Raw genomic sequence first — 57671 nt, forward strand, 5'->3', positions numbered from 1 at the left:
TTGTCTTCGTCGCTAAATAATCCTAATAAAACACCTACTTTAACCCGTAGCTTTTCAATTGCTTTTGAAGTCTGTTGATTATTGATATCCTTTGCCAATTCAAATCCTTCAAGAGAAAAATCGCTAGCTTTGACGAAAGCAACAATATTGCCAGTATCTAATATACTAACTTTATATGTAGCTCCATCCATTTTAATATAGTCAACTAAATTTCCAGTTGGCAATAATTTTCCAGTAAATGCCCCGGATGAGTCAATAAAACTCACCGTAATCTTTGCCCCTGTGCCTTCAACACCTGAAATCGAAAAGTCACCTACACTTTTGATTTCACCTTGATATACAGGGACACGTACTTCCATAATTTTATTGGTATTGGTATTTAAAATTCTAACTGTTGTTTCACCATCTTCTCTCTTTACGAGGCCTTCCTCAACCGCGTATAAACCGACAGCCGACGCCATATTGCCACAAGTCACGTTGTAATCGATGCTTTTTTGATTAATTCCAACTTGTCCGAAATTATAGTAAATATCACTATCATTTGTATCCGTCATACCCACAATTGCTACTTTACTAGTAACAGAAGTGCCTCCGCCAATACCATCAATCTGCCCGTTAGCAGAGCTACCATAAATCTTTAAAATCACTTCTTCCTTCAATTTTTCATCTATGGGCAAGTCAGTATCTTTAAAAATTAAACCTCTGCTAGTTCCTCCCCTCATTAAAACACATGGGATTTTTAAACTTGTCGTATCCATAATATGCCCCCTAGTTAATTATTGAAATATTCAGTTAACTTATATAAAGTATATAAGTATATATTCGATAAATAAAATATTACTTTTTTATGTTTGGTCATCAAAATATTTTATAATACATATAAATTTTGTAGGAGGATTATATATGGATAGTATGGATTGGGAAATTTTAAGAGAATTATTTAAATGCAAAAACATCACACAGACAAGCAAAACCCTGAGAACATCACAACCTGCAGTAACGTATAGAATTAATAAACTTGAACAAGAATTTAATGTGAAGATTATCTATAGAAATAAAAAAGGCGTCGTATTCACTTCCCAAGGAGAAATGATTGTAAATTATGCAATTTCCATGTTAAAAGATAATCAAAAACTTAAAGAAGAACTTATAAGTCAAGAAAACACCGTTCAAGGAATATTAAGATTAAGCGCTTCTAGTATATTTTCAAGATATCAACTTCCTAAAATTTTGTCGGAGTTTAGCCAAAAATACCCAGCAGTAGAATTTGATGTTAATACTGGTTGGAGCGAAGAGGTTTTTAAATCTGTCCATAATGACTATTCTCAAGTAGGCATACTAAGAGGAGACTACAGTTTTTCGTCAGAGAAGATTCGTTTAATGAAAGAAAAGATTTACGTCGTCTCAAAACATCCAATTGATATTACTGATTTACCTCATTTACCCAGAATATATTATAACACCGATACCTCTCTCAATAAGTTAATTGATGATTGGTGGATTGGAAAGTTTATCGAGCCACCTTCTATTACAATAAATGTCGACAACATGGAGACCAGTAAAGAATTTGTTCAAAATGGGTTAGGTTTTTCTATTTTGCCTGGTATTTTATTACGAGATGATGATAATTTGTCTAAAATCCCATGTTTAGATCAACAAGGTGACTATATTATTAGAAATACAGACATGATTTTAAAAGAACAATATCTAAATAATACCGTAGTGAGGGCATTTTATAATTTCATGAAGGACGTTAATTTAGAATTTTAATATAATATATGATTATATGATTCCAATGCATTTCACCTAAATATGATACTTTAATCCAATTATACGTCGTCACTCACTGCTACCTAATTTACTCAAAGATACAGTGTTCTTACACATAAAAAATATAAAGTTACACTCACAACTGAAATGTAGTACAATATATTTAATGTTTTATATTTTTGCGCTCAATAAAATGTGAATTAAAATTAAGGGAGAATGAGATGAACGATAATAAAAAGAATGGATGTATCGGTTGTTTAGGCTGTTTAGTTGTCATTTTACTCATTATATTGTTGGTTGGCGGATATAGCGCTTTCTTCTATACAGAAAATAATAGCGATAGTACCAAAAAAGAAACTCAAAAGCATTCTGATACTAAAAAGAAAGAGAAAGAAAATAAAAATTCTGACACTAATAATAGCAAAAATGAAGGGATTAATACTCAAGAAAATGGCTCTCAAGAATCAAATGATAATAATTACGAAGAGTCAAGTAATGCTTCTGATCATAGCGAAAATAGTAATGTTAATGATAATGGCGATACTTATAATAATCATCAAAGCCAATCATCTAACAACTATAATAACAGCACAAATCAACAAAACAACTCAAGCACAGATATCGATACCCCTGATCCTAATGCACCCGACATTGATGCACCTGAAAAGAATGATTTACCTAAAACGCCAGATGTCGACGTACCTAAGCCAGGTGAAATAACAAAAGATATGCCAGGTTATGATTCATCCAAAGATAGAGATAACGATGGTATAATAAACGAAAAATAAGCAAAAACGACACTTCATCATTTGCTGATATCAACAAATGGTGAAGTGTCGTTTCATTTACTAATGTGCTTCATCACTTATTTAATTTTTAATATTTGTCCTACTTTAATACTATTGGAATCCAACTTATTGTCTGATTTAATTTTGTCTACTGTTGTCTTTTGATTTTTAGCTATACTATACAAAGTATCGCCTTTCTTCACAGTATAGGTCTTCACTAAATACAGTGTTTGTCCCTTGCTAATACTATCATTTTTCAAATTATTCCATTTCTTGATATTTTCAACACTTACATTACTTCTTTTAGAAATATTATACAGCGTATCGCCAGCGACTACTTTATGTGTATCTCCGGTTATCGTATCACTATTACTTGGCGCTTTTAATTTTAATGTTTGTCCTACTGATAATGTGTTATTACTTAAATTATTCCATTTCTTAATGTCATCAATAGCTACGCCGCTTCGTCTTGAAATACTATATAATGTATCACCTTTCGCCACTTTGTAAATTGAGCCAGTTATTGCGTCGTCATTACCGCCACCGCTTAGTGCTTTATAATGTTTTTGCACTAAACTATAAAATTGGTCCATGTTATATCCCCACTGATTGAAATAACCTACTGGGTCTGTATGATCCGTGCCACCCCAATATTGACTAATAGCATTGTGACTAATAATTGTACCTGTGCCTTGATTATTATCTGCCAATGATGGAGCCAGCCCATTTTGCTTCAACATTTTAGCAGCTAAATAAGCCTGGTTATTTACAGATTTAGCAAAACCGTCAAATGTATTTGATCTCGTCAACTCTATTTGATAGAAATACGGGTTTGCATTCGCGCCTGCACCCCAAGCTAAATAATTACTTGGTGCTGTTTGGATAATTTTATCACTACTTGCATAAGCATGTACAAAAGCACTCTGATAATTATTATACATATAATTGACTTCGCCTTCAATCGTACTATTAGGATTGGCCGTTTCATGTATAACAACGCCTATAAATTTTCCTGACTTATAATTATATTTTGGTAAGTTATTCATACGTGAATCTTGAACGATTTTCGCCGGTTTAATATTATTATTTGCAATATATGTATTTACGTCTTGATAAGACCTATTTGCAAAAGTACGCATTTCTACTGAATTAGCATTATGTTCTACAACCTTATTATGTAATCGTAAATCTTCAGGTGTGAGTTGGTCTTTTAAAGCTTGAGGACTCATCTTTTGTGCTTTATCAAAATCGATTGGCTTGCTGGTATTTTCTTTCTTATCTTTTGCTGTCGTTTGCTTTCCATTATCTTCCTGTGCATATGCTACGGTAGTACTTAGTACTAAGCTCGTCGCTACTATTAATGATAAACCTAACCTATACTTCATTTAAAACACTCCTTTTATTATAGAACACTATTTTATCGCAACGTCTATATTAATTAATTCATCTTATTCTTCCAGTTTATAATATTATTCAAATGTTTACAAAAAACTTTATTATTTCGTACTATTTTTTGGGTATTCTATATATTAAGTGTTTTAAATATAATAAAAATGAGGAAGATAATGAAATCACAAATACTTTTGACTTCATTATCTTACTCTCATTATATTTACTACGCTTACATTTGTTGATTAATAAGTTTATCGTCCATAGCCCCTCCATTGGTACGTGTTGAGGATTATAACTTTGTATCACGCTCAAAAATTATAAATCGATAATTACACTTGATAATATCGCAATTAATGCAACTATAAGTACAAACACAAGTAAGGTATCAATTTTTCTTTGGTTACGTTCTTTATATGATTTTCTAAATTCTTTTAATGCCACAAAACCTGCAATTAACACTAATAATAAACACACTAAATGTAAAACCAATGCTATTACGGCCATCTTCATCACCTCACACACTTTTATTAAATTATGATTGTACTTATTTGTTTAAAAATGCTTCATGAACAATTAATTAGAAATAGTTACTCAGTAAACTGATAAATAGAGGAATGGTTAATTACGTAGTCTTTATAATATGCTACCCTTTTTAATGTCTCAAAAAACGCAAAGTGGTATTTCACTCCTTTCTAGATACATTGTGTTTTAAAACATAAAAAAACAAACCACACGCTAAAATCAGCAAATGGTTTGTCAATCATATATTATCTATAATAATTATATACTGTAAAACAGTCAGTTATTTTCAAAGAAATCTTTTGAATATGTTCTTAATCTACCACAATTTTCACACAAAACATTTATCAACGTAATGGGTTCATTACCGTAAGTAGCAGATAATAATGGTAAATAATATTGGCCATCCAATACTCTCATGTTAGGATTGTCGCAATTACAAATACCTTTGTTTGTAGCCTTTGACTCAATAATGCTTATGATACGTTCTTTTTGTATATCAGTAAATTTTTGAATTGTCATAAACTTTGTCTCCCAACATATTATATTGTATCCATTATAATATGTTGTCCTCATTAAATAAAGCTTAATTTAAAAAAGGCCCTCAATTAAGAGGACCACAGGATTAAAGGAGTTGCGTTCTCCTACACGTCATAGGACGCATAAGAGATTGACCCATTTAATCACTCACGTCCTAAGACGTGCAAAATTATTATAAGTTAATTACTTGTATAAGTAAAATATAAATTATCTCAAAAAAGGAAAGGCTTTCTTATAATCAGAAACATAATATTTATTAAAGAAATTTCAAATACTGCTGTTAATGTTTTTCTTTAGTAAGCAAGAGACTGTATAAGAGGTTAAACCATGTAATACCCTTGACCCCAACCAAAAATAAACCGCCCCGAAAGGCGGTTTATCACGGATGAAGTACTGGAGGTACTTCATATATATAGCGTAACATATAAAAATTAGTATTGCCACGCTTATATTGTTTGATTCATTTTTATATTCAACTTTTATGTATGATTTAATATCATGAAAATTTTAGATACCGTTGTAATAGTCGTAAGATTTTTTCTACAAAAAGCCTCTGACTTTATAATTATATAGTTTTAGTCTGTAAGTAAAAAGGTAAATAAGAATAATGTAATGAGCATCAACACATCATTAATAATATACTTTTATAATTTAAACAGTATTTACTAAAAGGAATGATTAGTATGCAATATACACAATACTTACCAGGAACTTGGCACATCATAGCCTCTACATTTAAAATGTGGACTTCAGGCAAAAAAACAAATCCTTCTATCACTTATTCAATCATACAATCTCATCCCTTAAGAATTCTTGATGAAATAACATACCAAACGCGAAACAAATCAAAATCCATTGTCGGTCACGATACACTAGATAACGACCAATTCAATTGGAGAGGTAAAGGCGTGTTAAAACTATTTTCGAGCAAGTGGGACATTATTTATATTGACGATGAAGTGCTAATTATTAATTTTTCTGCTACTTTGGCAACACCATCTGGAATGGATATACTTTTACGTAATAAGCAAAATGCTGATTCATATAAAAGACAAATACTTAATCACCCAGAAAAATTCAACTTAAACACCAAAACTATACAGAAATTTAAATGGTTATTTTAATTTCAGAGTCAAAACAATTGCCTATAGATTAAAATACTAATCTTCATGGCTATTAATACTAATAAAACAAAAATAACCCCGTAGGTATATGCCTACGGGGTTTTCAGATACAATATCTATTATTGTTCTTCTTTAACATATGGTAATAATGCCATATGACGAGAACGTTTAATAGCTAATGTCAACATACGTTGATATTTAGCTGAAGTACCTGTTACACGACGTGGTAAAATTTTACCGCGTTCTGAGATAAAACGTTTTAATAATTCAGTGTCTTTATAGTCGATGTGTGTAATACCGTTTGCTGTGAAATAACAAACTTTTTTACGACGACGTCCGCCTCTTCTTGGTCCACCTGCCATGGTAACTGCCTCCCTTTAAGTTATTTTTTTAAATACCGTCTAGTTTTAATGTTTATTAATCATTTTATTATGATTCATGTGTTTTTATTTTTTATTAGTAAAAGATTTATAATGCGTGTGAAACATTGTATTAAATCTTTGCGTGTGTGTGCATGTGTAATATTAATCTTATAAAATTATAGACTATTTGTCAATACGTTCAGAATAAATAAACGCGCTGAACTTGAAATAAATTAAATATCTAACCATTAAGTACTAATTTTACTTCTTCACTTATATCTTTATAATGATTATTTATAAAGAAATGATCACCTTCAAAGAATCGATAATCTACTTTACCTTTTGTCAGATCTGACCATTTATACAAAGTATGAGCACAAATGGAATCTTGTTTCCCTACAAATACTGATAAATTGATATCTACTTGTCGTTCCTTGGGCTTATCGCAATAATAATCGATTGCTAGAAAGTCGTTTTTCAATGCTGGTTTCACAAGTTGCCATAACTCTTCATGATTTAATACTTCTTCAGATGTGCCGCCCTTATCTCTTATAAACTGTTTGAATTCTTCATCATTCATGGCTTCTATATCATTATATTTATCCAAATAGCCAATCGGTTCACTCGCACAAAGGAACATATGCTTTGGTCGATAACCTAATTGATCCAATTTATAATACAGTTCATATGCTAATATTGTCCCTAAACTGTAGCCTAATAGAATAAATTCTTCAGGTTTTTCATTAATAATTTGTTTGACTAAGTCATCTACCATATCATCAATGCTATCTAAAGCCTCTTCGATTAACCTTTCACCACGTCCAGGTAATTCTAATGGCTTAAATTGAATATAACTTGGTAAATTATTCTTCATTGGATAATATAATGCTTTATTTCCACCTGCAAATGGTATACAAAATAATGTTGTTTTAGCCATATACTCGCCCCTTAAAGTATAAATTCTGTATTAAAATTCTTTGTTATATCTAATAACTCTGCTTCTAAATCATGGTTATCTACATCTAATATCACTGACAATGCATATTTTCCATACACAATATCATGAAAGAATGAACACCGTTGTATCATTTCATCTTCAGTTTCAATAAGTTGATAATGACCTTGAACTGGTGTAATAGAAAAAGAATCTAATGCTTTATACATGCCCATACCAAGTAATTTTAAATAGCACTCTTTCATCGTCCACACTTCAAAAAAACGATTAAATCGAGAAATTGTACTTTGTGCATCAGTAATGTATCGATACTCTAATAATGCAAAGTATTTTTGGGCAATATCTAAATCTATATTTTCAATTTTTTCCACATCTACGCCCACATTCGTGTCACTAACAACACATATTGAACAACCATCTGTATGAGACACATTGATGTGTATACCTTTAGGTAATTTTAATACTGGTTTACCATGAGCATTTTCACCAAATTGAATATGCTCAAATTGCATTCCTGTATGCGCTCGTACACAATAATACTTAAACCATTTAGAGTATTGAGGATGCCTCTTAAGATTATGGTAATCAAAACCCTGCGTATTTAATACATATATCGTTATTTTCACGGTCACACTTCCACATCACTTAATCAATCAAAACAAATGAAGTAGCAAGTTGTTATTTTGCTACTTCATAGTTGTCATTAGAAATTATTTTTTGGATGGCTAATCATTTTAGACAATGTTGCATCTTCAGTAGGTTGCCACTTGAAGTTTAACTTTTCGAGTATGAAATTAGTTTTAAAATCTAATACTTCAAAATGAGATTTGTTGAAAATATTGTTGTCTAGTACGCCTGTATGCAATAGGAAATCATTAATTTGGTCGGTCATTACATCTTCTTTAATACAATGCATTAAGTAATCGACAAATTCATACCATTGTACATCTTCAATATGGTAATTATTTTGATTATACACATGCATCAATTGTTTAAGTGAAAGGTGATGATTATTATATATATGATGAATCTCGTTATTTAGTTGATCATTTTTAATCAATTGACTACATGCTTTAGCTGCCTGATCAACAGGAGTGAATTCTAAGTCATCATTTTCTAAATCTGGGAATATTTCTAGATTTCTAAATGATTTTATAATGCTATAGAAAGCATTGTTTTCTTCATTTTTCTGGAATACGCCTGTACGAGAATCACATTGTAAATTACCTAATCTATAAATATTTGTTTCTACACCTTGCTCTCTACTAGCAATCAATACTTTTTCAGCTTCTATCTTAGTATCTAAGTAAACATTATTCATTACCTGACCTAAATCTAAGTCATGTTCTGAAAATGTTAACTGTGCTTTGTCCTCTACCTTACCTGAAGCGATAGAAATTGTAGACATGTGGTGAATCTCTTTAGATTGATTGTATTTAGCAAATTGAATTAGTTGTTCAATACCGCCAACGTTTGCGCCGTATGAAGCATCTGTTGTCGCAAAGTGACTAACATTCGCCGCAGCGTTCACAATCATATCAATTTTTTGAGATAAAGACTCGTAAGTCTCTGACGCCATGCCTAGTTTTTCTAATTCGATATTACCTTCAATGATATGGATTCTTTCTGCATACTCAGGATCAATTTGAGATTCAAAGTAATAAACCCAGTTACGATATAGTTTAGTTTCTCCTGAAACTTCTTTATTACTTCTTACCATGACATAAATATTAAAGTCTGTATCTTCTAATAAATTGTTCAACATGTATATACCAAAGAATCCAGTAGCTCCTGTGAGCAATACATTTTTACCTCGTTTAACCGCTCCAGAACTAATAACTTCATAGTTTTCTACACTTTCTTCTTTATATTCATTAATTTCTTGAATAAATTCACTACTGAATTGATGTCCTTGTGCAGTATCTATATTTTTAAGTGTTTCTAACTTAGTTAGAATATTTGTTTGATCTTTTGCAGCTATAGACTCACTGATACGCTCAATCGTTTGTAATTCGAAAATGTCTTTAATTGAAATGTTATATGATTTTGATAATAGCGATGTCAGTTTAATCGCTATGATAGAATCTCCACCAATTTCAAAGAAATTGTCATAAACGCTTATGCTATCGGTATTTAATACTTCTTTCATTGCTTGAACAACATCTGCTTCGATTTCATTTCTAGGTTCAACAAACTCCTGTCTCTCAACTTCAATTTCAGGTAATGCACGTTTGTTTAACTTACCATTAGATGTAACCGGTAATTGGTCAATTTGTGTCATATAAGCTGGCACCATATAGTCTGGTACTTTGCGTGCAAGTTCAGTCTTAATATCAGCAAATGAAATTGGTTGATCAGCAACAAGATATGCACAAATTGCTAGTTCTTCGCCAGCCATTGGTTTAGCAATAACACCTGCATCAGAAATATTTTCAATACGTAGTAAGTGGCTAGAAATTTCACCAAGTTCAATACGATAACCACGAATCTTAACCTGTTCATCTATACGACCTAAATATTCTATTTCTCCATCTGTTGTCCATTTTGCTAAGTCACCTGTACGGTATACTTTTCCTGTACCAAATGGATTATCAATAAACTGTTGTTGCGTTAATTCTGGACGATTGAGATAACCATTTGTTACAGCAACACCTGCGATACAAAGCTCGCCTGGAACGCCGATACCTGTATGTTGGTTATTATTATTTAGAACATACATTTGAACATTAGCAATTGGTCGACCAATTGTTATAATATCGTACTCCTGAGTTGGTGGTAATGGATTATAAGTTACCTCAATTGATGCTTCTGTCGGACCATATAAATCAATAAGCAATGTATCATTTGGCTGACCAATGATTGAGTTAAAGCGGTTAGCTTGTTCAGATTTTAACGCTTCACCTGTTGCAAGAACTGTATTAATAGATACTATTTCATCCACTTCATTTGTCGATTTAATATAGTCAACAAACACACCTAACATCGAAGGTACAAAATGAATCATAGTGATTGCATGTTGTTGAATTAGCGATGTGATCTTACTTGGGTTTCCTTCTTCTCCAGATGGTAGTAACACGGCTTGCGCACCTACCATAGCGAATCCGAAAATTTCCCAAACTGATACATCAAATGTATATGGTGTTTTAAACATGATGATGTCTTCCTGATTAAAGTCATACTCATCAATCATCCAATTCAGACGGTTCATCACACCTTCATAAGGGACAACTACCCCTTTAGGGTTACCTGTCGTACCTGACGTATATATGACATACATTAAATCCGATACATCTGTAATGTGGTTTAAATTGTCCGTTGATAGATTAGCAAGCACATCTTTCTTAGTTACGTCAATGACCTTTCTATCAAACTCAATACTTGTATCTAATGGACGATCTGTAATCAACAATGTCGGTTGACTATCATTCAAAATATAGTTAATACGGTCACTAGGTTGACTAGGATCCATTGGTACATAAGCACCACCAGCTTTTAATATTCCGTATATACTTACCATCATTTCTATACTACGATTTGTCATTAAACCTACAAGTGAATTAGCTTCTACCCCTTCTGCACGTAATCTATGGGCTAGCTGGTTCACACGTACATTAAGTTCTTTGTAAGTTAAACTTTCACCTTCAAACGTGATAGCTGTTTGATCTGGTGTATTCGCAACTTGCTTTTCAAAGCGCTCAACAAATGTTTGCTTATTAGGTAAATCTGCATACGTATCGTTAAATGCACCGAGAATTTGTGTTCTCTCTTCTTCTGTTGTCATATCAATCTCACTGATATTTTGGGCTGGATGTTGTACCACTTCACTTAATATTTTCAGATAGTGATTCAACATACGTTCAACTGTTTGTGGTTCAAATAATTCTGCAGCATATTCTAATGATACTTTGTATGCTTCGTTATCTTCAATCATCATATTTAAATCAAACTTAGCTTTTGTGTTTGTTGCTTGTTTTTCTTTAATATCCCAATCTTCAATTTGAAGATCTTGTGTTTCATTATTTTGTAACGTGAAGAGCACGTCAAAGAGTGGATTACGTGTTAAATCACGTCTTTCTACAACCTCATCCACTAATTCTTCTAATGGGTACTCTTGATTATCATATGCTTTCAGTGCAGTATCTCTCACTTCATCTAAAAATTGATCGAATGCTTTGTTATTTTCAGGATAAGCACGCATTGGCAATGTATTAACAAACATACCCAATAAATTATCTGTATCTTGGTGCGTGCGTCCTGAGATTGGACTACCTATAACCACATCTTCTTGTCTACTATATTTATGCAATAAGATCATAAACGAAGACAATAAAATCATATAATCTGTACTATTCGTTTTTTGGGCCAATTCATGCAATGCGTCTCTTGTCTCTTTAGGCATTTCAGCTGATATCGTTTTACCTGTAAAGCTTTGTTGTTTAGGTCTTGAATGATCATAAGGTAAATCTAATACTGGAGCTTCATCTTCGAATTGAGATAACCAGAATGCACGTTGCTCACTTAAATCACGATTATGCATCCATTCACTATAATCTTTGTATTGAACTTTTAGCTTATCTAAAGTTCTTTCATGATATAGTGCGATAAATTCTTTAATAATTAGATTAATAGAGAAACCATCTGAAATAATATGGTGAATATCAAAGAGTAAAATATGACGTTTGTCAGCCAATTTAACGATTTTCACTCTTAATAGTGGTGATTGTTTTAAATTAAATGGTCTTACAAAGTCATTTAATAATGTTTCATAATCATCTATATCTGTTTCTTCATAATCTACAGTTATATTTGCCTGTTCATCAATAATTTGTACAGGCTCACCATCTATCGTTTCAAAATGAGTTCTCAATGCTTCGTGACGTTCCACTAAGCTTTGGAATACATCTTCAACACGGGCTACATCAACAAAACCATTGATTTCTAGCATGCTTGGCATGTTATAAGCCGTTTGACCTTGCACCATTTCATTCAACACATATAAACGTTTTTGTGGAGAGGATGCAAGATAGTATGACTTCGCTTCAGCTGTAGGAATATTTTGTCCATCTAAGCTACTTTCTTGGTCATTTAACACTTTTCCAAGTTGTGCAACCGTAGGGCTTTCAAATATTACTTTTAATGGTAAACGTATACCCGTTTCACCTTCGATTTTATTAATCACATTGATGGCTTTGAGTGAGTGACCTCCTACTTCAAAGAAATTATCATATATACTTACTCGTTCAATATTTAATACTTCACCAAAAATATTTGTGAGCATTGCTTCTATATCATTTGTAGGAGCAACATAATTTTCACTTTCAACCTGGATTTCAGGCAATTGTTTTTTATCTAATTTACCATTTGATGTTACTGGTAAAATATCGATTTGAGTCATATAGGTTGGTACCATATAATCTGGTAAGTTTTGATTAAGTTGTGATTTAATCTCATCGAAGTCAATGCTTTCATCTGAAACTAAATAAGCACAAATCGATAATTCTTCGCCAGCCATTGGTTTAGCAACAACTGCTACGTCAGAAATTAGATTAATCTGACGTAATAAACTTTCAATTTCACCTAACTCAATACGATAGCCACGAATCTTAACTTGCTCATCAATACGTCCAAGATATTCAACGTTACCTGTCGTACTCCATTTTGCCAAATCGCCCGTACGATATAATTTACCTTCACCAAATGGATTATCAATAAATTTCTCGTCCGTCAAATCAGGTCGATTTAAGTAACCTTTCGTAACACCTACGCCACCGATACATAATTCTCCTGGAACGCCGATGCCCATCAAACTTTCATCTTCATTCATAATATAAGCCTGAATGTTTGCGATTGGGCGACCAATTGGAATCTTGTCATACGTTTCACCCGGTGTACATGGGTAATAAATCACTTCGATTGAAGCCTCTGTTGGACCATATAAATCAATCAATAATGCATTGTTTGGTTCACCAATTAAAGCATTAAATTGATTTACTTGTTCTGCTTTTAACGCTTCACCACTAGCAAGTACATAGTTAACTGTAGCAATAGCTTCTACTCTATTGGTTGATTTAATAAAGTCGATAAACACACCTAACATAGATGGCACAAAGTGAACCATTGTGATGTTGTGATGCTCAATAAGTGAAGTTATTTTTTCAGGGTTACTTTCTTCGCCTGAAGGTAAGAGTATTGCTTGACCACCAACCATAGTTGGTCCGAATATCTCCCAAACAGAAACATCAAACGTAAATGGTGTTTTAAATAAAATCGTATCTTCATTGTTGATGTAATATTTATCAATCATCCAATGCAGACGGTTCATTACACCTTTGTACGGTACCATAACGCCTTTTGGCTTACCTGTTGTACCAGATGTATAAATAACGTACATCAAGTCTGTGACATCTGTAACATTAGTTAAATTGTCTGTTGATTGTGTCTCTACTATTGAATCATCTGTTAAGTTCAATACAGCTTTATTAAAGTCGATGGTTGCATCTAACGTTTGGTCAGTTAACAGCACGTTTGGTTGACTATCTCCTAAAATGTAGTTGATACGATCACTTGGATAGTTTGGATCAATAGGAACATAAGCACCACCTGCTTTGAGAATACCGTAGATACCAATCATCATTTCTAATCGACGATTGGTCATCAAGCCGACGAGCGTATTAGGTTGAACCCCTTCAATACGTAAATAGTTCGCAAGTTGGTTCGCCTTAGCATTTAACATTGCGTAAGTTAGACTTTCGCCCTCGTAGGTAATAGCTATTTCATTAGGTGTCTTAGCTACTTGTGCTTCAAAGATTTCCACAAACGTTTTGTTGTTGTTGAACGGAACCGCTGTATCATTAAATTCATTAAATATTGTAGCCTCTTCTTGTTTGGTAATCATTTGAAGATTACTGATTTTTTGTTCAGGTTGTTGAACACTATGCTTCAATATTTCTAAGTAATGATCTAGCATACGTGCTACTGTATCCTGATTAAACAATTCTTCTGCAAACTCCAATGAAATTTTATAACCATCGTCATCAAAAATCGTCATACTTAAATCAAATTTTGCGTTAGTCGTTGACGGTTCTTTCTGTTCAATAGACCAGTCTTCTATTTGAAGACTTTCTGTTTCATTGTTTTGCAATGTGAATAGCACATCAAATAATGGATTACGTGTTAAGTCACGTGTTTCAACTATTTCATCTACAAGCGCTTCTAACGGATATTCTTGATTATCGTAAGCTTTCAACGCAGTATCTTTCACTTCAGAGAGTAATTGATTAAACGTTTTACTTCTCTCTGGGTATGCACGCATAGCTAACGTATTTACAAACATACCTAGCATATTTTCTGTATCTTTATGCGTTCTTCCTGAAATAGGACTACCCACAACAATATCTTCTTGGCGACTATACTTATGCAATAGCACATTAAATGAAGCCAATAGAATCATAAAGTCCGTACTACCTGTCGTCTGCGATAACGCTTGTATCTCTTGACGTAAATCTTCCGGTACTTCCACACTTACAGATTTTCCAGTGTAACTTTGTTGAATAGAGCGCGCGTAATCATAAGGTAAATCTAGAACTGGTGCACCTTCTTCAAATTGTGATAACCAGAAGGCACGTTGATCACTTAAATCACGTGTGTGCATCCATTCACTATAATCTTTATATTGCGCAGTCAAGGTTTCTAACGCTTGTCCATGATATAAAGCAGTAAATTCTTTAATGATTAGGTTAATTGAAAAACCATCAGAGATAATATGATGCATATCGAATAGCAATACGTAACGCTGCTCGGCACATTTAACTACTTTCACTCTAAGTAATGGCGCATGCGCTAAATTGAAAGGTCTAATAAAGCGATTTAAGAGTTGTTCATAGTCTTCAGTTGATACTTCTTCATAATCAACTGTAATATTTGCCTGTTCATCTATGATTTGTACTGGTTCGCTATCTACCGTATCAAAATGTGTTCTCAATGCTTCATGACGATTCACTAAGCTTTGGAATGCACTTTGTACACGTTCAACATCTACTTCTCCACGAACTTCTAACATACTTGGCATATTATAAGCCGTTTGACCATCCATCATTTCATTTAAAACATAAAGACGTTTTTGTGGTGAAGATGCTAAATAGTGCGCTTTTGTTTCTGCCAATGGTATAGTTTGGCTACTTAATTCGCTAGCATGATTACCAATTGCTTTAGCCAATTGTGATACTGTTGGATTTTCAAAAATAGCTTTCAATGGTATACGTACAGACATCTTGCTTTCAATTTCATTAATTACGCTAATCGCTCTTAATGAATGTCCGCCTATTTCAAAGAAATTATCCAAAGCACTAACGTTATCAAGATTTAATACTTCACCATACACTTCTGCAATCGTCGCTTCTGTTGCATCTCTTGGTTCCACGTAGACTTTGTTTTCAAGCTCAATTTTTGGCAATCCTTTTTTATCTAATTTACCATTTGCTGTCACTGGTAAAGTGTCAATTTGCATCATCAATGTAGGAATCATATAGTCAGGCAATTGTTTACCAAGCGTAGTTTTAATGGAATCAAAATCTACTACATCATCTGAAACTACATATGCGGCAATCATTAAATCTGCATTATTTTCGTCTGATTGTGTAACTACTGCAACTTCTGAAATGTTATCAATTTGAGCAATTGAACTTTCGATTTCGCCAAGTTCAATACGATAACCACGAATTTTAACTTGCTCATCAATACGTCCGATGTAATCAAGAAGACCATCTTTTGTCCATTTTACTAAATCTCCAGTACGATACATTTTTCCTTTACCGAATGGATTATCTACATATTTTTCAGCAGTTAACTCTGGTCTGTTTAAGTAACCATTTGTTACAGCCGTACCTCCTATACAAAGTTCACCTGGTACGCCAATACCTAATAAATTATTATCTTCATTCATAATATATGCTTGAGAATTAGCGATAGGTTTACCAATAGGTACTTCTGTGTATGTCTGACCTGCAAAGACAGGATAGTATGTTACCTCAACCGTCGCTTCCGTAGGTCCATATAAATTGTAAAGTAATGTATGATTTCTTGAACCAACTAAATCATTAAATTGGTTAACGTGATCTACTTTTAATGCTTCACCACTTGTAAACACATGATTTAATGAAGCAATTTCAGACGCCTTATGACTTGTTTTGATGAAATCGATAAAGACGCTTAACATTGATGGAACAAAATGAGTCATTGTGATATCGTGTTGATCGATTACGGAAGCGATCTTCTCTGGGTTACTTTCTTCTCCTGAGCGTAACATGATAATTTCTCCGCCCATGACTGCCCAACCAAAGATTTCCCAAATAGATACGTCAAAAGTAAATGGTGTTTTAAATAATATCTTATCTTCCGTACCTAAACCGAAATAATCAACCATCCAGTTCAAGCGATTCATAACACTACTGTAAGGTACCATAACACCCTTAGGCTTACCTGTCGTACCTGATGTATAGATGATATACATTAAGTTTGTTTCATCTATTACAAGAGGCAGATTCTCAGTTGGTAAATTATTAAGAGATGCATTATTTGTTAGTTTAATGATTTCATTATCAAATTTAATACCATAGTCTATTTTTTCATCTGTTAGTAAGACACGCGGATTACTATCTTTCAAGATGAAGTTCGTACGTTCATGCGGATGATTTGGATCTAACGGCACATAAGCGCCACCAGCTTTCAATATACCGTATATACCAATCATCATTTCTAAACGACGTTGCGACATAATACCGACTAAATCATTTGGTTTCACACCTTCATTGCGTAATTGATATGCTACTTGGTTCGCACGTTCATTTAACGCTTGATAAGTTAAGTGTTCACCTTCAAATGTGACGGCAGTTTTATTTGGAGTTTGTTCTACTTGTTTTTCAAAGCGTTCTACAAAAGTCACAGTATTATTTAATTCTAATTCTGTATCATTAAATTGATTTAGAATTATTTCTCTTTCAGCATCAGTAATTATTTCAATATCACTGATATTCTGTTCAGGACGACGCACCACACTAGAAATTATTTCTACAAAGTGTGCTAACATGCGCTCTACTGTATCTTCACTAAATAACTCTTGTGCATATTCTAATGAAACTTTATAGTCTTCGTTTTCATGAATTGTCATACTCAAGTCAAATTTTGCATTTGTATTTGAAGTTTCTTTTTTCTGTATTAACCAATCATCTATTTGTAAGCTTTGCTTTTCATTATTTTGTAACGTGAATAACACATCAAATAAAGGATTACGTGTTAAATCACGTTTTTCTACAACTTCATCTAACAATGCTTCTAAAGGATATTCTTGGTTATCGTAAGCTTTTAAAGCTAACTCCCTAACTTCATCTAATAATTGGCTAAATGTTTTATTTCTTTCTGGATACGAACGCATTGCTAAAGTATTAACAAACATACCTAGCATATCCTCAGTATCTCTATGTGTGCGTCCTGAAATAGGACTACCTACGACAACATCCTCTTGTCTACTATATTTATGCAATAGCACCATGAATGATGACAATAGAATCATATAATCCGTACTACCTGTTGTTTGAGACAATTGATGGATAGCTTTTTGAACGTCCTCAGGCATTTCCACACTCACTGTTTTTCCAGTAAAGCTTTGTTGATTAGGTCTAGCGTAATCATAAGGTAAATCTAAGACCGGCGTTTCATCTTCAAATTGAGATAACCAAAATTCACGTTGGTCGTTTAAGTCACGTGCTTGCATCCACTCACTATAATCTTTGTATTGTACGCTTAATGGCTCTAACGCTTGTTCATGATATAAAGCAGAGAATTCTTTCATGATGATGTTGATTGAGAAACCATCAGAAATAATATGATGCATGTCATAAAGTAGTACATAGCGTTGTTCAGCTATTTTAGCTATTTTAACTCTTAATAACGGAGCTTGACCTAAATCAAACGGTTGTACAAATTCATTTAGTAAAGCAAATTCGTCTTCTTCATTAATTTCTTGGTAATCTACAACGATAGTTGCTGAGTCATTAATTACTTGAACCGGCTCGCCTTTTATCGTTTCAAAATGTGTTCTCAACGCTTCGTGACGATCTACTAATTTTTGGAATACATCTTCTACACGTGATACATCAACATTGCCTTGAATTTCTAACATGCTCGGCATATTATACGCTGTTTGACCATCTACCATTTCATTTAAAACATATAGACGTTTTTGTGGTGAAGATGCTAAGTAATACGGTTTACTTTCAGCTTGAGGGATACTTTGACTATTTCCATTATCAGTATATGCGTCAACTACTTTTGCAAGTTGTGCAATAGTCGGACTTTCAAACACTAACTTCAATGGTAATCGTTTACCTACTTCACTCTCAATCTTATTAATAATACCGATTGCTTTTAGCGAATGACCACCAATTTCAAAGAAGTTATCATTTGTACTTACCTTATCAATATTTAAAACAGATTCAAAAATAGAAGCTAACATAGATTCTGTTTCAGTTTCAGGCGCCACATAAACCTTACCTTCAACTTTAATTTCTGGTAGCGCACGTTTGTTTAACTTACCACTTGAAGATACTGGCAGTTCATCTATTTGAGTCATATAAGACGGAACCATATAGTCTGGTAATTTATGATTTAATTCCATTTTTACTGTATCAAAGTCAATAACTTGATCCGATACGATATACACACAAATTGCTAATTCGCCATCAACCATAGGTTTAGTGATAACTGCTACATCTAAAATAGCCTTATTCTGACGTAAGACACTTTCAATTTCGCCTAATTCAATACGGTAGCCACGAATTTTAACTTGTTCATCGATACGGCCAGAGTATGAAATATTACCGTCAGCATTCCATCGAGCTAAATCTCCTGTACGATACAGTTTGCCTTCACCAAATGGGTTGTCGACAAATTTTTCTTGTGTTAATTCAGGACGGTTTAAATAACCTTCTGTAACATTGACCCCGCCTATTACAAGTTCTCCAGAAACACCAATACCCATAACATGGTTATCTTCATCTAAAATATAAGCTTGTGTATTGGCAATTGGTTTACCGATTGGAATATTCGTATAGTGAACATCACTATATGTTTCAAAACTTGTCACATCAATCGTTGCTTCAGTAGGACCATACAAGTTAATCAATTGCGTATTATTTTTTCCACCTATATATTCATTAAACTCGTTTACTAATTCTGGTTTAAGTGCCTCACCACTTGCCAATACATATCTTAAGCTAGAAACTAAGTGTGCTTGCTTTGTACCTTTAATGTAATTGATAAATACATTAAACATAGATGGCACAAAGTGTACCATTGTTGCTTCAGATGTTTGTATTAGAGAAGTAATTTGTTCAGGATTACCTTCTTCGCCTGATGGTAATAGCACAGCTTGTGCACCAACCATTGCAAAACCGAAAATTTCCCAAACTGATACATCAAAAGTAAATGGCGTCTTGAAACAAATAATATCATCACTATCGATATGATATTTATCATAAACCCAGTTCAGTCTATTCATTACACTTTCACCAGCAACTAAAACGCCTTTCGGACGACCAGTCGTTCCAGATGTATAAATAACATACATTAAATTAGAGACATCAGTGATGTGTTCTAAATTAGTTGTCGGCAACGTTTTCAGTACTTGGTTCTTAGTAATATCAATCACTGTATTATCATAAGTAATGTCACTATCTGGTGTTCTATCCGTCAATAATACCGTTGCTTGGCTATCCTCTAAAATATAATTAATACGGTCTTTCGGATAATTTGGATCTACAGGTACATATGCGCCACCCGCTTTAAGAATACCGTATATGCCGATAATCATTTCTAAGCGGCGATTTGTCATTAATGCGACAAGAGAATTTGCTTTCACACCCTCATTACGTAATTGATACGCTAATTGGTTCGCGCGTTCATTTAACGCGTGGTAACTTAAGCTTTCGCCTTCATATGAAATTGCCGTTTTGTCTGGTGTCTTCGCAACTTGATTTTCAAAGCGCTCAACAAATGTTTGCGTGTTATTAAATGGTACCGTCGTATTATTAAAGTCATTAAATATAACGTCTCTTTCATTTTGTGTCACCATTTCAATTTCACTAATCTTAGATGTTGGCTGATCTGCTATATTTGAAAGTAATTCCATAAAGTGTGTTAGCATACGCTCAATCGTATCTTGTTCAAACAGTTCTTGTGCGTATTCTAAGGCAATTTTATAACCATTATTGTCATAAACCGTCATACTCAAATCGAATTTTGCATTAGTAAACGAAGCCTCTTTTTGCTCTGTTGACCAATCATCGATTTGGAAGCTTTCATTTTCATTGTTTTGTAATGTGAAGAGCACATCAAATAATGGATTACGTGTTAAATCACGTTTTTCTACAATTTCATCTACAAGTGCCTCTAACGGATATTCTTGGTTATCAAAAGCTTGTAATGATGTATCTTTAACTTCTGCTAACAATTGTTCAAATGACTTGTTACGTTCTGGATTAGAACGCATTGCCAACGTATTAACAAACATACCCAACATATTTTCTGTATCTTTGTGTGTACGACCAGAAATCGGACTACCTACAACAATATCTTCTTGTCTACTATATTTATGCAATAGCACCATGAATGATGATAATAGAATCATATAATCTGTACTACCCGTAGCTTGAGACAGTTGATTAATAGCATTTCTTGTCTTTTCTGGCATGTCCATACTTACTGTTCTACCCGTAAAGCTTTGTTGATTGGGTCTAGCATAATCGTATGGTAAGTCTAGTACTGGCGCTTCTTCTTCAAATTGAGATACCCAAAATTGACGTTGTTCATCTAAATCACGCGAACGCATCCACTCACTATAATCTTTGTATTGTACTGTTAATTCATCTAATGTACGGCCTTTATACAGTGCTGTGAACTCTTTGATAATGAGATTAATAGAGAAACCATCAGAAATAATATGGTGCATATCAAATAATAAAATGTATTGCTTTTCTGCACATTTAACAACTTTAACTCTTAATAAAGGGGCAGTTGTTAAATCAAACGGTTTAACAAAATCACTTAACAACGTATCATAATCTTCCGTTTTCGTTTCTTCATAATCAATCTGAATGCTACCTTCATCATCAATGATTTGAACTGGTTCACCATCGATAGTATCAAAGTGTGTTCTCAATGCTTCATGACGATCCACTAGTGCTTGGAATGTATTTCTCACACGTTCTACATCAACCTCACCTCGAATTTCTAACATACTCGCCATATTGTAAGCAGTTTGTCCCTCTACCATTTCATTTAAAACATATAAACGTTTTTGTGGTGAAGAAGTTAGATAATATGGTTTAGTTTCTGCTAAAGGAATACGGCGTTCAATCGCATCGCTCACTTCATTATCAATCACTTTTGAAAGCAAAGCAGCTGTTGGATTATCAAATATTTTTTTCAGAGGTAAACGCTTATTAGTTTTACTTTCAATTTCATTTATTACACTAATTGCTTTAAGTGAATGTCCACCAATTTCAAAGAAGTTATCAAAGATACTTACGCGTTCTACATTTAATGTAGCACTAAATATATCAACGACCATTGTTTCCATATCATTTCTAGGCGCAACATATTCTAAGTTTCCTACTTTTATTTCTGGTAAAGCTTTTTTATTTAACTTACCACTTGAAGATACAGGTAACTCATCAACTTGCATCATATAAGTTGGCACCATATATTCAGGTAATTGTTGGCTTAATTCAGCTTTTAATGCTTCGAAATCTATCGTTTGCTCTGAAACAATATAAGTACAAATTGATAACTCATCATCAATAATAGGCTTAGCAACAACTGCAACATTTAAAATAGCATCGTTCTTACGCAAGATACTCTCGATTTCACCTAATTCAATACGGTAACCACGAATTTTAACTTGCTCATCTATACGGCCTAGATAAGAAATATTGCCGTCACTATTCCATTGAGCTAAATCACCTGTACGGTATATTTTGCCCTCTCCAAATGGATTATCAACGAATTTTTCTTGTGTTAATTCAGGACGATTCAAGTAACCTCTTGTAACGTTGATGCCCCCGATACACAGTTCACCAGGTACGCCAATGCCCATTACATTATTATCTTCGTTTAAAATATAGGCTTGCGTGTTCGCAATCGGTTTACCAATTGGCACTACATCATATTTAACATTATGGTCAAAGTCAAAACTCGTAACATCAATGGTTGCTTCTGTTGGACCATATAAATTAATTAATTGTGTATTATTTTTACTACCAATAAGCTCGTTAAATTGATTTACGATACTAGGTTTTAGCGCTTCTCCACTCGCTAAGACATATCTTAGACTCGAAATCATTTGTGTTTGGTTTGTCGCTTTAATAAAGTTAATAAACACGTTAAACATAGATGGCACAAAGTGGACCATTGTAGGCGTGTCATTTTGTATAACTGAGGTGATTTTTTCAGGGTTACCTTCTTCACCTGAAGGTAATAGTACTGCTTGGGCACCAATCATTCCGAAGCCAAATACTTCCCATACAGATACGTCAAACGTAAATGGTGTTTTGAAGAAGACTATATCTTCATTACCAATACCATACTTATCTATAAGCCAATTCAAACGGTTCATTAAACTTTCTCCTGAAACAAGAACCCCTTTAGGCTTACCTGTTGTACCTGATGTATAGATGACATACATTAAATTGTTCACATCTGTAATATGTTCTAAATTGTCAGTAGGGAGTGAGGCTAATGTCTCATTATCAGAGATATCAATTACTTTATGATTATATGAGATTGTTTCTTGCAACTCATTATCTGTCAAGAGTACTGTTGCTTGGCTGTCTTCTAAAATGTAGTTAATACGGTCTGCTGGATAATTTGGGTCTATTGGAACATAAGCACCACCTGCTTTGATAATTCCATAGATAGCCACTAACATTTCTAAGCTTCTGTTAGCCATTACAGCAACAAGAGACTCTGCTTCAACACCTTCAGAACGCAAACGATATGCCATTTGATTGACCTTGGCATTGAACGCTTTATAAGTTAGACTTTCTCCTTCATATTTGATTGCTGTTTTGTTCGGAAATTTAGATACTTGTTCTTCAAATCGTTCGATAAATGATTGACTGTTATTCAATGCTAAATCTGTATTGTTAAAATCATTTAAAATCGTTTCTCTTTCTTCACCAGAGACAATTTCAATGTCTTTAATTTTGCGTTCTGGTGCTTCAATCATGCTATTTAAGACATGTAAAATCGTCTCATGTAATTGATAAACACCTGCTTCATCCAATACATCAATTTGATAATCATAATCTATATCTAAGCCATTTTTACTACTTCTATTACTGATGTTAACACTTAATGGCGCATTGTTTGTCCCGTTGTCTAACCATTCATCTAGGAAACCATCATTCATAAATTCAGCATCGTATTGTGCATTTTGGAAGGACACAAAGCAGTCTACTAAACCTTTTTTATTCCCACTATTTTCAACAATATACTCGTATGGGTATTTTCTATGTTTTAATACATTAAGACTTTCTAGCTTAATCTTGTTTAAGTAAGATTTAACAGTTGCTTCTTTGTCCATTTCAACGATTATGGGTAATACTCTTGAAAATACTCCTGTGGATGTTTTTTCTTTTCGATTATTCCTATTATGTATTAGCAATCCAACAGAATTAATTTTAGACAATGTTTTTTTATGTTTAATTACATGCATTATTGCTGAAAAAAGGTTACTAATACTTACATCATTTTCTTCACAGAAACGTTTAACATTTTCAGCCTCTTGATCTAGCAAGTTAATACTTATTCTCTTACCGACTGCACTGTCCAATGTTGTCTTCTCAAAGAGGATGTTATCTTCGAAATTTTCTAATTTTTCCAACCAAAAATCTTTATCTTTTGTGAAACGTTTAGTTGTTTCATAATCCATTTCTGTAGAAATTGCTTCAAAATAGGCAGCACTTTCTGTTTCTTTATCTTCTTTACCCACTAATTTTTTGGATAGGTTATCTACAACAATTGTTACACCCCATGCATCACTAATCAAATGGTGTTGTAACAAGAATATTACATAATGTCCCTGAGGCGCTTTCGCTATAATCACTCTATAAAGTGGTTCATCTAAGTTAAAGATATTCATAGTAGCACTTTCTCGAACCCACTTATCATAGCCAACTTCATCTTGATAAAAATCTACAAACTCAAAATCTTGATGTTCATAGTCCACTAGATACTGCTTGTATTCTCCTTCTTCTCTAGTAACTCTGATTCTTAACGTATCATGTTGCTCTATGATTTTATTGAAGGCTTCATTTACTTCGTCATATCCTAAACCATTATTCATATGAACAATACCAGCAATATTATTAATGCTAGTGTTCTCATAAAATTGTTCTATTTGTAAAATTTCCTTTTGTGCGTATGATAACAATTTTTTATTTGCCAATTAAAGCTGCCCCCCTATAAATATATAGTACATAACTTATAATAATATTATTTAAAGAATTCTTCAATGATATTATATTTTTTATTTACAATACAGTTAAATAAATTCCCATTTATCAGTTGTTTAAACATTTATAAATCTAGAGTTATTTATTTTAATTTATTAATAAATAATTACTTTAATTAATTATAATCTCACATTAAACTTTATTTAAGTATAAAGTAATAATACACTCTTTAATTGTACTTAATTCTATTGTATTATTCTGATTTTTCAGTTAATTTTAAGCGCAACTTTTTCTTAAACTCGATTTCTATCATGTGCTTACAACTTATCCTCAGTTCAATAAATATATTTATAAAAACAAACAAATACACCTTCAACACTTGAAGGTGTATTCGTTATCATATTATACTTCACACATTTACACACACGTATAATATAATTCCACACATTTTAATATACTTCTAAACAGTCTACACAACATTCACACAATGTTTGTAGATTAGAACGGTAAATCGTCATCACTAATATCAATAGGTCCGTTTGCATTTGCAAATGGATTATCTGATTGATTATTATTTGATGTATTGTTGTTATTATTATTGTTATTTTGATATGACGATGTATTTTGTCCTGATTGTTGTCCACCAAAGTTTTGGAAATTATTATTCCCTTCTTGGCCATGACGTTGGTTTTGATTTTTAGGTTCAAGGAATTGAACACTATCACAAACTACTTCAGTTACAAAAACACGACGTCCTTCTTGGTTTTCATAGCTACGTGATTGAATGCGACCGTCAACGCCAGCTAAACTACCTTTGAATAAGTAGTTATTTACATTATCTGCTTGTTTTCTAAAAACGACACAATTAATGAAATCTGCTTCGCGTTCCCCTTGCGCATTTGTAAACGTACGGTTTACTGCTAGAGTAAAAGTCGCAACACTCACGCCTGAGGGTGTTGTTCTATATTCTGGATCTTTCGTTAAACGACCGACTAAAACAACTCTATTTATCATTTAAACGACCCCCATCTATTATTTTCTTGTCTTATCTTCGTCTTCACGAATTACGATATAACGGATTACATCGTCTGAAATTTTAGCTAAACGTTGGAATTCGTCAGTAGCTTCGTTATCAGAAGTTTGGATACGTACGATATTGTAGTAACCTTCACTGAAATCATTGATTTCGTAAGCTAAACGGCGTTTGCCCCAATCCTTAGCTTCTAAAACTTCTGATCCTTGAGAAGCTAAAATTCCGTTGAAACGTTCAACGACAGCTTTTTTAGCATCTTCTTCAATGTTTGGACGAACGATGTACATAACTTCATATGTTCTCATTTTATAATTGCACCTCCTTGTGGTCTATGCGGCTCATCATCATTATGTGACAAGCAAGGAATAATTTTCATTACTCACAATCAAGAATTATAGCACAAGCCTTTACTTTTTACAATGGTTATCCATCTTTAGCAATTACTTAATTTCATATGAATGTTTCATATGAAACATTAGAAAATATTGATTTTGCAATAGTTATTTCTCATATATAGACATTCGCTTACCTTAATAATATATAAATTGACACCATTTCATATATTTAAATTTATAAATCACAATTCATTATTTTAATAAAAAATAAATGTCATTTAAGCTAAGGTTGAAAATCCACTTTAATTCTACTAGCATAACCACTATGTTCGTTTTTTATATTTTTTAACCACTTTATTTTAGTGATATTTTTTAAGTACATAAACAAAGGAGTATGTTATGGTTTCTGCAATTAAAAAAGGATTCGTTACAATGTGTGTATTATTCGCATCAACAGTAACGATTAACTCTGCTTATGCAGCTGATAATACCTCAAGCCAAAAAGGTACAATGGGATATGGATACCAGCAATATTTGAATAAACATCCAGAAAAAGGTACAAATCAAGAGACAGCAACCCGTTCTAATGATATTCAATCAGAAGCTGGGACTACACAAAATGGTGAACGTATTTTAGATATTTCTGAATGGCAAGGCGATTTGACTGATCAAGAAGTAAAAGACTTAAAAGCAAACTACGACTTTATTATCATTAGAGCCCAATACGGATCAGAAAAAATAGACGAGTCCTTAGAACACAATTCTGATTTATTAGACAAACACGATTTAGACTTCGGTGTATATTCATATAGTATGTATGAAAATCCTGATGACGCACGTTATGAGGCACAAACTTTATATAACCGAGCCCCAAAAGCAAGTTTTTATATAAATGATTTTGAACAAAACTCTGTTACTTCTGGCACTACCGAAGAAAGCACGGATGCTTGGTATGACGAAATGAAAGGTTTAGCTGGAAATAAAAAAGTATTATTTTATTCATACGAAAATTTCATGTTAGAACATGCTGAACAATCTGTAGAAAATTATGATGGCTACTGGATGGCTAACTACAACCCAGGTCAGCCTACTCGCGACCATGTTTTATGGCAGTATACTGATAGCTACGCTTCTCCTGAGTTAAATCAAGAAGTAGATGCGAATTATACAGGACCAAATGTGAGTACCGATTGGTTCATCTCTTAACCTTTATAAACATAGTAAAGGTAGTAGATCTTAAACTATTACCAATATTATAAAACAGGCTGGAACAATTTAAGTTGTCCCAGCCTGTTTTATAATATTGAGATATTTATATCCCAGTATGCCAATATATCATTTGGAGGCTAATTGTTTTACACGTTAAATCTAAAGTGTACAACGTCGCCATCTTTCATAATGTATTCTTTACCTTCTAAACGCTGTTTACCAGCATCTTTGGCACCATTTTCACCGTTAAATTCAACGTAGTCGTCATAACTAGTAACCTCTGCACGAATAAAACCACGTTCAAAATCCGTATGAATAATACCCGCACATTGTGGCGCAGTCATACCTTTAATGAATGTCCATGCACGTACTTCTTGTACACCTGCTGTAAAGTAAGTAGCAAGACCAAGCAAATCATAAGTTGTACGAATTAAACGATCAAGACCTGGTTCTTCAATACCTAAATCTTCTAAGAACATTTCTCTATCTTCATCTTCAAGTACAGCTATTTCCTCTTCAATCTTAGCACTGATTACGATAACTTCAGAATCCTCTTTCGCTGCATACTCACGGATAGTTTTTACTTTTTCATTATCTTCATCGCCAATTTCGTCTTCGCCCACGTTAGCAATATATAACATTTCTTTAGATGTTAATAACTGAGCCTGATTCACATATTTTTGATCTTCTTCTGTAAATTCCAAGCTTCTTACAGGGTTGCCTTCTTCTAAAGCTTCTTTAATTCTTGATAAAATACGCGTTTCATTAACTGCATCTTTATCTTTTTGACGTGCCATTTTTTCTAATTTTGGTAAACGCTTGTCTACAGATTCTAAATCTGCTAATACGAGCTCCATATTAATAACTTCAATGTCATCAATCGGATCTACACGACCAGAAACATGTGTAACATTGTCATCATCAAAAGCACGAACAACTTGGCAAATCGCATCTACTTCACGGATATGAGATAAGAATTTATTACCTAAACCTTCCCCTTTAGAAGCACCTTTAACAATACCTGCAATATCGGTAAATTCGAATGTAGTTGGAATTGTTTTTTTTGGTTCTACCATTTCTGTTAACACGTCTAATCTACTATCTGGCACTTCCACTATACCTACGTTAGGGTCAATTGTTGCGAATGGGTAGTTTGCTGCAAGTGCACCTGCTTTTGTAATTGCATTAAAAAGTGTAGACTTTCCAACGTTTGGTAAGCCAACAATACCTGCTGTTAAAGCCATTATTCATTCTCCTTATCGGTAGTATCTTGTTGTGATACCACAATTTTTTTTAGTTTTTTATTAAATGTTTGTCTAGGAATCATAATACTGCGCTGACAGTTTTCACATTTTATTCGGATGTCTGCACCTACACGAATGATTTTAAAACGATTCGTACCACATGCATGCTGTTTTTTCATTTCTACAATATCATTCAAACCGTAATTGGATGTCATTCTGTAACACCTCCGACCGTCTTATGCATTATTTTGTTGATTTGCTTCGTATTGTACCATCATTGGTTGTGGCATTTTAATTTCTTTAAGCTTGAATAATTTCAATATTTCTTTTCTTAAAATGCGTGCACCTGTAAAGCCTTCCCCAGGTATCGTCTCTGCAGAAATACGCAATACGATTTCATTATTTGTGATTGAATTTACACCAACAACCTCTGGCGTAGATATAAATAAATAGTATTTCGAGCGAATTGCTTCAAAAGAATTATTTAATTCATCTTCCACTTTATCAATATCTTCTGTTATAGAAACTGGAATTTCTACTATTGCTTCACCGTTTATCACTGAGTAGTTCGTAATTTCACCCACACTACCATTAGGTAATGTAGTCAGCTCACCAGAAATAGTATTAATACGCATGGATCTTAACCCTATTGATTTAACAGTACCTTCTGCTACTGGGGCACCACCATTACTAATTTTAACATAGTCTCCTACATCAAATTGGTTTTCAAAAATAATAAAGAACCCTGTAATAATATCTTTAACTACTGTTTGCGCACCAAAACCAACGGCCAAGCCTACGACACCAGCACTTGCTATAATGCCTCCTACGCTAATACCAAACTTACTTAAAATCGTAGTCAACACTATAAACCATACCACATATGAGACTACATTTTGCACTAATGATATTAAAGTTTTTGAACGTTTTTTATTACTATTCTTACCTTTATTTTGAATTTTAAAGAACTGCGCGATACCTTTATTCACAAAATGTAAAATAATCCATGCTGCCACTACGTAAACTATTATCATTATTAAATTAGAGAGTAATGATTGATATGTTTCTGGCTGCAATAATGGCTCTATTATAGAATAGAGAATATTTTTCACTTGATCCAACTATATTTCCTCCTTAACACAACTTCACTTCATTTTATTATAACCTTTTTAAAGGTAAAACAAATCCAACTTTCGCTCTAAATTAAAACCTTATCCACGATTTATGCTACTACTTAATTGCAGTAAAAGTTAACCTCATCTAGTTTATTAAAAATATAAACATTAGCAAAGTATTTAAGCATAATTGTCACGTTATTTTTAATGTTTGTTGTTAAAAAATGGCAAAAGAAAAAGAACCATAATTAAAAATTATGATTCTTTAACACCCAATTAGCAATATTACTATAAACTTTCATAATAATTCAAGTGTATTTTTATTTTTTATTTTTATAGAATAGCAGAAATTCAAATTATGCGATGTATAAAAAGAATCTATTTTAATTAATCACATTTTTATGTAAATCGCTTAATAGTCAAGGGTGTAAAATTACATGTAATTAATTTTTAAATAATTTTTATATATTAACATTTACGCATTGTTTTTGTACAGTTGGGGAATTTGCACCAAAAATTTATTCAATTATTATAATATTTATATGTAGGAGGTGAACTCACTTTTAGTAAACTTTGTATATTAATATGACTAACCACTTTTACACAAGCTTTTAAACGAATTCATGTTACTTTATTTAAATAATACTTTTTTCGTCGTTGTTGGGTATTAAATAGTTAAGTTACATATTATTTTCAAGCTAGTGGTTAAAGTTGAAATATTAATCCCGTGATACTTAGTTTATGTTCTACACTTTTAGAGCTTTTAGAACAATGAATCTTTAACTAAGAATCTTAATTAAAGATTATGATACTTTAACACCCAATTATTTATATGATAGTTTTTAACGCAAACTTTACTCTTCCGGATTCCTGATTCATAACTAGTAATGTGCACATACTGTCCCTTACAACAGTATGTGCATTTTTTGATGCTATTGCCACATACAATATTATATTAAGTCTCGAACCCTTAAATATGCGCTTAATTTACTTCTAATCACTTTTCAACGTTACACATACTAATACACTTAATTTATCAATAAATTAAGTGTATTAGTTCGAAAAAATCAGCATTGCTACTCAGCAAACTTTTTTTCTAAATCATTATATAATTTGAAAATCATAATACGTTCTCCAGTTATAGAGCTTAAATCTGTATGAAAGCTTTTAACTTCTTCCCCTGAAATTGTTAATACAATTTCATTAAGTTCTTCTATACCTGATTCTACAAGTTTAGAACGTGTTCTTTTAATCGTTAATAACCCTTCATTCGTGCCACAAACTTTATACTCTGCTTGTGTCAGTACACCTTGTAAACTGACTATAATCATATCACGCAATATGTCTGTTTTAACTGAAAGAGAACCACGACCAAGGAAATCTTTTTCCCATTGTGTAATTGCTTTACTGATTTCAGATTCATAGGTACCTTTGGTTTTTTTCATTAAATATACATCTCCTGTAGAACCAAAATTAGAAATTTATTTTAACAAAGATAACAGTACCATTTTTCAACAATTTTCTCTATAGCTACGCTGTATTCCCTAGGAAATATGCGCTATCTCAACGATATATCCAATTGCTTTATTCAACGCCATAAAGTGGAGACATTGGATGTCCCATAACCACTTTAAAGGTTAGTTGTCCAATCATGCCATAAACCTTGTTCATCAACACTGGCTAATCTAACCCAGCCATTAACTATTTTTTGATTAAAATCAGGATCATTATCCAATAAGTTTTTGATAAATGACTGTGGTGCTTGGATAACGATCAACAATCTTATTGGCGAATGGTACATCTTGTTATCAGACGCCATAACAGATTGCCATGGCAATCCCGTTAATAAATCACTGGCATTTCCTTGCATAACACCGATACCCGCCGTTACTGTTTGCGTTGCTTTACTACCACTACCATAAAAATGAGGTGCAACTGTCGACGCATAGTATTGCAGATTAATCCATTGCGCAACAAGCGCTGGACCTGCAATAATATTTGCTAATATGCTGCCATCTTTATCATTTTGCCAATCATAATTATGCAAGAATGCTCTACCTGCTAAATCACTATTTTTAGTTAATTCACGTTGACCTATAATAAATGCTGCATTTTTCGCTAATCCCCATTCTGGTCTTATCTCGCTCCAATCATTTGTTATACGATGAACTTCATTGACTGGGTTTGGTTTAACTATATTATTATTCGGTAATTGCGCCAGTCTTTTTTCATTTGCGGCATAACTTATTTGAGGCATTGCCGCTTCGATTTTATCATAAGCTATTTGTGCTTCTTGAGATAATTCAGGTAAATATATCCACTTCAATTCATCTAAAGAAGTTTGATGTTCTGCAGCTGCGAAAATAGTTTTTTCTGGGATTTCTATACCTTCCTGTAACAAACTTTCTCTAACCTCTGTCATATTACACAAATGAGCCAATACTTTCGCATTGAAACCGCTGGCTGCCCCACCACATGCGCCACAATCTAATGAAGCTGCATAAGGATTATTAGCACTTTGGCTACCATGACCGCACATCACAACTAACGGCGCAAAGTCTTTAGTTAAATCCATTAATTTTAGTGCTTGTAGTGTGTAATTTACTTTTTCTGCTTTCGTGAAACCAATTGGTAACCCATCTTCAAAATGTAAATGTTGATGGTTATGATGTTGACTACCATCCAATGTTAAAGCAGTATCTTGTGGTTTTTGTAACCAATTACTATAAAACTTACGAATTAACGCTCCCGCACGTCTCGGCACAAAACTTCTCGTTAACATTTGTAGCGATAACCAAGGGCCACTCAATTCCGGTAAAAGTAAACTAGGCAAAACGTTCTGTTTCATTTTTTTAAATGTATAAGTAACGGATTCTAGTGCATGTTTACGTTGTTGAAATGCGTTAGGCTCACGTTCATGTGTGTATTCTTGGATTTTATGCTGCGGTTGATTCATAACTGGTAACGACGGATGACTGTATTTACTACCTAACTCAGATTTCTCTATTGGCAAACCAAAAAAGCCTGCAATACCAAGCGTTTCAAACGGACCAGCTGCTTCAACTTGTCTTCTAAAAGGCTCCGACCTTACATCAATACAGAATGCCATTTGAACTTCTACTTTTTGTGCTGTTATTTGATGAGATTGCTCTGGTACAATCATATCTTTTAATTGTTCATTATAGGTTTCTTCCCATGCTTCCAACCACAATTTCCGACACAATTGTCCATTAAACGCTTTCGCAAACTGAACATATTGTTCTTTTTCTTCTATACTTAACGCACGCCAAGTTTCTACCGTAAATCCACCCCACTGCAACCATGACACAATGCCAGTTTCCAAAACATTTTCATCTTTAGCATCTGGAGGCGTTACAGGTAAATGAGGCTCTACGATTGCCCATTCCATCGCAACACGTATAGCAAGATAAGTAAATAATAAATCATGCACTTTCTTATGATGGTCATCTTGCCACATCATCATACCCGCCCAACCTGGCAATGATAGTAAATGATTCTCTAAGTATGTTTGTACTTCTATATCCTTAACACCTAGCTTATTTAATGATGTTTTAAGTAATGATTCAGCATCATTTGGCAATGATTGTAGACGTGTGCGTTGTTGTTTAGTTAACGCTGGGTCATATGGTACTAATCTCTGCCAAGCATTAAAAAGTCCTTTATCTCTATTTGGCATCGTCCATCCGGATTGTGCGTCATCAATAAATAACTTGCACCATTTGATTACATGATAATCTAAAGTATCGATTAATTTTTCATTTTTATCATCAAAGACGTATGTACTAATTAGTGGCACTGATGAAAATTGTCCGGATGCAGTATTTTTTCCCTTCAGACTTTCCGTCAAATCTTCCACGAGTTCATCTATGCCTTCTTGTTTCTCTGAGTATGACTCTAATGGCTGTAGTTTTAATGCTTGATGACCATATTGAATAGCGTGCGCTTTCGGAATAGATAACTCTGTGTCTTTTATCCATTGTTGAAAACGACGTTCTATATACTTATCGCTTATTTCACCTTGTTGTCTTGCTTCTATAATAGTTGTTCTCGCTGGATAAATATCAACTTTACGCGCTTGTTTTAACCAACTTGCTACTTCATCAAATGTTTTATCTTCTAATCCAGACCAGGGACTTCTAGCAGCAAATACTGAAATGGGTGATAAAGGAACAATGACTTTGCTCGCATTTTCAACTGTCATGCGAATATCATTAAGATAACTCGATTGCCCAACAGAATGTGTGTTTGATTCTCCCATTTTAGTGCCCTCCTTTGGATAAATATTTTTTCAAGTAATTAGGATGACGTTCTACTGTTTCAATTTTTGCATCACCTAAACGTACAATCCACATATAAATAATTGAAAATGCTACTGATGAACGATGACACGCTACCCACGTACTCATCAAACTACCAAATAATAAAATTAACGCAACAATGACGGTTGCGAACAGTGGTGGCTGTGCACTATGAAATGCGATGGTATGCAAAGCATCACTAAAGAAATGGTGAACGATATAATAGACGATGCCGACTATACTAAGTACTAATAAGCCCATGACACGACCAAATTTCCCTTCACCAAAGGCAACTAGTTGCGTCCATGAAACGGATAATGACCATGCTAAAATAAGACCGCTAACTAAACGATAACCTTGTTCTGGAGCAGATAACCAAAAGCCAAGACCCATCATAATTGCTAGACCACGTCCTGCTAATATCCATAAGTAAGACATTCTTTCATTTGCACGACTCGGTACATTAAAATGTCGTACCGCTGAACCAGAGCGTAAAAAGAGTGTCGCTTTAAATAAACCATGTAATATTAGATGGATAATTGCAGGTATGTATGCGCCTAACGCACATTGAATTAACATAAAGCCCATTTGTCCTATTGTTGAACCCACTAATAACCGTTTATAGTCTACATGTACTAAACTAATACCTGCACCTATAAGTACAGAGATACTCGCAAAGCATAATAAAACAATTGTTGCGATGTCACCATTAAACAGTGGAGAAAAACGCGTAAGCATAATACCTCCAGCGTTCACAATGCCAGCGTGCATAATTGCAGAAACAGGTGTTGGTGCAGCAACAGACTCGATTAACCATCTTTGGAACGGCCATTGTGCCGCTGGAATCATAACTGCTAATATTATTAAAATATTAATACCAAAACGTGCCCATGCATTAATTTGATTAAGATTAGCTTCGGTGAATATACCTGTATAATGCCATTCTCCTGTTACAAATCCTAACCATATAACCGCTAACAATAATGCCAACCAACTTAAGCAAAATAATTTTCCCGTGACAATTGCTGCTGCTCTTGTCACTCTCCAAGCGCTCGTTAAACTAATAAGTAACGTTAGGCCTATTAACGTGAAGCCCCAGCTGACTACCATAATACGGACATCACCTGTTAACCACGCTGTAGCTGCAAAGCTTGTCGTTAAAGTAAATAGCATAAAGTATTTTCTAAAACTTCTATCTCCAGCCAAATAGCGTACACAATAACGTTGGATGATTAACCCGATAATCAATACGAAAAACGCCATCAACCAAGATAAAACATCTGAATACCATAAGCCAAGATTGGTGTTCTTTGGTGCTAAAACTAAGCCAACAAACGCTATCAATGGCGGCAATGCTACTAAACAAATATGTATACGAACGTACGCTAGTGATATGCGTTTATTTAAAAATATAATGCTACTTATTATTGAGATGAATATCGCGACAAATAATAGTATGAATAGTAATGATAAATTAGGCGATGTAAGCATATCGAATCCTCCTTTATTAGATATGAAGACTGTGATCATAAAGTTAGCTTTTCTACAATATAATTGTAAGACTGATTAAAAAAAGCCGACAATATATAATAAATCTCCGTCGATTTATCACAATTGTCGGCTTCATTACAACGCACGCTAATACTTTATGCAGTGTTTTGTTTTGCTACCTATATATGTATGTTGCTTTTAAATTTATAAATTAAGTTAAGTTAGTCTACATATGTCGTATGATTTTCGTTTTCTACTTCAATTCGTTTACTTTTTCAATCTGCCAATATTTCTATTAACATCTTGCTAAAGCCTAAACCACCTAGTTCAAACGCACATCAACGACTATATTTATTTTTATTTGATATTACAAACATATACTTATTGTTCGCCATTGTCAAGAAACAGCAATTATAAATAACAAAAGAAGTATTAATTCAACAGGAATTTTATAAATATATATTTAATATTTTTTACTTAAACAATGCTAAAATAATTAGAAAGTATGGAGGGATAGAAGTTGACGAGAAAAATTGATTACAGTGCTTATGGTTTTAGATTCAAAGGAGATTACCAGAATAATGTTGCTGGTTTAAGTGCAATAGGTTTTGAACTCGTACAAAGTTCAAATTATCGATGGCATGGTTTGCACAGAGGAGAACAAGATGTATATATTTTTCAATATACGACTCATGGTTACGGTGCAATTTCTATAGGCGAAAAAAATTATCAACTTTCTAAAGGCGATGCTTTTTTTGTTCGTGTACCAAGTAATCATTGTTACTATCTTCCTAACCATTCGAGTGAATGGGAATTTGTTTATTTTACAATTTATGGCGAAGAAGCTAGTAGATTATTTAATAGAATTGTATCTACACATGGAAATATCCTCAAACTCCCTATAAATTCTGAACCTATAAAATATATTATAGAAACATTGCGAAAGATAGACGCTGTGGGCATTAAACATGGATACGAATCTTCATCCTGTGCCTATACATTTATGATGAAATGCTTAGAGTATCTCGAATATGGTTTACAGAAATCTAATAATTATCCTCCCCCTACTATAAAAGCAATTAAATTTATAGAAAATCATTATCAACAAGATATTACATTGGACGATATAGTAGCTGTTGCAGGCTTATCAAAATATCATTTTAGTCGCCAATTTCATAAAGCTGTGAATGATACGCCTATTAATTTTTTAACAAAAACTAGAATTAAAAATTCATTAATTTTATTAACTAAAAGTTCTCAAAATATTGAATCTATCGCGTATGAAGTAGGTTACGCTTCTAGCAATTATTTTAGTAAAGTTTTCAAGAAAATCGTTGGTGTAACTCCCAATAACTATCGAAAAAACACTACAATCATGCCAGTTGATAAGTTGTTTATAGATTTATAAACAGCAATATATTACTCTTTTCAATATTATTTACGCTTGTTTGTCCTAAAAATAATGTCTAATCTATACATAAGCTATAGTGATACTAGAAAATTTTCGCTTTAAATTTTTAAAAATAGACGGTATTAATGATCATTCAGTTTTTAAATAAAACTAGGGGGCATGACTAATGGACAAAATTACATTTCTAGGCGCAGGAAGTACTGTTTTCGCCAAAAATGTACTAGGCGATTGTATGACAGTAGAAGCATTACAAGGTTTTGAATTTGCTTTATATGACATAGATGAGCAACGATTGCATGATTCAGAAATGATGTTAAATAATTTAAAGAAAAATTTAAATTCAAACGTTACTGTGAGCGCATACCATAACCGTAAAGAGGCATTATCAGGAGCAAAATATATCATCAATGCAATACAAGTAGGCGGATATGATCCTGCTACGATTACTGATTTTGAAATACCCAAAAAATATGGCTTAAGACAAACTATTGCTGATACATTAGGTATTGGTGGTATTTTCCGTAATTTAAGAACAATACCCGTAATGCAAGCCTTTGCCAAAGATATAAAAGAAGTATGCCCAAATGCTTGGTTTTTAAATTATACAAATCCAATGGCCGTTTTAACTAATATAATGCTAAAAGAAGGTATTAAAACGGTGGGCCTTTGCCATAGTGTACAAGTATGTACGAATGACTTATTAGATTCATTAGATTTGCCACAAGATAACATACAATCTAAGATTGCTGGAATTAATCACATGGCTTGGTTGCTTGAAATCAAACAAAATGACAAAGACTTATATCCGGAAATCAAAAAGCGTGCCAAAGCAAAACAAAAATCAAAACATGACGATATGGTTCGTTTTGAAATTTTAGATAAATTTGGATTTTATGTTACAGAGTCATCTGAACATAACGCAGAATACCATCCTTACTTTATTAAAAATCTGTACCCAGAATTAATCGATGATTATAATATTCCATTAGATGAGTACCCTCGTCGTTGCATAAAACAAATAGAAGAATGGTCACAAATGCGTGATGATATAGTCAATGATCAAAACCTGACTCATCAACGTTCCAACGAATATGGTTCTTATATTATTGAAGCAATGGAAACAAATATACCATTTAAAATTGGCGGCAATGTATTAAACACAGGTGGCTTAATAAGCAATCTACCTGAAAATGCAGTTGTTGAAGTCCCATGTTTAGTTGATGCAAGTGGTTTAGCGCCTACTTATATAGGGGATTTACCAGAACAGCTAGCAGCCTTGAACAGAACAAATATAAACACTCAATTATTAACAATAGAAGCTGCATTAACAAACGATAAATCTAAAATTTATCAAGCTGCTATGTTAGATCCACATACAGCTGCTGAACTATCTATCAACGATATTATCTCACTTTGTGATGATTTAATTGAAGCCCACGGAGATTGGCTTCCAACATATAAATAAACTCACACCAGACCTGTGATTATTCAATTAGATGCGCAGTGTCTGGTTTTTTAAAAATATTTTACTACTAAAATTAAAAGTTATATATCTAAAAACTTAAGTATTTTGTTCATATAACAACTTAAGTTTTCTTATGAGGTGATTTATTTGGAGCGACAAATAACACGTAAAGAAAAGTATTCGTTTGGCATTGGTGCTTTTGGTAAAGATTTAGTTGTTAATCTAATTGGCATATATCTTATGTATTATTTAACAGACATCTTAGGCATTACAGCTGGTTTTGTAGGGACATTATATTTTGTAGCCCGAATATGGGATGCTATCAACGATCCTATTATGGGTATGATTGTAGATAAAACAAAAACAAAGTGGGGAAAATTTAGACCATGGTTAGTCATTGGTACTATTATCAATTCTTTTGTAACCATTATATTATTCACAAATTTTGATTTGTCTGGGACAAGTCTATATGTATTCGTCACAATTATGTATATTCTTTGGGGCATGACTTACACTATGATGGATGTTCCTTATTGGTCTTGGTTGCCAAATTTAACTAATAACCCAACCGAGCGTGAAGAGGTATCAGTGATTCCAAGAATTTTTGCGAGCCTAGCTAATTTAATTCTGGGTGCTATCGGTTTAAGCATTGTACTATTCTTGGACAATTTATTTGGAAATGGTGATCAGTCCATTGGCTTTTTAATACTCACAATCATTATAATTATCTTCTTTATCACAACAATGGGAATTACTGTTCGCAATGTAAAAGAAGCCCCTACAAATATAGACACAGGTATTACATTACGTTTCAAAGACATATGGAGAATATTATTTACTAACAAAGAACTCTTGAATTATATTGGTATCTTAATCACCTTTTTCTTATGTACACAAATCATTGGAAATGTTCTCATTTATTATTTTAGCTATGTAGCTGAATCCAAGTTTTTATTTGCACTCTATAACGGTATGGGGTTTGTTGAAATTCTTGCTTTGATTATTTTCCCAAGAATTGCAAAATGGATTACAAGGGAACATATATTTCCTATTGCAACCTGCAGTGTAATATTCGGACTATTGATTTTGCTAGCTGCAAGTTACATTTCACCACAAGCCATATTACCTGTTATATTAGGTACTACCTTTATCAAAATTGGTACTGGATTCATTATGGGAATAATAACCGTTTCAATAGCAGACGTCATTGATTATAGTGAAATGAAGTTTGGGCAAAGAAACGAAGCGTTATCACTTCTACTCAGACGTTCTTAATGAAAACAGCTATGGCCATTTCCGGTTTAATTACTGGATGGAGTTTAACGCTTTTAGGTTATCAACCGGGCGTTCAACAAAGCGAATTCACAAAAAATGGATTACGTTTCATTATGGTTATACTCCCAATAATTTGTATAATAGCTAGTTTTATCATTTATAAATGGAGTTATAAATTAAAAGGCGCATATATAAAAGATGTGGTAAATGTATTAAATCTGAGAAAAAGTAAAAAAGCATAATCTAATTACCCACTGCGAAATTGATAAACAAAAATGACTGGTCTATAGTATTATATTTAGTGCTTTAGCCACTAATATTCAAAAACCCCCTTTACTATTCAAAATAGTAAAGGGGGTTTTGTTGCTAATAATACAATTAACTCATTACAACTGTAACGTTAAATTTATTGAAAATGTTGAATCACTACACTTTATTTAATTCTTTTAAATCTATACCTATTAAATAACTACATCTAAAATCAAAATAAATCCTAATCCCAATACGGATAATACTGATTCCAGCAACGTCCAGGTTAAAAATGTTTCTTTCATAGTTAAGCCAAAATATTCTTTAAACATCCAAAATCCTGCGTCATTAACATGTGAAAAGAAGACACTTCCAGCTCCAATTGCAAGTACAATAAGAGAAATATTCACATCCATAGATTGTATCAATGGCAATACAATACCTACTGATGATAGCGCGGAAACGGTCGATGATCCTAAAGCTAATCTCAAAATTGCTGTCGCCAACCATGCCAATATAATTGGAGACATCTCAGTTCCGTGGAAAATTTTAGATATAGTATCACCTACACCACCATCTATAATAACTTGTTTGAAAACACCACCTCCACCAATGATAAGCAATAACATAGCAATCGGTGTAATAGCATTTGAAATAGTAGCCATAATTTGATCAGTAGATTTTTTTCTTCTTATTCCCATCGTATAAATCGCTATAAGCACAGCAATTAACATCGCTGTTGTTGATGAACCAATGAAATAAATGAAGCCTTCAAAACCACCAGCTTTACCATCCTCATGGCCTGTAATCAATTGAATAATTGTCGCCAACAACATTAAAATAATAGGGCTAAGTGCCGTTAATAAACTTAAGCCAAAACTAGGTCTATCTTTTACTGCTACAGGTTTCTCTTCGTCAACGCTCATCTGTTTACCTTCCCTAGCAAAAGCTGATGGCACAATTTTATATACAAGTTTGGTAAAAAAAGCACCCACAATCAATGCCAAAGGTAAACCTATGATAATACCATACATTAATACGTGCCCAATATTAGCATTCAATGCTTGTGCTACCGCAACTGGTCCAGGGTGCGGTGGTAAAAAGCCATGTGTAATGGCTATCGAAATCGTCATTGGGAGACCAACTTTAAGATTAGAAATATTCATTCGTTTGGCTAATGTAAACACAAGAGGAATAAGTAACACAAACGCAACTTCTAAAAATAGTGAAATGCCTATAATAAATGATGCAATTAACATCGCCCAATTCACATACTTTTCGCCAAAAGTTTCAATTAATTTATCAGCTATTCGAGTTGCGCCACCACCATCTGATAGTAACTTACCTAAAATCGAACCCAAACCAAAAATGATTGCAATACTACCAAGAGTATCTCCCATGCCTTTTTCCACTGTTTCAACGATGTTATCAATTGGAATACCTAAGACGATCCCCGTAAACATAGAAGTCACAATAAGTGATATAAAAGTATTCAATTTGAACCCAATAATTAATATAAGTAAAACTATAACGCCTATAACCACACCAATAAGCGGCCAAATTTCTTCAAACATCCTTATCCCCCATTCTCTCTTTCACTAAATTAATATTCTATTTAAGTTATCAAGCTAAGCTCCTAAAAAGTAAGCGCTTACATATATGTGTGATTTTAATATAGTTATTTTATATTTTCAATTAATTTCATTTATTTATTTTTATTTTCGTTTGTTTTCACATTATGATTGACAAAAGTATTATAAATGATAGGGTTGAAATATATTGTTAGCGTTTTCAAAAATTATTTTATTTAACAAAAAACATATTTCTATTCAATATACAGTGGCTTGTTAGGAGGAAAATAATGACGATTAATTTTGGGTGCCAAGGCTCTACTTGGGTTTTAGACTACGATGAAAAAGCAGATAAAATGGATCAGGTGATACACGACATAGCAAATGCAGGACTTACTGGTGTAGACGTACAAATCAATTTGTTAGGAAAATATGAGAAATCACCACAACTTTTAAAAGAAGCTCTCGACAAAAACAATTTAAAGTTAGCAGCATTAACGGTGCCACATGCTTTTGTAGGTGGTCATGCATCTGATAGTGAAAAAGAGATAGATGATTACTTTTTCAATTATCTCAAGCATTTTCCTGGAGCAATTATGAACGTTCCATCAAGAAGTGGAAAAAATAGGGATAATTTATTGCAAAGACAAAAAGAAATTATTACAGGTGCAAATGAACTCGCTAAACGTGCTTACGAAGAACATGGTATTACTACTTCACTACACCCAATATCATATGAAACATCTTATTGGAAATTTGAAGAAGATTATAAAGTACTATTCGACGGTCTAGACGGCGGTTATATGGGCTATACGCCTGATGCCGGACATATTGCTATGGGTGGTATGAACCCATCAAAAGTGTTTGAAGATGCAATTTCACTTATTAAGCATGTCCACTATAAAGATGTTGCAAATCAATCAGAATGGAAAAACATGGGCGCAGGAGATATAGATTTTTCAAAATGCACACAAATTTTGAAACAAAATGACTACAACGGTTGGATAATGCTCGAAGATGAAATAGGAGAAGCACATGCAAACACTACCCAAGTGATTAAAGATCTTGGTAACTATGTTCAAAACCATCTTCAACCTATAATCGACAATAAATAGTAGAAGAAATTTTTAATAATGATAATGTTCATCACGCTATTATCAGTTAGATTAATTGCTAAAATTTATGTATATGGAGGTAATACTTATGAAAGTTGGATTTATTGGCTTAGGTATTATGGGAAAACCTATGGCACTTCACGTTATTAAAAGTGGTTATGAAACATATATTTTTGATTTAAATACAGACGCAGTTGATGAGTTAAAAGCATTAGGTGGCAATGCCTGTAGCTCAAATAGGGAAGTGGCTAAAAATTGCGATGTTATTATAACGATGCTTCCTACATCTAAACATGTTACACAAGTTTTATTTTCTGAGGAAGGCCTTGCGAATAATTGTAAGCCAGGGACAATTGTGATAGACATGAGTTCTGTATCAACTGAAGATTCCAGAGCATTCTCAGCTAAGTTGAAACCATTTAATATTCACTTTATGGATGCTCCTGTTAGTGGTGGAGAACCAATGGCACTTGAAGGAAGACTGTCCATTATGGTTGGTGGAGAAGAACATGACTTCGAAAAAGTTCTCCCTTTATTTCAAACAATGGGAGAAAATATAGTTCATTTTGGAGAAAGCGGCACTGGTTCAGCAGCTAAATTGGCAAATCAAATTATTGTCAGTATTAATTTAGCAGGTTTATCAGAAGCTTGTGTTTATGCTAGTAAATCAGGAATAGATTTAAACAAACTCTTTGAAGCCATTAGTGGTGGATTAGCTGGTAGTGCTGTAATGGATGCTAAGATGCCATCTATTATAGAAAGAAATTTTGAACCTGGTGGAAAAATTGAAACAAATTTTAAAGACTTAGGTAATATTCAACACTCTGCCAACGCTTTAGGAGTACCACTTCCTGTTACAAATATTGTTAAAGAAATTTTCAGTTCAGAAGTAGCTAATGGTAATAGTAAAAAAGACCACTCCTATATTATTGATTTTTTCGAAAAAATGGCTAACCATCGCGTATAGAATAGCATAACCTAAATTTTTGGAGAGAGGCTTTAAATTTCAATCAAGTCAACTACTCCCCATATAATGATTAATGTTGAGACAATTAATTTGCCTCAACGTTTTTTTATCTCTACTTTATATAAAACTACACATATTCAACCTGATTAAAATGTAATTTATTCTTTACTTTTTAGATTATTACTTCAACACAGTATCCTGACATTAAGATACCATTTTGACTAAAAAACCCTACAAAGTACTCAACGTTAATTGACGACTTTATAGGGACATATCCAAAATTCAAGTTAGGTTTCTTAGCAAATCAATTGTTCTTTATTGATTTTAAGTATAAATACCCACTCTTAAAAATTACTATTTAAGAGAAAATAAATAATCTAAGATCTTTTCCAATAAGTCTGCTGCAGTATCTGTATCTGGCATGAAAATCACTCCCAACTATTGTAACGTTATGTTAGCGTTTACTTAAACGCTTATAAGTTAGTATAATAGTAAATTTAAACTTATACAAATTTTTTATATAAAAATTACTTAATATTTGTGATTATATAGACAATTTGACATATTATATAATTATAATTTTCATTCAATATATAACTTATATATATAGTAATAGCCACTTATTTCAGAACTCTGTCTAAAACAAGTGGCTACTATAATATACTTTAAAATGATTTAAAGCACTTTAGATATTCATGAATTGCAAGTTAATTACATTGTGCTTGTATCGATAACAAAGCGATATTTAACATCAGATGCTAAAACTCTTTCATAAGCTTCATCTATTTGATCAGCTGAAATCATTTCAATTTGAGGCTTGATATTATGTTCAGAGCAGAAGTCTAACATCTCTTGTGTTTCACGTATACCTCCTATAGCTGATCCAGCAAATGATCTACGGTGACCAATTAAATTTGCAACTCTTAATGAGATTGGTTCCGCTGGTGCCCCAACGTTAACAATGGTACCGTCTAATGTAAGCAATTTAAGATAATCATCTAATTGCAAGTTTGCACTTACTGTATTGATAATTAAGTCAAAAGTTTTTGGCAGTTGCTCAAATGTAGATTCATCACTTGTTGCATAGTAATGTGTTGCACCTAATTTTAAACCATCTTCTTTTTTATTTAACGTTTGTGATAATACAGTAACTTCTGCGCCCATAGCATTTGCAATTTGAACAGCCATGTGTCCTAAACCGCCCATACCGATGATTGCTACTTTTTTACCTTCACTTGCTTTCCAATGATTTAAAGGTGAATAAGTAGTAATACCCGCACAAAGTAATGGAGCTGCAGCATCTAAACCGATATTATCAGGAATACGTAATACAAAATCTTCATGTACGACAATATGTGTTGAATAACCGCCTTGTGTCGGTTCACCATATCTATCCGTACCTGCGTATGTGCCAACCATTCCGTTTAGACAATATTGTTCTTCGCCGTTTTGACAATTTTCGCATTCGCCACAAGAATCAACCATGCAGCCAACACCAACACGATCATCTACTTCATACTTACTCACTTCTGACCCAATTTCTTTAACAATACCTGCAATTTCATGACCTGGCACTAGTGGATAGTGAACTGGCCCCCACTCACCATGTGCAGTATGAATATCAGAATGACATATACCTGCGTATTTAATCTCAATTAATACATCATGTGTATCAAGATCACGTCTTTTAATTTCTGTAGCATGAAAATTCGAATCCGGACCGTTAACCGCTCTAGCTTTAGCATTAACCATAAAATTATTCCTCCAGTACTTATCCTATTTGAAGACTTTCCAACTTCTTCACCTAATATCATAGCGCTTAGAGTTAACTCTAGTCTAAAAAACAGCCTATACATAAAGAAGTAATGATCAAACGTTTATAACGAGCACAATTTAAATATAGACATGAACTTTTCAATACAGATCTCTTCATTTAAGATGTTTTAGGATTCATGCCATATTTATTTTCATCCTTATGACCCTCAGTGCAACAAATCACTATCACAATAATAGAAATCACTAAGTACAATAAACTTCCAGCGATTAATACTAAAGAACTTCCGACAGAAAAATTCATTTGAGGATTTATTAGTGTTATTATACTTCCGGTTAGCAGAAATACTAAAGGAGTTAAGTGTATAATCAATGGTAGCAACATAGACATCCCGATATCGTGTAGACGTCTAACCATTACGGTGAATGTAGCAATAATAGTTGCTATATTAAATACCCAATATATAATTTCAGCTAGGGTTTGAGGCACAGGTAAAACATCGTTTAATATAGATGCAATTACAGATATAATAACTGTCATAAGGAATGGGTACCAATACGCTTTGCGCCTTGATCTACCTTTTATGTTCAAAGCGTTAACCCAAAATAATTTGTAATAATGTAGCATATAATAACTCCTTTAAAAAATTCAAACCAGATATATACTAACAAAAATATTTCTATTTAGGTTGTAAAAATTAAATATCCAACTTATATTACTTGGCTCGATTCTTTAATGTCTTTATTACTTTCATTTTTCTGAAGATATTTACTCTTTATATTTTGCTTCAACAAAATTGCTTCTTTTCTCGCTATTTTGGAATAATATTTATTCGAAAAATACATTTGGAATATTAAAAACAACGAGTTTACAGCCCAATATAAACCTAAAGCTGAAGCGGATGTAAGTGTAATATATATGATAAATATCGGGGAAATAATTGCCATCATATACCCCATAAATCGTTGTTCTTGTGGCATATTTTCTAAATTAATTAATGGTTGTACGATATATAAAACACCTGCGATGATTGTAATCCAAATATCAGGTTGCGTTAAATTAAACCAAAGAAAATTAGCGTGCTCTGTTAATCCACCACTCGTAGGCCATTTTAATGCTACATATAAACCAAATAGTACCGGCATTTGAACAAGCAAAGGAAGGCATCCTAGCATTGTTTTCATTGGGTTCATTCCATATTCTTTATATTTATCCATCATTGCTTGATTGGCGGCTATTTTATCTTCTTGTGTAGATGCATTTTTCACTTTTTTCTGTATTTCATTTATTTCAGGTTTTACTATTTCCATTTTTTTACGCATAAAATGCCCATTTTTAGATTGCGCTAGCATAAATGGCAACATAATAATCCTAACAATCAATACTATTACAATAATTGCTAATCCATAGTTATTATCAAACACAGAACCTAGCCAATGCAAGAGATGATCCATTGGTTGCGCAAAAATATTATAAAAAAAGCCACTTTTATTTTGCGGCTTTGAATAATCACAACCAGATAAAAATACAATTACTGTCATAATGAGGAATCTATATTTTCGAAACAATTACTCTCTCCCCTTTTTTAAATAGATTTGTTTAATTTTAGTTACAATGTTCCCAAATCCTTCTATATTATTAAAAGATGAGTGATTTAAAATACTTGAATAAAGCATTTCTAGCATATTTTCATAATTAACTGGCAACCTTTGGCCAAATGGAAGTTGTTTAAACCATTCGTTAATATTATTGAAAAATTCATCTGTATGATAACTAAAATCGCTTATTAAATAGTCAAATGACCGACAAAATTTTTCTAGGTTTTCTATAGTTTTTAATGGAGATTTATCAGAATAATACTGAGCAAATTGATAATAAATAGTAATTGTTAAATATGGGTATAAATAATCAATATTAAAAGCTTTGTTTAAGTGATAAATTCTATGCTCTAGATTTTCTATCGATAAAGTATGTAAATCATAAGTTAAACGATGCGTAAAATTTTGTAAATATAACATTAAAGATTGATACATATCTGTCTGAATAACACTATCTGCCTTACTTTTTTCTCCATTCAAAATATATGCTTGAGCTAACATAAAACTTTGTCCTAGTTTCATATCATGGTCTGGAACATTATTAATAATATCAGTATATTTACCATCATATATTTGAAAGACTAGTTTATAGCCTTTAGCGTGCTTTTTCACCTCTTCTATGTCACAATTTTTTTCGATTAGATGAATCATTTTATAAGCTAGTTCTATCGTTTCATTTTTTTGCTGCTCATTTTGACAATAGGATATATGATTCATCAAAAGTCCTAATAGTGAACTAAGTAATGTAAATTCATTACAATGACTACTATAATAATCTCTCACAGTCGATAAATATTTATCATAGCTTGTAAGATTAACCATCTTAGATAATGAGATTGAGATTTTCTTAATTTCTTTATCTGTCATAGTAATGCTGAAATTAAGCAAGTCATCAACGGAAATATTGAAAACTTTTGCTAATTTAGGAAGCATCGTAATATCGGGATATAGTGTTGCGTTTTCCCATTTAGAAATACTAGTCTTTGTCGTATTAAGATGCTCAGCTAATGTTTCTTGTGTCATTCCACATCTTATTCGTTCCTGTTTGATTTTTTTAGATATTTGAATCATTAATAACACCTCTTATATTTAATCTTACTAGAAAGTTTAAGTATGGTGTATTGCTTATATAGCATCTTTTAGAAATTAAGTTTCCATTATAGAAACAAAAAACACATGAAAAAAGTAGAAAGAAAATCATATTACTCAAATATGATTCCCATTCTACTCTCTAAAACAATCAAATAATTAATCTGCACTTACTAAATAACGAAAAGAATTTCAGTTTAGATTCATAGTTTTAACCCATCTATTTCCAAATTATTTTTTTAATTTTGCTTTTTTAAAGCCTTTTATAATCAGTGGATAGAACAATGCTAAAATTGTCATTAATAATAATACAATACTTATCGGTGACCCTATAAATATATCTAATATATTATTATTACTTACTATTAAACTTTTACGAAAGTTTTGTTCCATATCTGACCCAATTATCGAAGCTAAGATTAAAGGCGCGATTGGGAAATCTAATAACTTCATTACTAAGCCAATAACACCGAAGATAATTAAAATATAAAAATCAATTACGCTATAACCTAATGTATATGTACCGATAAATGCAAGCACTAAAATAATTGGATATAGCACTTTAGGTGGTGTACGTAAAATCTTTAATAGTAAGCCGATTAAAGCAATGTTTAATATAACTAAAAAAATATTACCGATAAACATACTATTAACAAGAGTCCATATTGTTTCAGGTTCATTTTCAAATAATAATGGTCCTGGCTGTAAGCCTAACATCACCACAGCACCTAATATAACAGCTGTAGTTCCCGATCCCGGTACCCCCATTGTTAATAATGGAATCAAAGCCCCGACCGATGCAGCGTTATTAGAAGATTCAGGCGCAGCCACGCCTTCTATTTGACCCTTTCCGAAATTTTTACCGTTTTTAGATATTTGCTTTTCTGTCGAATAACTTAGCATTGCCGCAATAGATCCTCCCGCTCCAGGTAATACACCGATTAGGAAGCCAATTGGACTTTGCCTAAACATCGCTCCACGTGTTTTTTTCCAATCTTCTTTTGATAATTTCATTGATCCCACGTCATTTTTTGGCGGCTTTAATGCATGTAGGTTCAAGTAATTGTACAGAACCTCTGCTACTGCATATACTCCTATTATAACTACTAAGAAATCTATTCCTTCACTTAAATGTGGGATATCAAAAGTGAAACGATAAATACTTGTCTGTAAGTCCACACCTACAGTACTAATAATCAGTCCAATACTTGTTGCAATAAATCCTTTGACCATCTTCCCTGATGACAAAGTAACAATAGCTGAAAGTGTAAATAAAAATAATAAAAAATATTCTTGCGGACCAAATTTCAAAGCAAAATTTGACAATGGTTTTGCTAGAACTATAAAACCAATAACTGCTGTAATGCCACCAATTAATGAAGCTATAGCTGAAATTGTAAGTGCCTTACCCGCTTCACCTTTTTTAGTCATCGGGTAACCATCAAATGTAGCTGCAATTGCTGATCCATCACCTGGAGTATTTAATAATATAGAGCTTCTAGAACCTCCATACATAGCGCCATAATAAATTGAGACCATCAAAATTAATGCACTTACTGGTTCCATACCAAAAGTAACTGGTATAAGTACTGCTACTGCAGTAGCGGGCCCTAATCCAGGCAACATCCCTACAACCGTACCAAGAAAACCACCGATGAGTACCCATAAAAGGTTCATCGGATGAAATGCTGTCGTTAACCCTTCCAAAAAACTACCTGTATCAATCCCCATTCGTATAACCCTCCTTAAGGTAAACTAACATCTAATAATTGCGAAAAGGTATACCATGCAATACCGGAAAAAATTACTGTTACTAAAATATTTTGTAACCATCTTTTATATCCATTAATCAAGAACATAATACAACCTAAAAATAGAATGGTTGAAATTAAAAAACCAAAGGGTTCAAAAATAAAAGCATATATTATCGCTAAAATGATAGTCAGTACAATACGTATAAACGTACGTTTTTCAAGTAATTGTGAAAAAGCTGTAAATTTTTGATGACGCTTTTTGAATTCTTGAAAAAAGTAAATAATACTCATTACAACAAGCAATAGGCCGATTAATAATGGAAAATACATAGGACTATTAGGATCACCAATATTAGATTTCGGTATATTGATAGTTAGCACTAAATAAATCACACCAAATAATATTAATACTAATGGAAAAACAAGTCGTGACATTTATACTCCCCCTTATTTTAGACCTGAGTCATTTACTAGTTCGTTATATTTCTTACGTTGCGCTTTCAAGAATTTTTCACTTTCTTCACTATCTTTATAGAATTTTTCCCAATCATTGTTTTTTCTTATTTCTTGCCACCTTTTTGACTTAACTACTTTCTCCATTGTAGTATCCCAATACTCTCGTTGCTCAGGTGTCATATCTTTAGGACCCATGACGCCACGCCAATGTGGAAATACTACATCAATACCTTGATCTTCCCAGGTAGGTACATCTTCAATACCTTCAATTGGTTTATCAGAAGTTACAGCCAACATTTTTAATTTACCAGTTTGATGCTGTTCTTTAACCTCAGAAACAGCTGTTGAAGCTACATCTACATGTCCACCTAATAGAGCAGTTTGTAAATCTCCTCCACTTTTATAAACAAGAAAATCAATATTTTCTACATCAACACCATATTCTTTTGCCGCTTGAACAAATGCTAAATGATCATTATTTCCCAATCCCGGTGCAACCCCAATCGTTAAAGATTTAGGATCTTTCTTCAATTTTTCCATAACTTCTTTACCAGAATTTAAATTCGACTTATTAGATGCTGTTAGACTAATCCATTCTGTTGCTAAAATAGCAATAGGCGTAAAATCATCAGTATTTAAATCACTTAATCCTAATTCATTATTAGATAATAATAAACTTGAATTAATAGAAATCGTATTAGGTGAACGTGATTTTAAATATTGCCAACCTACTTCACCGCCACCTCCAGGTTTATTAATAACATTAATATTTTGTTTAGTTAAATTTTCCTCCAGTATGATTTTTTGGATAGCACGCGCTGTCGTATCCCAACCTCCACCTGGAGAAGCCGGAGCAACAATTTCTACTGTTTCATCTGGAAATTGGTTTTTTGATGCGTTTGATTCATTGCTTTTGCCACATGAAGCAAGCACAGTTGAACAAACAATGACTAAAGCTAACCATTTTTTCATAATACCCCTCCCTCTGTAAGCGATTACAAACTAGCTTTTATGTTATCAGAAAATTCTGAATAAGTGAACATTATTTTTATTAAAATTTTATATTATCTATTAATAAATTATTAATAAAAATAAAAACACGACAAGTTTATAAACTTATCGTGCTTTTAGACAATATTTATTTTGAAACGATTAAGACACTTCTTTTATTTATTATAGGTTAAAAACGTAATTTCATCATGAGTATTTAATCTAAATAATCTCTCCTGATTTCACAGATAACAAAGTATTTTTTAACGGATAAGACTGGCTCATTTCCTATATTTAACGATAAATTTTACTACCTTTTGAAACAAATTCTTCTGACTTTTGCTTCAATCCTTCTGATTTTAAATCTTTATGTTTTCTCAAATCATGGGAGATTCGCATCGAACAGAATTTAGGTCCACACATACTACAAAAATGGGCAACTTTTGCTGCCTCAGCCGGTAAAGTCTCATCATGAAATGAACGCGCCTTGTCTGGGTCTAACGATAGATTAAATTGATCATACCATCTGAATTCAAATCGCGCTCTACTAATTTCATTGTCTCTGCGTTGCGCCCCTTTCATTCCTTTGGCCAAATCAGCTGCATGTGCAGCAATCTTATACGTAACAACGCCCTCTCTTACATCATCTTTATTAGGCAGCCCTAGATGTTCCTTAGGTGTAACATAACAAAGCATTGCCGTGCCATGACTAGCAATTTGTGCGGCACCAATCGCTGACGTAATATGGTCATAGGCTGGTGCAATATCAGTTGTCAATGGCCCCAATGTATAGAATGGCGCTTCTTGGCAATGGAAATCAGCGAGGTCTTGATTTTCCTTTATCTTGTTCATCGGTACATGACCTGGACCTTCAATCATTACTTGCACATCGTGCTCCCATGCTATTACAGTTAATTCGCCCAGTGTTTTTAATTCTAGTATTTGACTCTCATCATTTGCATCGTAGATTGAGCCAGGTCTTAATCCATCACCAAGAGAAATTGCAATGTCATAGCGACTCATAATTTCACAAATCTCTTCAAAATGTGTATATAAAAAACTTTCTTCATGGTGAGCTAAACACCACTGTGCCATGATTGATCCACCCCTCGAGACAATACCTGTTAATCTATCAACTGTTGTAGGTACATATCTCAATAACACGCCAGCATGTATAGTAAAATAATCGACACCTTGTTCTGCTTGTTCAATCAGTGTGTCTCGATAAACTTCCCAAGTCAAATCTTTAGCAGAACCATCTACCTTTTCAAGTGCTTGATAGATAGGTACTGTGCCAACTGGGACAGGCGAATTTCTCAAAAGATATTCTCTCGTAGCATGAATATTTTTACCTGTAGATAAATCCATGATAGTATCAGCGCCCCAATGAATGCCCCAGACTAATTTTTCTATCTCGGCTTCTATGGAAGAACTAACTGCTGAGTTTCCTATATTGGCATTTACTTTCACCTGAAAATTTTTACCAATGATCATCGGCTCTGACTCAGGATGATTTACATTATTGGGAATAATCGCTCTTCCGCGCGCAATTTCAGAACGTACATACTCAGGCGATGTATCTTCTCTCATAGCTACAAATTTCATTTCTTTCGTGATCATCCCCTGTTTCGCATAATACATTTGAGTAACATTCCTACCTGTTTCTGCTTTCCTTGGTTGATATTTAAACGGTGTCTCGACAAATTTTTTATGATTATCTGACTTAAACCCATTATCTAATGATACTATGCTTCTTCCTTCATATGGCAATGTATCATTTCTTTCTTTTATCCATGTCATTCGCATTTTCGGTATACCTTTTTGAACGTCAATCTTATAATCATCGTCGTGGTACGGGCCTGCAGTATCATAGACTAACACTGGATCATTATCAGTTGTTCCTTCTTCTGTTATGGTCGGAGAAAGTTGTATCTCTCTAAACGGCACTCGAATATCTGGATCTTCTCCACTAATCCATATTCTTTGACTTGATGGAAATTGTTTTTTTAATTCAATTTTTTCTTGTTCCAAATAAAAAAACTCCTTAGCATTTTATTATTGCTAGGAGACCTGGTAGAAAATCACATATTTAGTGAAGCGACAGTAAATAAAAGCCCAACAAACAGACTTTCCATATGTACTGTACTTTTCTGCTTCCCTACGCTGGTACTAACCAGATCAGGTTCAAAGGGTTGAGAACAATGCCTCTTTCAGCTTACAAGCACCCCTAGCAATTCTTATTAAATTCTTGCTTAAACTTAACACTAATAAAGAATAATTACAAATAAATTTCCAATTTTATATAAACGTGAAAAAATTGAATAACCTTTGTAACTACTCGACTCACAAGTTTGTTGAATTAATCATTCGTGATTTTAATTTAAAAACTTAATATTACATTTATAGAAAATATGGCTGTAGTAAGAAAAAGGTTATCTATAATATGAAACAGTAAAATTAGAATATAAGTCCCTTTTGCATTCCTCTTTTCCCTACAATTCTAATAATCCTCATTATTTAGACATTATTTTATTTTGAAACGATTAAGGAACTTCTTTTTTTAATAGGCTTCTTTTAAAATAATTAAATAATCTTTTTCAGTTATTGGTCTGACATTACTTGGTGTTGAATTATTTTGTTTAGCTAGATTAGCCATTTGTTCAAAATGTTCTGTTTTAACGTATCCTAAATCTTTCAACGATGGGATTCCTAAGTCGTTTGTTAATGTATATAACCCTTTAATCAACTTTTCAATTGCTATTTCATCAGTGTCACTCTGCTTTGCAAACTGCATGATTTTACTAATTTCAGCATGAAGTGGCTTATTTTCAACAGCATTAAATTTTACTACATGGGGTAAAAATATTGCGTTCGCAACGCCATGCGGTGTGTCATATAAGCTACTTAATGCTTCTGATAAGCAATGGACGCTTGCAACATCAGCAGATCCAAAGCATAGGCCTGCTAAGAGACTGCCTTCTTGCATTTTATACCGGGCATCTAGATTTTTTCCGTCTTGATATACTTTCGGTAGGTAGTCAACGATAATAGACATCGCACTTTTTCCCACTGCTTGTGAGATTGGGTTTGTCACAGTGCATGTATAACCTTCAATTGCATGAACTAATGCATCTACTCCAGTTGCTGCAGTTATAGATTTTGGCACACTTAAGGTAAGTTCGGGATCAAGAACAGCAATTGTTGGTCTAAGTAAAGGGCTTTTAAGTGTAATTTTCGTATGTGATTCTTCTAATGTAATTACTGAAGACCGTGTTACTTCAGAACCTGTCCCAGCAGTTGTTGGAACACAAATGACAGGCGATATATTGGCATAGTTTCTCTCACCATTATTATATTCTTCAGGTGAACCTCCATTTGGACCAAGTAAGGCAATAGCTTTGGCGGTATCCATTGGACTACCGCCTCCTACCGCAATAACAGCTGATGCGTTTGTTGATTGATAAAGTGATGCACCTTTTAAACACTCTGTATCTCTTGGATTGGGAGATATTTCATTATAAGATATCACTTTATAACCTGAATTTTTCAAATTCATTTCTATTGGGTCAACTAATCCTGCATCTTTAATACCAGAATCCGTTACCACCATTACAGTCTCACCTATATTTATATACTCCGAGATGATTTCTGGTAAATCCTTTGATTTACCAGGGCCCATTATTATTTTTGTATCACAATGATATTCGTAATTCATATAATACCTCCTAATAAATTGGTGAATTTCCTTGTAACTCTATCCTATTATTACAAGGGGATATTTGATAACTTCATAATCATAGTTAGTCTCTATATACTTTAGGTACAATATCTATACTGCATTCGTTGTATTAAGTCTATATATTTTTATTTATAGAAAATTATGACAATTCAATAATAAATCATTATGAATTTAAATGATATATCATTAAGAGAATTTTTATTAATCTATAGATATAAAGAAAAATAATGTATTAAATACTTATCGAACTCTTAGCCAGAATGGAGAATTATAATGAGACAAAAATTGACAATATTCAATATAATAGCAATTATAATATTTATCGTTACATTGTTTTCAAGTATTACACTCGTAACTAAATTTATTGTGTTTAGTGTGATTTTCGTTTTTCTAGTAATTAATGCTGTAATATATTATTTGCTGACAAGGCAACCTCAAGTATAATACATTTTCATACCTTTATATAAAATCAAATCATGCTTCTTTATTAAAAATAATCATTATTGCGACACATTTTATTTTGAAACGATTAAAAGACTCCCTTTGAAAGGAAGTCTCTTTTAATATGTAAATCATGCTGAAATAGTATTGCTTATAATGTTAAATTCTTTATTTAAAGTATCTATTTCAGCCTTAACACCATATGGAATTACACACTTAGGCTCATTATGACCAAAACTTGCATTAAAAATTATTGGTGTTTCAGCTATACTTCATTCCTTTATTTTGCTCATAAAAAATTTATATGACTACTTCTTTTAAAAAATTGAAAATGCCATTCTTCTCTTAAAATTCCCACTTATATAGCATCATAAAATTCATCTTCAACTAGGCGCCCTTTACGTATACGTGACTCTCCTATCACTCCAGTTTTATTTGCTAATCTATTAAAAATTGTAAAACACTATTCTCCTACTAGTAACTTAGCGTCTTGACAACTCCCTCCAGAACCATATCTATTAACTTTTATGTTCCCAGGCTTAATCAATAAATATAAAATATACAATGAAACGCCCCCTGCAATAACCACACCAAAAATACCAGCAATAAATGTAGAACCTAATAGACCAAATTCTTCAAACTTAATAGTCGCAAATATAATACCCAACACAAATATAATTGTTGCGGCTTTAGTGATGAAACCACTAATATAGTATAGTATCGCAAAAACCATTGAACGATTCGAGTCATGCAGGCGTCTAGTCATGACAGTAAAGTATGGTATAAGCGTTATAATCGCAAATATACTACTTAAAGTACCTACAGAAAATATCCCTAAAAGAGAAGTGATTAAAAAATTAATCCAAAATGGGTGCCAAAATTCAGAACGAGTGGATCGCCCATGAATGTCTAAGCAACGTTTCCAAAAATTAAAATAACTGCTAATAAAATTTGACGATTTATTCATATATCCTCCTAGACTATAAAATATATTAAAAAAAATATATGATTTAAATAATAGTTATATTTTTTGAATAAGTAAACAGAAAATAATTTAATTATCGGTGCTAAGGCCATATAAGTAATGTTATAACGATGATAATTTAGAGCCTAACTTAATTGAACAATTATCGAGGCTAGTAAAACAGTATTTCTGTATGTATGATTAGTTTGTTAAAAATGATCGTTATTAAACCGATATTAGATTTTCAAACAATTAAGAGACTCCTTTTTGAAAAAGGAGTCTCTTTTAATCTATTTTCTAATGATCATCACTTATATAAATAAAAGAGGATGATTTTTAATTCACATTATCATGTGTGACGAATAATATGTTTATTTAATGATGATGATATTTAGTACTGTGCCCAATAATACTAGAGCATGCTACAGCCTTAGCTTTAATATTACTATAACTGTGACCATAACATTTAGTGCTTCTAAGTAGAAATTTGTCACAGTCACTTCCAGCAAAATTCACCATAGCCTTTGGATTACTTTTGGCATAATGTACATTATCGCTTTGTGGACCATTAAACCTATTACAATGCACCCATTCTCCTTTTTTATATTTTTTTCCATAACCTGCTTCTTGAGTTACTGTGTGAGTCCCTTTATCCATATTATCTATAATTTGGTTTGCATTTATACCAAAAGTTGCGGTTTTTTCTCCATTATTACTAACAACAGTAGCTCTGTTTTCATTTTTACCATCACTTGATATGTTTAACTTATCATTCTTTATATTATCTACTTTAACAATACCATGGCTATTTATTTCATGCTTTTTTCCATTTATGTAAACATCGCCTTCTGATAAATTCACATCACGATAAGCACCTTTTTCTGTAATATTCCAGCCACTATTTTTATATTCTTGTACTACTTTTCGGGCATTTTTTTATAGGATATTCAATAAACTGCTTAGATTTTATATGTATTTCATTTTGCGTTTGTGCATTAGCCTTATTTTTAAGAGTATTTACTCCTACAGGTAAAAGTATTAAAAAAACTAATGCTAATTTCAATATTTTTTTCATTTAATTCATCCTTTTTTTATATTTTCTGGAGGTGT

At 32.9% G+C, this 57671-nt stretch carries 38 protein-coding genes, 1 pseudogene and 1 riboswitch (1 of these 40 only partly in view); of the genes and pseudogenes, 9 read left to right on the forward strand and 30 right to left on the reverse strand.

Annotated features, from left to right (window positions below):
- On the reverse strand, nucleotides 1-758 hold the 5' portion of the coding sequence (locus tag D9V42_RS07650) for a PrpF domain-containing protein (RefSeq protein WP_122064265.1). The gene continues 397 nt to the left of window position 1, outside the view; only the first 758 of its 1155 coding nucleotides appear in the window; its start codon is at nucleotides 756-758; its stop codon lies beyond the left edge, outside the window.
- Between the two features lie 145 nt (nucleotides 759-903).
- Between D9V42_RS07650 and D9V42_RS07655 the strand changes: the two genes are divergently transcribed.
- Nucleotides 904-1770 (forward strand): LysR family transcriptional regulator, encoded by an 867-nt coding sequence (locus D9V42_RS07655; RefSeq protein ID WP_107554740.1) that lies wholly within the window; start codon nucleotides 904-906, stop codon nucleotides 1768-1770.
- Nucleotides 1771-1991: 221 nt separating this feature from the next.
- Nucleotides 1992-2558 carry a hypothetical protein gene (locus D9V42_RS07660; RefSeq protein WP_122064267.1) on the forward strand — a complete coding sequence of 189 codons (567 nt, stop codon included), beginning with the start codon at nucleotides 1992-1994 and terminating at the stop codon, nucleotides 2556-2558.
- Between the two features lie 77 nt (nucleotides 2559-2635).
- Here the strand turns inward: D9V42_RS07660 and D9V42_RS07665 are convergent, their stop codons facing one another.
- The 3 genes from D9V42_RS07665 to D9V42_RS07675 form a co-directional block, all read right to left on the reverse strand.
- Nucleotides 2636-3943, reverse strand: coding sequence for a peptidoglycan recognition protein family protein (locus D9V42_RS07665; RefSeq protein ID WP_122064268.1), 1308 nt, complete (start codon nucleotides 3941-3943; stop codon nucleotides 2636-2638).
- Nucleotides 3944-4265: 322 nt separating this feature from the next.
- Nucleotides 4266-4454, reverse strand: a complete 189-nt coding sequence (locus tag D9V42_RS07670) for a hypothetical protein (protein WP_107554737.1) — start codon at nucleotides 4452-4454, stop codon at nucleotides 4266-4268.
- A 294-nt stretch (nucleotides 4455-4748) separates the two neighbouring features.
- Nucleotides 4749-4991 (reverse strand): hypothetical protein, encoded by a 243-nt coding sequence (locus D9V42_RS07675; RefSeq protein ID WP_122064270.1) that lies wholly within the window; start codon nucleotides 4989-4991, stop codon nucleotides 4749-4751.
- Nucleotides 4992-5692: 701 nt separating this feature from the next.
- Between D9V42_RS07675 and D9V42_RS07680 the strand changes: the two genes are divergently transcribed.
- Nucleotides 5693-6133, forward strand: a complete 441-nt coding sequence (locus D9V42_RS07680; RefSeq protein ID WP_122064272.1) for a hypothetical protein — start codon at nucleotides 5693-5695, stop codon at nucleotides 6131-6133.
- A 119-nt stretch (nucleotides 6134-6252) separates the two neighbouring features.
- On the opposite strand, the gene rpsR is transcribed toward D9V42_RS07680, so the two are convergent.
- From rpsR to rpsF, 6 genes are all read right to left on the reverse strand, one after another.
- Nucleotides 6253-6495: a 30S ribosomal protein S18 gene (gene rpsR / locus D9V42_RS07685; RefSeq protein WP_002484306.1), complete on the reverse strand. Its 243-nt coding sequence runs from the start codon at nucleotides 6493-6495 to the stop codon at nucleotides 6253-6255.
- Nucleotides 6496-6736: 241 nt separating this feature from the next.
- Nucleotides 6737-7432, reverse strand: a complete 696-nt coding sequence (locus tag D9V42_RS07690; RefSeq protein WP_107531110.1) for a thioesterase II family protein — start codon at nucleotides 7430-7432, stop codon at nucleotides 6737-6739.
- 11 nt (nucleotides 7433-7443) lie between these two features.
- Nucleotides 7444-8076 carry a 4'-phosphopantetheinyl transferase family protein gene (locus tag D9V42_RS07695; protein WP_158593184.1) on the reverse strand — a complete coding sequence of 211 codons (633 nt, stop codon included), beginning with the start codon at nucleotides 8074-8076 and terminating at the stop codon, nucleotides 7444-7446.
- Nucleotides 8077-8153: 77 nt separating this feature from the next.
- Nucleotides 8154-24950, reverse strand: a complete 16797-nt coding sequence (locus D9V42_RS07700) for a non-ribosomal peptide synthase/polyketide synthase (RefSeq protein WP_122064274.1) — start codon at nucleotides 24948-24950, stop codon at nucleotides 8154-8156.
- Nucleotides 24951-25455: 505 nt separating this feature from the next.
- Nucleotides 25456-25971, reverse strand: coding sequence for a single-stranded DNA-binding protein (gene ssb / locus D9V42_RS07705; RefSeq protein ID WP_029378816.1), 516 nt, complete (start codon nucleotides 25969-25971; stop codon nucleotides 25456-25458).
- An 18-nt stretch (nucleotides 25972-25989) separates the two neighbouring features.
- Nucleotides 25990-26295, reverse strand: coding sequence for a 30S ribosomal protein S6 (gene rpsF / locus D9V42_RS07710; protein ID WP_017723387.1), 306 nt, complete (start codon nucleotides 26293-26295; stop codon nucleotides 25990-25992).
- Between the two features lie 429 nt (nucleotides 26296-26724).
- Between rpsF and D9V42_RS07715 the strand changes: the two genes are divergently transcribed.
- The gene (locus D9V42_RS07715) at nucleotides 26725-27531 is read left to right on the forward strand and encodes a GH25 family lysozyme (protein WP_122064276.1); all 807 of its coding nucleotides are present in this window, start codon (nucleotides 26725-26727) and stop codon (nucleotides 27529-27531) included.
- A gap of 149 nt (nucleotides 27532-27680) precedes the next feature.
- Here the strand turns inward: D9V42_RS07715 and ychF are convergent, their stop codons facing one another.
- From ychF to D9V42_RS07745, 6 genes are all read right to left on the reverse strand, one after another.
- Nucleotides 27681-28778 carry a redox-regulated ATPase YchF gene (gene ychF / locus D9V42_RS07720; RefSeq protein WP_107554731.1) on the reverse strand — a complete coding sequence of 366 codons (1098 nt, stop codon included), beginning with the start codon at nucleotides 28776-28778 and terminating at the stop codon, nucleotides 27681-27683.
- A complete protein-coding gene (locus D9V42_RS07725) occupies nucleotides 28778-28993 on the reverse strand; it encodes a DUF951 domain-containing protein (protein WP_017723390.1) in 216 nt (71 codons plus the stop codon). The genes ychF and D9V42_RS07725 overlap by 1 nt, the downstream gene beginning before the upstream one ends.
- A 21-nt stretch (nucleotides 28994-29014) precedes the next feature.
- Entirely contained in the window at nucleotides 29015-29899 is an 885-nt protein-coding gene (locus D9V42_RS07730; RefSeq protein ID WP_107554730.1) for a mechanosensitive ion channel family protein, read from the reverse strand.
- Between the two features lie 1070 nt (nucleotides 29900-30969).
- The gene (locus D9V42_RS07735; RefSeq protein ID WP_107555719.1) at nucleotides 30970-31338 is read right to left on the reverse strand and encodes a Na-translocating system protein MpsC family protein; all 369 of its coding nucleotides are present in this window, start codon (nucleotides 31336-31338) and stop codon (nucleotides 30970-30972) included.
- Between the two features lie 185 nt (nucleotides 31339-31523).
- Complete coding sequence (locus D9V42_RS07740) at nucleotides 31524-34172, reverse strand: DUF2309 domain-containing protein (RefSeq protein ID WP_107555718.1); 2649 nt, start codon at nucleotides 34170-34172, stop codon at nucleotides 31524-31526.
- 1 nt (nucleotide 34173) lies between these two features.
- Entirely contained in the window at nucleotides 34174-35703 is a 1530-nt protein-coding gene (locus D9V42_RS07745) for an NADH dehydrogenase subunit 5 (RefSeq protein WP_122064278.1), read from the reverse strand.
- 520 nt (nucleotides 35704-36223) lie between these two features.
- Between D9V42_RS07745 and D9V42_RS07750 the strand changes: the two genes are divergently transcribed.
- The 3 genes and pseudogenes from D9V42_RS07750 (at nucleotide 36224) to melB (ending at nucleotide 40096) form a co-directional block, all read left to right on the forward strand.
- Nucleotides 36224-37111: an AraC family transcriptional regulator gene (locus tag D9V42_RS07750; RefSeq protein WP_107555716.1), complete on the forward strand. Its 888-nt coding sequence runs from the start codon at nucleotides 36224-36226 to the stop codon at nucleotides 37109-37111.
- A gap of 169 nt (nucleotides 37112-37280) precedes the next feature.
- Nucleotides 37281-38579 carry an alpha-glucosidase/alpha-galactosidase gene (gene melA / locus D9V42_RS07755; RefSeq protein WP_107555715.1) on the forward strand — a complete coding sequence of 433 codons (1299 nt, stop codon included), beginning with the start codon at nucleotides 37281-37283 and terminating at the stop codon, nucleotides 38577-38579.
- A gap of 138 nt (nucleotides 38580-38717) precedes the next feature.
- Nucleotides 38718-40096, forward strand: a pseudogene (gene melB / locus D9V42_RS07760) (melibiose:sodium transporter MelB).
- A 219-nt stretch (nucleotides 40097-40315) separates the two neighbouring features.
- On the opposite strand, the gene D9V42_RS07765 reads toward melB, so the two are convergent.
- A complete protein-coding gene (locus tag D9V42_RS07765; RefSeq protein WP_122064280.1) occupies nucleotides 40316-41677 on the reverse strand; it encodes a gluconate:H+ symporter in 1362 nt (453 codons plus the stop codon).
- A 287-nt stretch (nucleotides 41678-41964) separates the two neighbouring features.
- Between D9V42_RS07765 and D9V42_RS07770 the strand changes: the two genes are divergently transcribed.
- Nucleotides 41965-42789 carry a sugar phosphate isomerase/epimerase family protein gene (locus D9V42_RS07770; protein WP_107555712.1) on the forward strand — a complete coding sequence of 275 codons (825 nt, stop codon included), beginning with the start codon at nucleotides 41965-41967 and terminating at the stop codon, nucleotides 42787-42789.
- Between the two features lie 73 nt (nucleotides 42790-42862).
- Complete coding sequence (locus D9V42_RS07775) at nucleotides 42863-43756, forward strand: 2-hydroxy-3-oxopropionate reductase (RefSeq protein WP_267920725.1); 894 nt, start codon at nucleotides 42863-42865, stop codon at nucleotides 43754-43756.
- Nucleotides 43757-44467: 711 nt separating this feature from the next.
- Here the strand turns inward: D9V42_RS07775 and D9V42_RS07780 are convergent.
- The 13 genes from D9V42_RS07780 to D9V42_RS15120 all read right to left on the reverse strand — a co-directional run bounded on the left by D9V42_RS07780 (nucleotide 44468) and on the right by D9V42_RS15120 (nucleotide 57636).
- Nucleotides 44468-45508 (reverse strand): NAD(P)-dependent alcohol dehydrogenase, encoded by a 1041-nt coding sequence (locus D9V42_RS07780; RefSeq protein ID WP_107555711.1) that lies wholly within the window; start codon nucleotides 45506-45508, stop codon nucleotides 44468-44470.
- A 181-nt stretch (nucleotides 45509-45689) separates the two neighbouring features.
- A complete protein-coding gene (locus D9V42_RS07785) occupies nucleotides 45690-46157 on the reverse strand; it encodes a DUF805 domain-containing protein (protein WP_107555710.1) in 468 nt (155 codons plus the stop codon).
- A gap of 83 nt (nucleotides 46158-46240) precedes the next feature.
- On the reverse strand, nucleotides 46241-47071 hold the full coding sequence (yidC, locus tag D9V42_RS07790) for a membrane protein insertase YidC (protein ID WP_122064371.1): 831 nt from the start codon (nucleotides 47069-47071) through the stop codon (nucleotides 46241-46243).
- Between the two features lie 27 nt (nucleotides 47072-47098).
- Nucleotides 47099-48199 (reverse strand): helix-turn-helix domain-containing protein, encoded by a 1101-nt coding sequence (locus D9V42_RS07795; RefSeq protein WP_122064282.1) that lies wholly within the window; start codon nucleotides 48197-48199, stop codon nucleotides 47099-47101.
- 249 nt (nucleotides 48200-48448) lie between these two features.
- Entirely contained in the window at nucleotides 48449-49948 is a 1500-nt protein-coding gene (locus D9V42_RS07800) for a tripartite tricarboxylate transporter permease (RefSeq protein WP_208639073.1), read from the reverse strand.
- Nucleotides 49949-49962: 14 nt separating this feature from the next.
- The gene (locus tag D9V42_RS07805) at nucleotides 49963-50406 is read right to left on the reverse strand and encodes a tripartite tricarboxylate transporter TctB family protein (RefSeq protein ID WP_017723402.1); all 444 of its coding nucleotides are present in this window, start codon (nucleotides 50404-50406) and stop codon (nucleotides 49963-49965) included.
- 12 nt (nucleotides 50407-50418) lie between these two features.
- Nucleotides 50419-51399 (reverse strand): tripartite tricarboxylate transporter substrate binding protein, encoded by a 981-nt coding sequence (locus tag D9V42_RS07810; RefSeq protein ID WP_122064284.1) that lies wholly within the window; start codon nucleotides 51397-51399, stop codon nucleotides 50419-50421.
- A gap of 312 nt (nucleotides 51400-51711) precedes the next feature.
- A complete protein-coding gene (gene thiC / locus D9V42_RS07815) occupies nucleotides 51712-53448 on the reverse strand; it encodes a phosphomethylpyrimidine synthase ThiC (RefSeq protein ID WP_107556387.1) in 1737 nt (578 codons plus the stop codon).
- 107 nt (nucleotides 53449-53555) lie between these two features.
- Nucleotides 53556-53656: riboswitch (TPP riboswitch) on the reverse strand.
- A 321-nt stretch (nucleotides 53657-53977) separates the two neighbouring features.
- Nucleotides 53978-55132, reverse strand: coding sequence for an iron-containing alcohol dehydrogenase (locus D9V42_RS07820; RefSeq protein WP_122064286.1), 1155 nt, complete (start codon nucleotides 55130-55132; stop codon nucleotides 53978-53980).
- 596 nt (nucleotides 55133-55728) lie between these two features.
- Nucleotides 55729-55866: a hypothetical protein gene (locus tag D9V42_RS15565; protein WP_158593185.1), complete on the reverse strand. Its 138-nt coding sequence runs from the start codon at nucleotides 55864-55866 to the stop codon at nucleotides 55729-55731.
- A 194-nt stretch (nucleotides 55867-56060) separates the two neighbouring features.
- Nucleotides 56061-56564 (reverse strand): DUF805 domain-containing protein, encoded by a 504-nt coding sequence (locus D9V42_RS07830; RefSeq protein ID WP_122064287.1) that lies wholly within the window; start codon nucleotides 56562-56564, stop codon nucleotides 56061-56063.
- A 372-nt stretch (nucleotides 56565-56936) separates the two neighbouring features.
- Nucleotides 56937-57422, reverse strand: a complete 486-nt coding sequence (locus D9V42_RS07835; protein WP_122064289.1) for a hypothetical protein — start codon at nucleotides 57420-57422, stop codon at nucleotides 56937-56939.
- A 43-nt stretch (nucleotides 57423-57465) separates the two neighbouring features.
- Entirely contained in the window at nucleotides 57466-57636 is a 171-nt protein-coding gene (locus D9V42_RS15120) for a hypothetical protein (RefSeq protein ID WP_158262738.1), read from the reverse strand.
- Nucleotides 57637-57671 lie beyond the last annotated feature (35 nt).

The organism is Staphylococcus pseudoxylosus, assembly GCF_003697915.1.
Lineage (GTDB): Bacteria > Bacillota > Bacilli > Staphylococcales > Staphylococcaceae > Staphylococcus > Staphylococcus pseudoxylosus.

Excerpts from the sequence above, each read along its gene's own strand:
- D9V42_RS07740 (WP_107555718.1), bottom strand. The coding sequence starts at position 34,172 with ATGGGAGAATCAAACACACATTCTGTTGGGCAATCGAGTTATCTTAAT.
- D9V42_RS07810 (WP_122064284.1), bottom strand. The coding sequence starts at position 51,399 with ATGAAAAAATGGTTAGCTTTAGTCATTGTTTGTTCAACTGTGCTTGCT.
- D9V42_RS07785 (WP_107555710.1), bottom strand. The coding sequence starts at position 46,157 with ATGCTACATTATTACAAATTATTTTGGGTTAACGCTTTGAACATAAAA.
- D9V42_RS07655 (WP_107554740.1), top strand. The coding sequence starts at position 904 with ATGGATAGTATGGATTGGGAAATTTTAAGAGAATTATTTAAATGCAAA.
- D9V42_RS07665 (WP_122064268.1), bottom strand. The coding sequence starts at position 3,943 with ATGAAGTATAGGTTAGGTTTATCATTAATAGTAGCGACGAGCTTAGTA.
- D9V42_RS15120 (WP_158262738.1), bottom strand. The coding sequence starts at position 57,636 with ATGAAAAAAATATTGAAATTAGCATTAGTTTTTTTAATACTTTTACCT.
- melA (WP_107555715.1), top strand. The coding sequence starts at position 37,281 with ATGGACAAAATTACATTTCTAGGCGCAGGAAGTACTGTTTTCGCCAAA.
- D9V42_RS07800 (WP_208639073.1), bottom strand. The coding sequence starts at position 49,948 with ATGGGGATTGATACAGGTAGTTTTTTGGAAGGGTTAACGACAGCATTT.
- D9V42_RS07745 (WP_122064278.1), bottom strand. The coding sequence starts at position 35,703 with ATGCTTACATCGCCTAATTTATCATTACTATTCATACTATTATTTGTC.
- D9V42_RS07805 (WP_017723402.1), bottom strand. The coding sequence starts at position 50,406 with ATGTCACGACTTGTTTTTCCATTAGTATTAATATTATTTGGTGTGATT.
- yidC (WP_122064371.1), bottom strand. The coding sequence starts at position 47,071 with ATGACAGTAATTGTATTTTTATCTGGTTGTGATTATTCAAAGCCGCAA.
- D9V42_RS07670 (WP_107554737.1), bottom strand. The coding sequence starts at position 4,454 with ATGGCCGTAATAGCATTGGTTTTACATTTAGTGTGTTTATTATTAGTG.
- D9V42_RS07765 (WP_122064280.1), bottom strand. The coding sequence starts at position 41,677 with ATGTTTGAAGAAATTTGGCCGCTTATTGGTGTGGTTATAGGCGTTATA.
- D9V42_RS07675 (WP_122064270.1), bottom strand. The coding sequence starts at position 4,991 with ATGACAATTCAAAAATTTACTGATATACAAAAAGAACGTATCATAAGC.
- D9V42_RS07690 (WP_107531110.1), bottom strand. The coding sequence starts at position 7,432 with ATGGCTAAAACAACATTATTTTGTATACCATTTGCAGGTGGAAATAAA.
- D9V42_RS07725 (WP_017723390.1), bottom strand. The coding sequence starts at position 28,993 with ATGACATCCAATTACGGTTTGAATGATATTGTAGAAATGAAAAAACAG.
- D9V42_RS07795 (WP_122064282.1), bottom strand. The coding sequence starts at position 48,199 with ATGATTCAAATATCTAAAAAAATCAAACAGGAACGAATAAGATGTGGA.
- D9V42_RS07680 (WP_122064272.1), top strand. The coding sequence starts at position 5,693 with ATGCAATATACACAATACTTACCAGGAACTTGGCACATCATAGCCTCT.
- D9V42_RS07715 (WP_122064276.1), top strand. The coding sequence starts at position 26,725 with ATGGTTTCTGCAATTAAAAAAGGATTCGTTACAATGTGTGTATTATTC.
- D9V42_RS07775 (WP_267920725.1), top strand. The coding sequence starts at position 42,863 with ATGGAGGTAATACTTATGAAAGTTGGATTTATTGGCTTAGGTATTATG.
- D9V42_RS07735 (WP_107555719.1), bottom strand. The coding sequence starts at position 31,338 with ATGAAAAAAACCAAAGGTACCTATGAATCTGAAATCAGTAAAGCAATT.
- D9V42_RS07820 (WP_122064286.1), bottom strand. The coding sequence starts at position 55,132 with ATGAATTACGAATATCATTGTGATACAAAAATAATAATGGGCCCTGGT.
- D9V42_RS07780 (WP_107555711.1), bottom strand. The coding sequence starts at position 45,508 with ATGGTTAATGCTAAAGCTAGAGCGGTTAACGGTCCGGATTCGAATTTT.
- D9V42_RS07660 (WP_122064267.1), top strand. The coding sequence starts at position 1,992 with ATGAACGATAATAAAAAGAATGGATGTATCGGTTGTTTAGGCTGTTTA.
- ssb (WP_029378816.1), bottom strand. The coding sequence starts at position 25,971 with ATGATAAATAGAGTTGTTTTAGTCGGTCGTTTAACGAAAGATCCAGAA.
- rpsF (WP_017723387.1), bottom strand. The coding sequence starts at position 26,295 with ATGAGAACATATGAAGTTATGTACATCGTTCGTCCAAACATTGAAGAA.
- ychF (WP_107554731.1), bottom strand. The coding sequence starts at position 28,778 with ATGGCTTTAACAGCAGGTATTGTTGGCTTACCAAACGTTGGAAAGTCT.
- D9V42_RS07770 (WP_107555712.1), top strand. The coding sequence starts at position 41,965 with ATGACGATTAATTTTGGGTGCCAAGGCTCTACTTGGGTTTTAGACTAC.
- rpsR (WP_002484306.1), bottom strand. The coding sequence starts at position 6,495 with ATGGCAGGTGGACCAAGAAGAGGCGGACGTCGTCGTAAAAAAGTTTGT.
- D9V42_RS07830 (WP_122064287.1), bottom strand. The coding sequence starts at position 56,564 with ATGAATAAATCGTCAAATTTTATTAGCAGTTATTTTAATTTTTGGAAA.